The organism is Leptothoe sp. LEGE 181152, from assembly GCF_032906605.1.
Taxonomy (GTDB): Bacteria; Cyanobacteriota; Cyanobacteriia; order Phormidesmidales; family Phormidesmidaceae; genus Leptothoe; species Leptothoe turfae.
In genome coordinates, this window is record NZ_JASATU010000062.1 from 173,015 (window position 1) to 230,685 (window position 57,671).

Annotated in this window: 49 protein-coding genes (2 of these 49 running past the window's edge); 15 read left to right on the forward strand and 34 right to left on the reverse strand. The window is 48.9% G+C overall.

Translation table 11 applies throughout. The features are described 5' to 3' along the window. From QGP82_RS28275 to QGP82_RS28300, 6 genes are all read right to left on the reverse strand, one after another. A protein-coding gene (locus tag QGP82_RS28275; protein WP_163670301.1) for a diguanylate cyclase domain-containing protein crosses the window boundary here: on the reverse strand, positions 1 to 484 show its 5' end (the start). Its footprint begins 1,199 nt before the window's first position; only the first 484 of its 1,683 coding nucleotides appear in the window; it begins with the start codon at positions 482 to 484; the stop codon falls past the left edge of the window. Positions 485 to 677: 193 nt separating this feature from the next. Next, the gene (locus QGP82_RS28280) at positions 678 to 1,940 is read right to left on the reverse strand and encodes a SufS family cysteine desulfurase (protein WP_163670303.1); all 1,263 of its coding nucleotides are present in this window, start codon (positions 1,938 to 1,940) and stop codon (positions 678 to 680) included. 3 nt (positions 1,941 to 1,943) lie between these two features. Continuing rightward, positions 1,944 to 3,224, reverse strand: coding sequence for a Fe-S cluster assembly protein SufD (sufD, locus tag QGP82_RS28285; RefSeq protein ID WP_499061692.1), 1,281 nt, complete (start codon positions 3,222 to 3,224; stop codon positions 1,944 to 1,946). Beyond that, on the reverse strand, positions 3,221 to 4,003 hold the full coding sequence (sufC, locus tag QGP82_RS28290) for a Fe-S cluster assembly ATPase SufC (RefSeq protein WP_499061693.1): 783 nt from the start codon (positions 4,001 to 4,003) through the stop codon (positions 3,221 to 3,223). Before sufC ends, sufD begins: the two co-directional genes overlap by 4 nt. Before the next feature lie 32 nt (positions 4,004 to 4,035). Next, on the reverse strand, positions 4,036 to 5,475 hold the full coding sequence (gene sufB, locus QGP82_RS28295; RefSeq protein WP_163670309.1) for a Fe-S cluster assembly protein SufB: 1,440 nt from the start codon (positions 5,473 to 5,475) through the stop codon (positions 4,036 to 4,038). Between the two features lie 131 nt (positions 5,476 to 5,606). Beyond that, a complete protein-coding gene (locus QGP82_RS28300; protein ID WP_163670311.1) occupies positions 5,607 to 5,966 on the reverse strand; it encodes a ferredoxin-thioredoxin reductase catalytic domain-containing protein in 360 nt (119 codons plus the stop codon). Between the two features lie 179 nt (positions 5,967 to 6,145). On the opposite strand from QGP82_RS28300, the gene sufR reads away from it, so the two are divergent. The 3 genes from sufR (at position 6,146) to QGP82_RS28315 (ending at position 7,877) form a co-directional block, all read left to right on the forward strand. Then, entirely contained in the window at positions 6,146 to 6,778 is a 633-nt protein-coding gene (gene sufR / locus QGP82_RS28305; RefSeq protein ID WP_006515512.1) for an iron-sulfur cluster biosynthesis transcriptional regulator SufR, read from the forward strand. Between the two features lie 79 nt (positions 6,779 to 6,857). Beyond that, positions 6,858 to 7,142 carry an NDH complex assembly factor CRR9 gene (locus QGP82_RS28310; RefSeq protein ID WP_499061694.1) on the forward strand — a complete coding sequence of 95 codons (285 nt, stop codon included), beginning with the start codon at positions 6,858 to 6,860 and terminating at the stop codon, positions 7,140 to 7,142. 348 nt (positions 7,143 to 7,490) lie between these two features. Next, entirely contained in the window at positions 7,491 to 7,877 is a 387-nt protein-coding gene (locus QGP82_RS28315) for a tetratricopeptide repeat protein (protein WP_163670315.1), read from the forward strand. 14 nt (positions 7,878 to 7,891) lie between these two features. Here QGP82_RS28315 and QGP82_RS28320 read toward each other — a convergent pair whose 3' ends face one another. The 6 genes from QGP82_RS28320 to QGP82_RS28345 all read right to left on the reverse strand — a co-directional run bounded on the left by QGP82_RS28320 (position 7,892) and on the right by QGP82_RS28345 (position 17,927). Then, complete coding sequence (locus QGP82_RS28320) at positions 7,892 to 9,076, reverse strand: pentapeptide repeat-containing protein (protein WP_499061695.1); 1,185 nt, start codon at positions 9,074 to 9,076, stop codon at positions 7,892 to 7,894. 316 nt (positions 9,077 to 9,392) lie between these two features. Beyond that, positions 9,393 to 11,162: an ABC transporter substrate-binding protein gene (locus tag QGP82_RS28325; protein WP_163699307.1), complete on the reverse strand. Its 1,770-nt coding sequence runs from the start codon at positions 11,160 to 11,162 to the stop codon at positions 9,393 to 9,395. Between the two features lie 95 nt (positions 11,163 to 11,257). Continuing rightward, positions 11,258 to 12,736, reverse strand: a complete 1,479-nt coding sequence (locus QGP82_RS28330; RefSeq protein ID WP_499061696.1) for a DUF2330 domain-containing protein — start codon at positions 12,734 to 12,736, stop codon at positions 11,258 to 11,260. Between the two features lie 450 nt (positions 12,737 to 13,186). Continuing rightward, complete coding sequence (locus QGP82_RS28335) at positions 13,187 to 14,065, reverse strand: RnfABCDGE type electron transport complex subunit D (RefSeq protein WP_499061697.1); 879 nt, start codon at positions 14,063 to 14,065, stop codon at positions 13,187 to 13,189. A 247-nt stretch (positions 14,066 to 14,312) separates the two neighbouring features. Further along, entirely contained in the window at positions 14,313 to 15,038 is a 726-nt protein-coding gene (locus tag QGP82_RS28340) for an ATP-binding protein (RefSeq protein ID WP_499061698.1), read from the reverse strand. A 354-nt stretch (positions 15,039 to 15,392) separates the two neighbouring features. Continuing rightward, positions 15,393 to 17,927, reverse strand: a complete 2,535-nt coding sequence (locus tag QGP82_RS28345; protein ID WP_499061699.1) for a glycoside hydrolase family 3 protein — start codon at positions 17,925 to 17,927, stop codon at positions 15,393 to 15,395. 184 nt (positions 17,928 to 18,111) lie between these two features. On the opposite strand from QGP82_RS28345, the gene QGP82_RS28350 reads away from it, so the two are divergent. Beyond that, complete coding sequence (locus QGP82_RS28350) at positions 18,112 to 18,642, forward strand: type III secretion system chaperone (protein ID WP_490793332.1); 531 nt, start codon at positions 18,112 to 18,114, stop codon at positions 18,640 to 18,642. A 2-nt stretch (positions 18,643 to 18,644) separates the two neighbouring features. Here QGP82_RS28350 and QGP82_RS28355 read toward each other — a convergent pair whose 3' ends face one another. The 4 genes from QGP82_RS28355 to QGP82_RS28370 all read right to left on the reverse strand — a co-directional run bounded on the left by QGP82_RS28355 (position 18,645) and on the right by QGP82_RS28370 (position 23,712). Next, a complete protein-coding gene (locus QGP82_RS28355) occupies positions 18,645 to 19,826 on the reverse strand; it encodes an RtcB family protein (RefSeq protein ID WP_499061700.1) in 1,182 nt (393 codons plus the stop codon). 375 nt (positions 19,827 to 20,201) lie between these two features. Next, complete coding sequence (locus tag QGP82_RS28360; protein WP_163670346.1) at positions 20,202 to 20,687, reverse strand: DUF29 domain-containing protein; 486 nt, start codon at positions 20,685 to 20,687, stop codon at positions 20,202 to 20,204. Positions 20,688 to 20,731: 44 nt separating this feature from the next. Next, positions 20,732 to 22,855, reverse strand: a complete 2,124-nt coding sequence (locus tag QGP82_RS28365; protein ID WP_499061701.1) for an AAA family ATPase — start codon at positions 22,853 to 22,855, stop codon at positions 20,732 to 20,734. A gap of 137 nt (positions 22,856 to 22,992) precedes the next feature. Beyond that, positions 22,993 to 23,712, reverse strand: a complete 720-nt coding sequence (locus QGP82_RS28370) for a Spy/CpxP family protein refolding chaperone (protein ID WP_499061702.1) — start codon at positions 23,710 to 23,712, stop codon at positions 22,993 to 22,995. Between the two features lie 236 nt (positions 23,713 to 23,948). On the opposite strand from QGP82_RS28370, the gene QGP82_RS28375 reads away from it, so the two are divergent. Both QGP82_RS28375 and QGP82_RS28380 read left to right on the forward strand, forming a co-directional pair. Then, positions 23,949 to 25,184 (forward strand): sensor histidine kinase, encoded by a 1,236-nt coding sequence (locus tag QGP82_RS28375; protein WP_499061703.1) that lies wholly within the window; start codon positions 23,949 to 23,951, stop codon positions 25,182 to 25,184. Positions 25,185 to 25,235: 51 nt separating this feature from the next. Further along, positions 25,236 to 25,919 (forward strand): response regulator, encoded by a 684-nt coding sequence (locus QGP82_RS28380; RefSeq protein ID WP_499061704.1) that lies wholly within the window; start codon positions 25,236 to 25,238, stop codon positions 25,917 to 25,919. 20 nt (positions 25,920 to 25,939) lie between these two features. Here QGP82_RS28380 and QGP82_RS28385 read toward each other — a convergent pair whose 3' ends face one another. The 3 genes from QGP82_RS28385 to QGP82_RS28395 form a co-directional block, all read right to left on the reverse strand. Beyond that, positions 25,940 to 26,656, reverse strand: a complete 717-nt coding sequence (locus tag QGP82_RS28385; RefSeq protein WP_163670356.1) for a hypothetical protein — start codon at positions 26,654 to 26,656, stop codon at positions 25,940 to 25,942. 109 nt (positions 26,657 to 26,765) lie between these two features. Beyond that, complete coding sequence (locus tag QGP82_RS28390) at positions 26,766 to 27,920, reverse strand: murein hydrolase activator EnvC family protein (RefSeq protein ID WP_163670357.1); 1,155 nt, start codon at positions 27,918 to 27,920, stop codon at positions 26,766 to 26,768. A 288-nt stretch (positions 27,921 to 28,208) separates the two neighbouring features. Next, positions 28,209 to 28,865: an SOS response-associated peptidase gene (locus QGP82_RS28395; protein ID WP_163703718.1), complete on the reverse strand. Its 657-nt coding sequence runs from the start codon at positions 28,863 to 28,865 to the stop codon at positions 28,209 to 28,211. A gap of 59 nt (positions 28,866 to 28,924) precedes the next feature. On the opposite strand from QGP82_RS28395, the gene QGP82_RS28400 reads away from it, so the two are divergent. Further along, positions 28,925 to 29,269, forward strand: a complete 345-nt coding sequence (locus QGP82_RS28400) for a DUF952 domain-containing protein (protein WP_163670359.1) — start codon at positions 28,925 to 28,927, stop codon at positions 29,267 to 29,269. Positions 29,270 to 29,364: 95 nt separating this feature from the next. Here QGP82_RS28400 and QGP82_RS28405 read toward each other — a convergent pair whose 3' ends face one another. From QGP82_RS28405 to QGP82_RS28420, 4 genes are all read right to left on the reverse strand, one after another. Continuing rightward, the gene (locus QGP82_RS28405; protein ID WP_499061705.1) at positions 29,365 to 31,668 is read right to left on the reverse strand and encodes a choice-of-anchor Q domain-containing protein; all 2,304 of its coding nucleotides are present in this window, start codon (positions 31,666 to 31,668) and stop codon (positions 29,365 to 29,367) included. Between the two features lie 889 nt (positions 31,669 to 32,557). Continuing rightward, positions 32,558 to 36,334: a tetratricopeptide repeat protein gene (locus QGP82_RS28410; RefSeq protein ID WP_499061706.1), complete on the reverse strand. Its 3,777-nt coding sequence runs from the start codon at positions 36,332 to 36,334 to the stop codon at positions 32,558 to 32,560. Positions 36,335 to 36,767: 433 nt separating this feature from the next. Continuing rightward, positions 36,768 to 38,459, reverse strand: coding sequence for an AAA-like domain-containing protein (locus QGP82_RS28415; protein WP_499061707.1), 1,692 nt, complete (start codon positions 38,457 to 38,459; stop codon positions 36,768 to 36,770). Between the two features lie 140 nt (positions 38,460 to 38,599). Further along, on the reverse strand, positions 38,600 to 39,274 hold the full coding sequence (locus QGP82_RS28420; RefSeq protein WP_499061708.1) for a Uma2 family endonuclease: 675 nt from the start codon (positions 39,272 to 39,274) through the stop codon (positions 38,600 to 38,602). A 125-nt stretch (positions 39,275 to 39,399) separates the two neighbouring features. On the opposite strand from QGP82_RS28420, the gene QGP82_RS28425 reads away from it, so the two are divergent. Then, positions 39,400 to 39,999 carry a hypothetical protein gene (locus tag QGP82_RS28425; protein ID WP_163670369.1) on the forward strand — a complete coding sequence of 200 codons (600 nt, stop codon included), beginning with the start codon at positions 39,400 to 39,402 and terminating at the stop codon, positions 39,997 to 39,999. Positions 40,000 to 40,019: 20 nt separating this feature from the next. On the opposite strand, the gene QGP82_RS28430 is transcribed toward QGP82_RS28425, so the two are convergent. Together QGP82_RS28430 and QGP82_RS28435 are read right to left on the reverse strand one after the other, a co-directional pair. Beyond that, complete coding sequence (locus QGP82_RS28430) at positions 40,020 to 40,625, reverse strand: LysE family translocator (protein ID WP_499061709.1); 606 nt, start codon at positions 40,623 to 40,625, stop codon at positions 40,020 to 40,022. Positions 40,626 to 40,790: 165 nt separating this feature from the next. Beyond that, positions 40,791 to 41,237 (reverse strand): Lrp/AsnC family transcriptional regulator, encoded by a 447-nt coding sequence (locus QGP82_RS28435; RefSeq protein WP_163670373.1) that lies wholly within the window; start codon positions 41,235 to 41,237, stop codon positions 40,791 to 40,793. Between the two features lie 234 nt (positions 41,238 to 41,471). On the opposite strand from QGP82_RS28435, the gene QGP82_RS28440 reads away from it, so the two are divergent. The 5 genes from QGP82_RS28440 (at position 41,472) to cysC (ending at position 48,510) form a co-directional block, all read left to right on the forward strand. After that, positions 41,472 to 42,911, forward strand: coding sequence for a TldD/PmbA family protein (locus QGP82_RS28440; protein ID WP_499061710.1), 1,440 nt, complete (start codon positions 41,472 to 41,474; stop codon positions 42,909 to 42,911). Continuing rightward, positions 42,908 to 44,275 carry a TldD/PmbA family protein gene (locus QGP82_RS28445; protein ID WP_499061711.1) on the forward strand — a complete coding sequence of 456 codons (1,368 nt, stop codon included), beginning with the start codon at positions 42,908 to 42,910 and terminating at the stop codon, positions 44,273 to 44,275. The genes QGP82_RS28440 and QGP82_RS28445 overlap by 4 nt, the downstream gene beginning before the upstream one ends. Before the next feature lie 40 nt (positions 44,276 to 44,315). Then, positions 44,316 to 45,470 carry an AI-2E family transporter gene (locus tag QGP82_RS28450; RefSeq protein WP_163670379.1) on the forward strand — a complete coding sequence of 385 codons (1,155 nt, stop codon included), beginning with the start codon at positions 44,316 to 44,318 and terminating at the stop codon, positions 45,468 to 45,470. Between the two features lie 490 nt (positions 45,471 to 45,960). Then, positions 45,961 to 47,760, forward strand: coding sequence for an SLC13 family permease (locus QGP82_RS28455; RefSeq protein ID WP_163670381.1), 1,800 nt, complete (start codon positions 45,961 to 45,963; stop codon positions 47,758 to 47,760). 207 nt (positions 47,761 to 47,967) lie between these two features. After that, positions 47,968 to 48,510: an adenylyl-sulfate kinase gene (gene cysC / locus QGP82_RS28460; RefSeq protein ID WP_006515466.1), complete on the forward strand. Its 543-nt coding sequence runs from the start codon at positions 47,968 to 47,970 to the stop codon at positions 48,508 to 48,510. A 107-nt stretch (positions 48,511 to 48,617) separates the two neighbouring features. Here the strand turns inward: cysC and cpcF are convergent, their stop codons facing one another. From cpcF to QGP82_RS28495, 7 genes are all read right to left on the reverse strand, one after another. Further along, entirely contained in the window at positions 48,618 to 49,259 is a 642-nt protein-coding gene (gene cpcF, locus QGP82_RS28465) for a C-phycocyanin alpha-cysteine-84 phycocyanobilin lyase subunit CpcF (protein WP_163702033.1), read from the reverse strand. Further along, positions 49,259 to 50,098 carry a C-phycocyanin alpha-cysteine-84 phycocyanobilin lyase subunit CpcE gene (cpcE, locus tag QGP82_RS28470; RefSeq protein WP_499061712.1) on the reverse strand — a complete coding sequence of 280 codons (840 nt, stop codon included), beginning with the start codon at positions 50,096 to 50,098 and terminating at the stop codon, positions 49,259 to 49,261. Before cpcE ends, cpcF begins: the two co-directional genes overlap by 1 nt. A 198-nt stretch (positions 50,099 to 50,296) precedes the next feature. Continuing rightward, on the reverse strand, positions 50,297 to 50,785 hold the full coding sequence (gene cpcA / locus QGP82_RS28475) for a C-phycocyanin subunit alpha (RefSeq protein ID WP_163670387.1): 489 nt from the start codon (positions 50,783 to 50,785) through the stop codon (positions 50,297 to 50,299). 144 nt (positions 50,786 to 50,929) lie between these two features. Next, positions 50,930 to 51,448, reverse strand: a complete 519-nt coding sequence (gene cpcB / locus QGP82_RS28480) for a C-phycocyanin subunit beta (protein WP_163670390.1) — start codon at positions 51,446 to 51,448, stop codon at positions 50,930 to 50,932. A gap of 669 nt (positions 51,449 to 52,117) precedes the next feature. Then, positions 52,118 to 52,861, reverse strand: coding sequence for a phycoerythrobilin:ferredoxin oxidoreductase (locus tag QGP82_RS28485; protein ID WP_163702029.1), 744 nt, complete (start codon positions 52,859 to 52,861; stop codon positions 52,118 to 52,120). Positions 52,862 to 52,976: 115 nt separating this feature from the next. Further along, the gene (locus QGP82_RS28490) at positions 52,977 to 53,705 is read right to left on the reverse strand and encodes a 15,16-dihydrobiliverdin:ferredoxin oxidoreductase (protein ID WP_163670393.1); all 729 of its coding nucleotides are present in this window, start codon (positions 53,703 to 53,705) and stop codon (positions 52,977 to 52,979) included. Between the two features lie 114 nt (positions 53,706 to 53,819). Further along, a complete protein-coding gene (locus QGP82_RS28495; protein WP_163670395.1) occupies positions 53,820 to 54,410 on the reverse strand; it encodes a phycobiliprotein lyase in 591 nt (196 codons plus the stop codon). A gap of 161 nt (positions 54,411 to 54,571) precedes the next feature. Between QGP82_RS28495 and QGP82_RS28500 the strand changes: the two genes are divergently transcribed. Next, positions 54,572 to 55,420, forward strand: coding sequence for a pentapeptide repeat-containing protein (locus QGP82_RS28500; protein ID WP_250565934.1), 849 nt, complete (start codon positions 54,572 to 54,574; stop codon positions 55,418 to 55,420). A 48-nt stretch (positions 55,421 to 55,468) separates the two neighbouring features. Here QGP82_RS28500 and QGP82_RS28505 read toward each other — a convergent pair whose 3' ends face one another. Together QGP82_RS28505 and QGP82_RS28510 are read right to left on the reverse strand one after the other, a co-directional pair. After that, positions 55,469 to 56,002 carry a phycobiliprotein lyase gene (locus tag QGP82_RS28505; protein ID WP_499061713.1) on the reverse strand — a complete coding sequence of 178 codons (534 nt, stop codon included), beginning with the start codon at positions 56,000 to 56,002 and terminating at the stop codon, positions 55,469 to 55,471. Positions 56,003 to 56,362: 360 nt separating this feature from the next. Further along, entirely contained in the window at positions 56,363 to 57,022 is a 660-nt protein-coding gene (locus tag QGP82_RS28510) for a HEAT repeat domain-containing protein (protein WP_163670399.1), read from the reverse strand. A gap of 112 nt (positions 57,023 to 57,134) precedes the next feature. Here QGP82_RS28510 and QGP82_RS28515 point away from each other — a divergent pair, with 112 nt between their 5' ends. Then, positions 57,135 to 57,671: the 5' portion of a globin family protein gene (locus QGP82_RS28515; protein ID WP_499061714.1), read on the forward strand. 39 nt of this gene lie beyond the right edge of the window; only the first 537 of its 576 coding nucleotides appear in the window; the start codon lies at positions 57,135 to 57,137; the stop codon falls past the right edge of the window.

Below are 57,671 nucleotides of genomic sequence, written 5' to 3' on the forward strand. Positions count from 1 at the left end.
GCTCTTGACCCGATAAATAGGGGGGAAACAGTAATAGGGGAGCGTCTTTGTCATCTGTTGATGATGGTTGCCCTAACTGTTTACCTGGCTGTTTACCTGGCTGTTTGCCTAACTGATTAGTAGTGGCGTCACCCGTATTGAGGACAAGCCAATCTTGCTGGGTTAAGCAATGAAAATAGTCGATATGGTTGTCTACATGCAGCTGGTTTAGCGGGGTATTGGCAGCATGGGGACCGTAATCAGCCACTAATTGAAATAGGTTACGGTCCTCGGTGTATAACCAAACCTGACAGTTGGTTGTACCTAGATTTTTAACAATGGAATATGTGACAGCGGCGGTAGCGGCCTCTACATCACCGCTGTAGATTGCTGTACATTGGCTTAGCTCTAAAAGTGCTTGTGATAAGGCATGGTGAGGTGAATGACTGTCTAAAAAAACAGGCGTGACCAATGGCTGATTAGATTGCTCAGGCGCAAGCGACATCCCAACTGATGAAGAATGGATCAAGCTGATGTGAAACTCCGATTGGGTTACATTCAACCGGAGTTCCACATCAGACTTACTTCAATAAGGGTGCCTCAAATGGGCGGTGTTTTAACTATAGTTAGACACTACTCTTCATGTCAGTTCAGTCTCAATCCGCTAGCTCAGCTCTCCTTAAACCAGATTCTCCAGGTTAGTCAAAAATATTGCCAAAGAACTCAATTGTGTCTTTGAGGGCAGTGACAAAGCTGTCGATTTCATCGTAGGTATTGTAGAAATACAGGCTGGCCCGAGCAGTGGAGTCGTTGCCTAGAAAGCGGTGTAGTGGCTGGGTGCAGTGATGCCCAGAGCGAATGGCAATTCCAGTTTGATCCAGGAATGTCGATAAATCTTGGGCGTGGAGATTCTCAACGGTAAATGTTGCGATCGCAGCCCGTCCACTGCCATCAGCTTTGGGTTTAGGGCCATAGAGTTTGATCTTAGGCACATCGGCTAAACGTTCGTAGAGGTACCGTGTCAGCTCATGCTCATATTGGGCAATGCGATCCATGCCAATGCCTGTGAGGTAGTCGACCGCTGCCCCTAACATGATCACCTCAGCAATGGCTGGCGTACCTGCTTCAAATTTGTGGGGCAGTTCAGCATAGGTGGAATGATCCAGGTAAACATCCTGAATCATTTCACCACCGCCCAGGAAGGGGGGCATTGCATTGAGAATATCTAGTTTGCCGTAGAGGAAACCGGCACCCGTGGGACCACACATTTTGTGACCTGAGGCGACTAGCCAGTCACAGTCAAGGGATTGCACATCTACTGGCATGTGGGGCACGCTTTGGCAGGCGTCGATCAGTACCTTGGCACCTTGGCCATGGGCTAGCTTGATGACGTCTTCAACTGGGTTAATACAGCCAAGGGTGTTGGAGATGTGGTTAATGGCCACTAGGCGGGTGCGATCGCAAAGCAGCCCTTTGAAATGCTCAAAATCGAACTCTTGAGTATCCGTCAGCTGTACATGCTTGAGCACAGCGCCCGTCCGTTCAGCCACCAGCTGCCAGGGCACCAGATTGCTGTGATGCTCCATCACCGACAGAATCACCTCATCGCCTGCCTTGAGGTTACTCAAGCCCCAGGCATAGGCCACCAGGTTAATAGCTTCACTGGCATTGCGGGTAAAGACAATCTCATCGCGACTGGATGCATTTATAAAGGCTGCTACCTTGTCACGGGTACCTTCATAGGCCGCCGTTGCCCGAGCGCTGAGGGTGTGTACACCACGATGAACATTGGCATTGTCCTGGTGGTAATAATCTACCAGAGCATTAAGAACAACCTTAGGCTTCTGTGACGTGGCCGCATTATCAAAGTAGATGAGCGGCTTACCATTCACCGTCTGGTCCAAAATCGGAAAATCCGACCGGACTTCATCGGCGAGAGGTTTAGCCATAGTTAAAGTCATTGCCTACACTGTCCATTGCTGAATGTACTGATTCATGCGCTCTCGCAAGGGAGCCACAGTAATCGGCTCAATAATTTCCATTGCAAAGGCGTAAATTAATAGCCGCTGGGCCTGGTCACGATTGATGCCCCGACTTTGCAGATAAAACATCTCATCCGGTGCCAGTTGGCTCACAGTTGCACCGTGGGCGCACTTGACGTTATCAGCGACAATATCAAGCTCTGGCTTAGTGTCTATTCGGGACTTGGATGACAGTAGCAGATTACGGTTCAGCTGTGATGCATTGGTGAGCTGGGCCTGATGGGGCACATACACCCTGCCATTGAATACACCATGGGCCCGATCGTCCATAATGTTTTTCTGTAGCTGATTGGCAGTGCCGTAGGGGTGGCTAAGGGCAATCAGACTGTGGGTATCAGCCAATTGTTTGTCGCGAACAGCCGTTAACCCAGTGAGTTCAGTTTCAGTTTGGGGTCCTGTTTGATAAACCTCCAGGTTATGGCGAGAAATGCCTGCCCCAAAAATGAATGCCGTATTCCGATAACGACTATCCCGCGCTTGAGAAACCGCTGTTTTACCAATGTGGACTGCCTCCGATGACTCCTGCTGTAACCGCAGATGAGTCACCTCAGCATTATCATGAACCCACACTTCACTGACGCTGTTGGTAAAGCTAGCGCCACTGCCATGAAACTCCTCTACCAGCGTGACAGCGCTACCTGCTTCCGCAACTACGAGACACCGTGGCTGTACAAACAACCCATTACCAATGGTCAGATAAACAATCTGAATCGGCTGCTCAATGGCTGTGTTTTTCTTGATGTGGAGTACGGCAGCGTCGGTAAAGCCAGCTGTATTCAAAGCCGTAAAGACTTCATTGCTTCCCTGTATCTGAGCCAACGCATCAGGTGTAGCTTCTGCCTGACTTAGAACGCTAGTGCCGTCACCGACGTTAGAGAGACTATCTGCAAAGATGCCATTAACAAACACTAGGCGAGCTGTATCCCCCAGGCTGATGTTGGCCAACTGCTGTTTAGCCTCAGCAATCACCGAATCTTTTAAAGCCCCTGGGGCCTGAAAAGACATTTCCAACATGGATGACAGATCGGTAAATCGCCAATCTTCATCGCGGTTGGATGGAAATGTGCGTTCCTGTACGAGCGCACGAGCGGCGGCTCGTAAGGTATCTAACCCTAAGGGAGACTGCTTAGCGGAGAGGGCCGCCTGCTCAAGGAGTTCCCCTAGATAGCGATCGCGCTGGGTTACGGTAGCTACTTTACTCATGAAGCCACCACCTGCTCTTCCAAGAGCCATTCATAGCCTTTAGCTTCAAGGGCTAGAGCCAGTTCTCTGCTGCCGGTTTTGATGATTTGCCCACCGCACATCACATGGACATAATCCGGCACGATGTAGTTAAGCAACCGTTGGTAGTGAGTAATCACCAAGTTGGCACTGTCCGGTGTGGCCAGCTTGTTAACGCCTTCTGCCACAGTCTTTAAAGCATCAATGTCCAAACCAGAATCGGTTTCATCCAGAATGGCCAACGTAGGTTCTAGCAGCGCCATCTGCAGAATCTCATTCCGCTTTTTCTCACCACCAGAAAAGCCTTCATTAACGCTACGGTCTAGAAAACTCACATCCATCTTGACGATTTCAGTTTTCTCTTCGATTAAATCATCAAAGTCGAATACATCAATCTCGTCTTCCCCACGAGCTTTACGGTGGGCATTGTAGGCCACCCGCAAGAACTCACGGTTGCTGACACCCGGAATCTCCAGGGGATATTGGAAGGCTAGAAAAATACCTGCTGTGGCCCGTTCATGGGGTTCTAGCGCGGAGAGATCTTTACCATAAAATTCAATGGTGCCACCAGTAACTTCATAGTCGGGGTGACCGGCTAGCACCTTAGAAAACGTACTCTTACCGGAACCGTTGAGACCCATAATGGCGTGGACCTCACCAGCTTTCACTTCAAGGTTTACACCTGTCAGGATTTCAGTTCCATCTATGCTGGCTCGTAGATCTTTGACAGAGAGAATTGTTTTTGCGTCTGAGTTAATCATTGAAAGTGCGTCTGACGGTGTAGATTCAGGCGTTAGCCAACAGAATTTTCCAATTTAAGGGCCAGTAGCTTATCAGCTTCAGCTGCAAACTCCATGGGTAGTTTGTTAAACACATCGCGGCAGAAGCCACTGATGATCATAGAAACCGCATCTTCAGGAGAAATGCCGCGCTGGGCAAAGTAGAATAGCTGGTCCTCACCAATTTTCGAAGTAGAGGCTTCATGCTCTACCTGACCAGTGTTGTTCTGGACTTGAATATAGGGATAGGTATTGGCGTTAGAGGTATCGCCAAGCAGCATGGAATCACACTGAGAATAGTTACGGGCGTTCTCAGCTTTGGGGCCTACCTTGACAAGACCGCGATAGCTATTTTTAGAATTTCCCGCAGAGATTCCTTTGGAAATAATCGTGCTGCGAGTATTTTTACCCACATGGATCATCTTCGTGCCCGTATCGGCTTGCTGCATATTGTTAGTCAGCGCTACCGAATAAAATTCACCGACAGAATTATCACCCACCAGTACACAGCTGGGGTACTTCCAGGTGATTGCTGAACCGGTTTCTACCTGAGTCCAGGAGATTTTAGAATTCTTACCCGAGCACAGGCCTCGCTTGGTGACAAAGTTGTAAATACCACCTTTGCCATCTTTATCACCAGCAAACCAGTTCTGCACTGTGGAGTAGTTAATCTTGGCATCATCCAAGGTAACTAGCTCAACCACAGCCGCATGTAGCTGATTGCTGTCATACATGGGGGCGGTACAGCCCTCTAAGTAGGTGACGGAACTGCCCTTGTCCGCGATCACCAGTGTGCGCTCAAACTGACCTGAATCTCCATTATTGATCCGGAAATAGGTGGACAAATCCATTGGACACTGAGTGTTTTCAGGGATGTAAACAAAGGAGCCATCACTGAAAACGGCTGAGTTTAGGGCTGTGAAGTAGTTATCGGCTGACGGTACAACGCTGCCTAAATACTTCTTAACTAAATCTGGGTACTCCTGTACAGCTTCAGATATAGAGCAGAAAATAATGCCGTGCTCTGCCAGTTCTTCTTTAAATGTGGTTGCGATAGAAACGCTGTCAAAGACAGCATCAACTGCCACATTGGTTAAGCGCTTCTGCTCTGACAGAGGCAGGCCGAGCTTTTCAAAGGTAGCCAGAATTTCTGGATCTACCTCATCCAAACTTTTCAGCTTTTCACTTTGCTTGGGGGCTGAATAGTAGATGATGTCCTGATAGTCGATGGGCTTGTAATTGACGTTAGGCCAAGTAGGCTCTGTCATTTTTAGCCACTGCCGGTAGGCCTTGAGTCGAAACTCAAGCATGAAGTCCGGCTCGTTCTTTTTCTCTGAAATCAAACGAATAATATCTTCACTCAATCCACGGGGGATGACATCGGATTCTACGTCAGTGACAAATCCGTACTTGTAAGGTTGGCTAACAACGGATTGAACGCTACTAGTGCTCATGGTTTAACCGAGAAGGTTGGGAGGGGCGATTGAACGAAATGTGGAAGTTTATCGGGGTCGGAATGGCAGGACTAAAGTGGAATGACCAGGGTGACAGAAATCGGCCTTAGACCACAATAGCTGTCTAATGTCTAATATTTATTCGTCTCTGTACGAATACGATCAAAGGAAATTTCCTGATCCTTACCAGCGAAGTCATTGTCTTCCGTTAAGAACAGCATGCAATGGCATTCTCTGCGTTCCTGCATGGGAACACAAGGACAATTCCAATAGGTGCTCTTGACTTCGGCTTCCTTATCTTCATAGTGGCGACAGGGACACAGGGGAGAGCCAAAATCGTCTTTATGCTTTGCCAAACCCTCAAGCACTACGGAAGTCACACCAAGGTCAGCACAAAAATAAGTGCCAGTGCGTTTGGCATAGCTTTGGGCAAAATTCCGCATCAGCTCAAGGTTTTTTTCTGTGGCCTGGGTCGGCTTACTTATGCTCATGGGTGAATGGGGATGCTGAGACAACCAGATGATTCTATAATTAAACAACACATAGGTTGCTTAACTCTTTTTAAAGAGTAATAGAGTTAGCAGACTTTAGCAACATATATGTTGCTAAAGTGGGATCAGATCAGGTTTACTGTTTACAGTCTGTAATATTGCGATCGAAACTTCAGGCCATGAAGTCAGTGCAGCCATCCACAAAGGACGATATACTCCAGTTTTTAATGAAGGCGGGTCAAGCGACAGCGCAGACTCTAGCTGAAAATTTAAGTGTGAGCCCCCAAGCCATTCGTCGTCACCTTAAAGATTTGCAAGCCGAGGAGCTAGTTGAGCACCAGGCAATGCAGTCAGGTATGGGACGTCCCAACTATATCTATCAACTCAGTTCCAAAGGGCGTGATCAGTTTCCATCTCAGTACGATCAGTTTGCAGTTTCCCTACTCGATACATTGACCGACACCGTCGGTTCTGAGCAGGTGGGCGTGATCTTGAAGCAGCAGTGGCAGCGCAAGGCTCAACACTACTTTGAAATCATCGGTACTGGATCATTACCTGAACGAGTAGAACAACTGGTAGAACTTCGCCAGGCGGAAGGCTATATGGCGGAGCTACATCAGGGCGACGACGAAAACACCTATATCGTCGCCGAATATAACTGTGCTATTTCCCAGGTGGCAGCGTCCTATCCATCGGTTTGTGGTTATGAGTTAGCCATGTTTGCCGTAGCCCTACCCGATTGTCAGGTTGAGCGTACACATTGGCTAGTACGGGGTGAGAACCTCTGCGCCTATAAGATTCAAAAGAAATAGGGTTTATTTAAATTTAGGGACGTTCCATGGAACGTCCCTAAATTATTGGTGCGCAAGATAATTAACTACCTTGAATTTTATGTTCGATCAAACCCTTCAGTTTTTAACGCCCGAAGAATCTGCTGAGGTAGACAAAGCTCTGCTAACGACACCAGAGAAGTTTCTCACTCGATTAACGCTTTCGACAGCAAAGCTGTTGGCGTTTATAGCTAAGGATATGGATATTTCTGTAGACGAGCTGACCACAGCCCAGATCATCGCCTGGTTTGAAGCAGATTCTAAGCGTAAGCAAGAGCAAGGTATAAATGCCTCGGTTCTGAAGTGGGAGGCCACAAACTTAGAGGATGTAAACCTAGAAAGCTAGCACTATCTGACTTTTCAGGATAGCCACAACGTCATAGCTTTACGAGTTTCTATTAGCATCTGGCCTATTTATAGTAACGGTAAAGGATTTCTCTCAAAGGAAACTGTCCTTAATTAAGGACAGTCTGGGGTAATAAGACAGATGATTTGAAGCGTTTGCTGTAGGTGGATGTTTTAGGGATAAACGGCATTCTTGCTATGGATGCTGTTTATCAAGAAAACCCGCCCAGCATAGCGATTGTGTTATGCGAGGAATCTCCATGGGCTTTGGTTGTTCATGGAGCCCAGGTTTCTATGGCATGCGTTTCAGTCTGGCTGCTGTGTGAAGGATTATGGAATTTGAGTGAATATGATGATGCTATTTGATCGGGGCAATCGTTCAGCAGATAACCTTTATTTAGACGCTCGTAAGCGATGGACCAGAGTTGTGAGTCTCAGCATTCATGACAGTGAAGACATGCTGCATTCAGTGGAAAGATTGCTACAAAAAGCTAGACGACAAAATTCTCGTCACGTTCCATCACTGGTGTTACTGAGTGATGTGTTGATGGCGCTTGGGTCTACGCAGAATGCCATGGAGATTGTGGACTCGCTCATTGCCATTGAGCCAGGTAATGATACTCACGTTCAAAAAAAGGCCTTGCTTGAGCGGCTACAGGTGACTGCTAATTATGACAATCGTGAGGCTATATGGGAGTTTATTGAAGCTCGATGGACCCAAACTAGTGATTGGTAAGGGGGCTAATCTACCTACTCGTGGATGTTGCCGTTGGGCATAATCGTGCCCGTTAACCTGGCGGCTGTCAGTTTGACCATGATTTTATCGCCATAGCCGATAATGGCTCCACTGAGGTCAGCCCCACTGAGGTCAGCCCCACTGAGGTCGGCCCCAATCAGGTTGGCCTCTCGGAGGTTGGCGTGACTGAGGTTAGCTTGTAGTAAGTTTGCGCGGAAAAGTTTTGCTTTGTGTAAATTTGCCTGGTTAAGGTTGACCTTATGTAAAAACGTATCGCTAAGGTCAGCCCCTTCTAAATTCGACTTGCTGAGATTTCTACCTGAGAAATCTTTTTCCTTAAGATTGGCCCCTTTAAAGTCAGACCCTTCCAAATCGGTATCGGGTTTCTTGCGGGTCGGTGAATTTTGAGGCGGCGAATAGGTGGGTTGAGGGGCTCGGTAGATGTAATCTGCGTAGCTATTGTCGTTGGTAGGTCGATAGGCCGAACTGTAAGGCGAACTGTAAGGCGAACTGCGCCCATTATTAGATGCGCTGCTGCGGTCATTGCTGCTGCTACTGCTCGCGGCAGCGCCATTGGTCGCAGCACCATTAGCGGAGTCATGGCTTTTAGCCGAGCTGTTGGAGCCGTTGGTAGAACCACCAGCTGTGCTATACCCATTGGATGAAGCTGGATTGGTAGTAGACGGCTTGGGCGCTGTAAAGCCGTTAGAGTTAGAGCCATTAGAATTATGTGTGGGTCGGTTGCTACTGGCTGACCTATAACCATTCGTGGGTCGGTTGCTATTTTGGGCAGATGGACCACCGTTTCTTGCGCTAGCGCCATTGCTCCTATGGTTGGCATACCCGGCGGCGGCGGTGTCGTTTGTTGACCCATTGCCGTTGCTAGAACTGTAGGGATGGGTATACCGGGTTTGGCTATAGGAACGGTAGCGGTGGCTGCCGTAACGTTCAGGGTTGTATTTATTGTTGGATTTAGAGGCTGTTGTTGTGCCGTGACGCAGATGCTGTTTGAGACGGCTACGAGCGTCATTAAGACGTTTGAGTTTGTCTTGGGCTTTATCGCGTAGCCGTGTGTTATCGGCTGGAATCCGATCAGGATGCCAGATAAAGACCAGGTCTTTGTAAGCCTGGTTTACGTCTGAGAGTGAAGCACCGGGCTCTAACTCCAGTACGGTATAGGCTTTCGCGATATCGTCCATAGGTAGAGTTATAACAACGGTGATGGAACGGCGAGTCGATTAAAACAAGAAATTTGTTTGTTCAGAAGGCGCTGCCGTACAATCGCCAGTCTAAATATGCTGGAAAATGATGAACCTATCAATCGGTTCACTAATGCATGGGGAGTCTTTAAGGGTACTAACTCAATTTCAAAACGGTATCTAAAAATGCAACTTTTATATTAAAAGTCTAATGTACGCCGATTATGCCTGGCGTTTTAATGACTGGCCTTAGAACCTCCAATTCCTTTAAGGCTCCGTTGCAATTCCTTATTAAAAAAGACTATTTAGTAACAAACTACTGTTCAGCTAGGCTCAGTTCGTAAATATTCCATAATGCTCCCAGGGGAGAGTATTTCACATTTTGGACCTTGTTGCGAATGGCTGCCATGGAGTACTGATTGATCAGGTAGATAAACGGCAGCTGCTCTTGAACAATACGCTGAGCTTCCACATAGATTTCGCGGCGTTTGGCTTCATCCAGTTCCTGGGCTCCTTTGATATAGAGCTGACCGATTCTTGCTTCCCAGTCGGCCACTTCACGACCTTCAATGGGGTCTTGACCTGGCAGTGGTTTTTGGTTAAATGCATGCAGGCCACCGTCTGGGTTCCATACGTTGGAGCCACCATTGGGTTCGAGTCCACCGACCAAGCTAATCATGTGGCATTCCCAATCAAGACTATCCCCTAGCTTTTCCACCAAGGAGCCCCAGCTGACGGGGTTAAAGTCCACAGTTATGCCAATTTTACTCAGATCCTGTTTAATTTGAGCGCCGATGGCTTCGCGCACCTTATTGCCAGCATTGGTAATCAGGGTAAACCGCACCTGGTTACCGTCGGCATCCTGTAGTTGACCGTTGGCATCATATTGAAACCCAGCGGATAGCAGCAGGTCTTTAGCTTTTTCCAAGTTATAGTCATAGGCCCGAACACCATCTTCTTCAGGGCTTGCAGAATAAGGACTTAGGGGAAAAATAGATGAATTTTGCAGAACACCCAGCCCCTGATAGATGTTGTTTAACATCGTCGGTCGATCAATGGCGTAGGCCACAGCCTGTCGAAATTCTAGGGCATTAAACCAACGGGACTTGACGGGATCGACTAACGGCTTACCATCGCGGGAGCCTTTATTCAGGTTGAACGATATGAATAGGCTGCTGGGGGCCGGACCACCGTTATAGATGGTGAAATCACCCCGCTCTTCCTCGCGCTTGAGCAATGAGAAGTTATCGGGTTTGACGCCGGTTAAATCTAAACCGCCGGAGCGAAATTGTACGAATTCACTATCCTGGGACTCTACTACCTGCCAGATGACTTCCTGCAAATAGGGTTGAGGCTGACCCTGGTCATCTGTGCGCCAATAGTAGGGGTTGCGCTCAAAGACGACGCGCTCACCCGGAGTAAAGGCCTTGAGCATATAAGGTCCATTACAGACAATTTCATTGGGCGCTGTGCTGGTGCCCCAGGTGGATAAAAATAATGGGTTGCCCTCGGCATCTGTTTGGGTGATGGAGTTGGCCAGGGCGTGCTTCGGCAGAATACTGACCCCAGTGTTTCGTAAGAAAGGGGCAAAAGGTTCAGGTACTTCAAACTTAACCTGGCGCTCGTTCAGCTTGATCACCTTGGGCAATTTGCCTTCTTCTCCAATGCGGAGGACATCGCGAATTTGCGTGGGAATGGTGTCATTTAGAAAAACGTCATTGTAGGTAAAAATGACATCGTCAACGGTGAGGGGTTCGCCGTCGGACCATTTTAGGTTTTCCCGTAGGGTATAGGTCAGGGCAAGACCGTTGTTGGAAAATTCCCACGACTCAGCGAGTTCTGGTTCAATTTCGCCAGTTTCGTAGTTTTCGGCGATCAGTCCTTTGTAGGTCATTCCAAAAATATTGGGGCGTTCGCTGTTAAGGGCGTAGTTAAAGGTTTTGGGATCGCTGAGGATGCTATAAACCAACCGTGATGATTCAATGTCTCTGGCTTTGAAGTTATCTATGGAGCAGCTTGCGATCGCAACCACCATCACCAAGCTCATCAGCAAGTAGAGCCACTTGCGCAACATACGAAAGGACATAGGACTATCCAGAACCAAGTCCTAGCTATTCTAGCGATTCATGCCCACCGATACATGCCATTGTCGGCTGGTCCCTGTGGGCATGGTCCACCTTGCTAACTTTTGGGATATCGGATTAGCCAGGGGGATGGTATTGGTTGAGGGACTTCGTTGCTAATGCGCTGACGAATCGTTTGGATATCCCGACCGGTAAGGCGAGCTAAATTTTGGGACTCCCGCTCAAAGCGAGCCATGAGGTTACGTACATAGGCCCGCCCACGGTCTTGGGCATCGTCAACAATTTTGCGGTAGTCTTCACCGGTCCATGCTTCCAACTCACGACGAGCCTCGACATTGGGGTACTCCTCCCGTAGGCGAGCTGGGCAATCGAGGCTGCCGGTAAAGGCATGGCGAGTGACATAGCGCCCCTGGAAAAACTGCCGATTAGATGTAGTTTGAAACATCAGATCTTCCGGAAACTTATCGCGGTTGTAACGCACGTGGAGCCGGGAAATAAATATAGAAGGTGCTGCTGGTCTTGGCGGAGTGCCAATATTGGGAGACGGACGTCGCTGGTTCGCGCCTTGGCTGAGCCAGGTGACACCGGCTGCCTCTAGTTCAGACAGATTCAATACCGGAGCCGAGCATGGATCACAGCTGCGCATATCCCAGGCATATTCAAGAAACGCCACATTTTTATTTTCCTGCTCATAGCGCCGCTGAAACATCTCTGGATAAACATTGCCAAAGTCGTTCTGCACAAATAGAGGCAGGTCAACATCAGTGGGAATATTCACCGTGCGATAGTTCGTCAGCTCAATACGTCCTTCTGGAGAAAGAAGATAGACCAGCAGATCCTGATCACCATCGGCGTTCAGCATGCCCAGCCGTATCGGCAGCATAAATTTTGGTGAATCATAGCTGATTTGTAGCGGTCTCAAAGATTGATATCCACTGCTATCAAACTCCTGCAAATTGACCTTAGCCACAAAGAACTTCATGCCCTGACGAATGTAAGGGGCCAATACCTGGCTAGCGCCGTCGGGTAGCTGATATTGATTTTGTCTAAGCCAGGTTTCTAGTCCATCCGATTCACGGGCACTGAGAATTAAAATGTCATATTCCCCAACGGAAAATTGTTCCTCAATGGTGACACCTAAAGCTGCTGACGATCGGGGTGATGGAGCTGCCGAGGGGGGAGCACCATCGGCAAATCGCAGTGATTCTTCGGTTTCCAAACGGTACATAATTTCGCAAGGATCACTGTCGAAATATTCCACCAGACGCGGTGCACTGAAGGCATCAAGGCGGTCGAGCACCACTTTTTCGGCCACGTCCACCTGGTCTTCAGTAATGATGGTGGGCACAGGCACCACCAGGGCAAAGTCGCTTACCTCACCCTGATAGTCGTTACCCATGGTCAATACAGTGTGGTTCCCATCGCGGGCAATGGCGACCTGAGAGGCTTTGTTGTAAAGGCTAGTATCGGCCTTGGCAACATAAAAGCCACAGAAGGCGTGGGCAGGTTGGGGATGGATGATGAATGTGCCAATGGCAATCATCACCATCATGGCTATGCGCAACAAACTAGTCATACAGGGTTCCTTCACTAAAAACGGAAAATAGAGAGATAATGCAGTCCTTAATGCGAAGCCGAAACTCTCTCCCCTCCTGGGCTACGGTGTATACATAAGTCGGAGAGCTAGCTCTAGATTTCGAACCCACTCTGCGAGAAGAGCAAAGCTCTACATCCCCCAACCCCTTACTCCCTGAGGGCTACCGTGTATACATAAGTCGGAGAGTCGCTCCAAATCTCGAGCCCTCATCCCCCAACCCCTTACTCCCTAAGGGAGAAGGGGGGCCTAGCCTCAAAGTCCTTCGCCCCCAGGGAGAAGGATTTAGGATGAGGGCCAATTCAAGGCCAAGCCTACCTTTTGGGACATTAGCTTCTAGATGTGTATACCCTGTAGCCCGAGAGGGGATGGAATTTTTGCTGGTAGATGTTTCTGAACTAATTAGAAGAGTTCTGTTGAGGCATTTTTTGTCTATTTTGCAGACGATATCTCTACTCTCCCAAACTGTTTCCACTCAAATCGAGGAGACTCCCAAAGTTTGTCAAGCATAATTGTTAACGGAGCTAATGCAAACAATGCCCAAAAAACTGCTGTAGAGAGATAAAAGTGATTACGTAAAACAAACGTCAGCACAGCAATTGCTAACGCCCAAATTAGTCTGGCTGGTCGGGCATTGGGAATTGACCTTGGATCCGTTACCATAAACAGCGCAAACAACAATAACGAGCCGCTCATCATGCGGTGTGCCCACACATCCCAGGTCCAGCCAAGATATAGATTACGCACTGCTTCTAGTAGGGCATAGCTGGCTAGAAACATGCCGGTGGTGTCCCAGCGGCCTACGCGCTTGAGTACCATGCCTCCAGCACCCATAAAAATTAGGCCGTACCAAATCTCATCCCCCCATTGTCCTGGTGATACCCAAGCGTCATTGGTGAGCGTCAGAGCCGCAATAATGCCAAGATTGGCAGGATTGAAAAAATGTTTGTCGTTAACCTTAAAAAGGAATTTGCTGGCAATGGCAATGCTGGCGGCTAGAGCCATAGTGGCTATGTGGTCTGTCCTTAGCAGTAGGCTGAGACCTAATGCGGTAATCAGTGGACTACGCCAGTTGAATTCAGCTGGAGATATTGTTTGCAGCTGGTTTGATGATGAATTGTGAGACATTAGCCAAGAAAATAACCCCTGGCTCCCCAGCGCTGTGATGATTGCTGTAGCGACGATGGCTGGCTGTAGTGACCAATCGCGCATGGCAACACCTAAAATTAGAAATAAGGCTAAACACAAGATCTGATAATCCCGTGCATCTTTGAAAATGCTCAGCTGAGCTTGAATGGTGGGGATAACCATAGGCCGATTTCCATACAGGCAACTATGGCCGCTAGTATGGCTGATGCTGAGCCCGGATGTCCTCTGAGTTACAAAAAACGAAACGAATTGAATCGCTGAATGACTCACTATGTCTTAGATTCAGAAAGACTACTGTATAGCTGGCTTATTTTTGGCTTAATTCTTGCTCTCTGTCACTCTGGACTAAGGCGTCTGCATGAAAATAATGTGGTTGGTTGTGACGTTCTGTTATAGATATTCAGTTCTGTTAGATAATTGTTTCCATCCCCGCAAGGGGAATTTTAATTCTGCTGGGAGTTAATTGTTGAACCTTTTGGTTGACTAGCGATTGATTGGCTATTTCCGTAGCCGAAAAATTTCTCAGCGTTAACGACTTAACTTTGATATTAAACGGACTGGCTGTATGCAGTCGGGTACTGCCTCCAGAAGCAACTTTATAGTCACGGATATCCCGCACACCAATCAGTGCAATTGACTGGGGAAACCCCAGGGGCCGACGGGGATAGCCATCCCGCAGCTGCCGTAACAGTGAGATTAAAGCTTCATCTTGCAGCGCATCCACCTCATCAATAAATAACACAATGGGGCGCGACGATTTTTTAGCCCACTGACTTAGGGCTTGACCAATACTTGCCCCGTCTTCCCAGACCGGTGGATGCAGCGCTGGCGGTAGCCAAAATGTAGCCGACTCTTGCCATGCGCGTAAAATAGCCGTTTCAGCCTGTAGGGGAGATTGAGCATAGGGGGCTCCCACCTCAGCCGAAACCATCACAGCCGTGTAGCGATCGCTAGCGGTAAGTTGCTGAGCTAAGGCCAGCATAGCGGTAGTTTTACCCGTTTGCCGGGGGGCATGGATAACGAAATACCCCTCTTGGTCAATGACGCGCTCTAGATTGGGCAGTCGCTCGGTTGGTGGCAGTGTGTAATGCTTATCTGGCTTGCAGGGACCAGCTATGTTAAACCAACGCGCCATGGGGAAAACGGTTACAAACGCCGTTATTTTAGCCTGTTGAGCGTTAGATGAGTTTGATTGCTGAAAATGATGAGGTGATATCTCGTTGTCCAGCCTCTTACAACCGTGTTTAGCTTACGTCACTGTGGCAGTCGATCCGCCATAGGGAAAACAGGCTGGAGCTACAGTCCATACTTAATCCCCAACTGGAAATAGCCATTTCCAGTCTTTGGCACTGATTCCGTGCGAGAAGTGAGGGGATGAGCCTGAATGCAACAGCTCGGACCTTGAGGCGTCTGCATGAAAATAATGTACCTCTTTGAGATATGTTTGAGGTTTGCTGTCCCCCTTACGGTTGACTTTCGAGGGTCAACGTTAATCTTTAGGCACTAATCGTATATCCGATAGGCTTAAAGAAAAGGGAGCCTCGGTTTCAAAGCCTAACGCTGTCAGCCTAGCCATATCTGCGCCAGCGTCTACCAGGCTACGTAAACTAATTTCTGTCTGGGTCCATTCTCCCAAAGACTCGGTCATAAATAGCTGAGTCATATCCAAATTAGCGCGACAGTTCTCGCCGCACTCTGCAAATAGTGTGACCGGTGCTTCTGGTAGGGCATCTACCCGATACTGTAGGACCAATGTCATACCATCGTAGTGGGATGCAGCGCTGTAGTCAGTGGCAGGTCCAGTGAGTACTATTGCAGCCTTTTCTTGCCCGTTCCAAATAAACTGTTTTGCATCTTCCTGCGCTACCCGATCAATTGAACGGATGGTGAGCACATTATTTAGCTGAGTGTGTGCATCCACGACTGTACTGGCGGTATCGCCTACAATACCTTGCAGACTCCAGGGTGCCATGGGTCTACCCAATGCAAAAAGAGCATTACTGGTGGTCTGTTCGCTGCCATCTAAACCTGAGAATTCAGGTAGTTGCGGTAGATTGCCATTGTCTTGATAGGTTAACCCATACCCATAGGGAAACAATGGATCGTAATTATCATCACCCCGATTTACTTTGGTCTGAATCGCTGTGCGAGGCCATGAGAAAGAGAGTTTGCCTGTAAAGTCAAAATTGATGTCACCATTGGGTTTGCGAATTAACACATCGGCTATACCCGCTCCCTCCGTGCCCGGTAACCAGGCAGCGACAAATGCCTGGGCAGCATTAATCTCAGGGGTGACCCATAGGGGCCTGCCTGAGAGAAAAACAGCAACTGTGGGAATGCCTGCTGCTTGGAATGTTTCAAGTAATTGAAATTCCTGATCGGAGGCAAAATTTAAGTTGTCTAAATCTCCCTTAAACTCAACATAGGGATTTTCTCCAAAGACCACGATGGCCACATCGGGTGTTTGATCATAGCTGCCATCTGAGCTGAGGATGGCGGTTCCACCACCGGCTTCAACTGTGTTGCGAATGCCTTCCCAGATTGAAGTGCCGTTGGGGAAGTGAGCATTGGTGTTGCCAGTGCCTTCCCATGATAGGGTCCAACCACCGGTCTGCTTGCCGATGGCATCAGCCCCGTCTCCCGTGACTAATACCGTTTGATGGGTCTGTAAAGGTAAAAGATTATCTTGGTTTTTAAGTAGAACAAGAGACTCACGTACGGCCTGTCGTGCTACAGCCTGGTGATTAGGATGCCCCAACAGCGAATAATGACCAGCAAGGGGACGCTCTGAGGGTTTAGGTTTTTCAAACAAACCAAGACGAAATTTTACCCGAAGAATACGGCTTACTGCATCTTCCAGGCGCTCACGAGAAATTTCTCCAGACTTGACTTGTGCCACCGTATTCTGGAGTAGCTGACGCCAGCTGTCTGGAGCCATAAACATATCAATGCCTGCATTAAACGCAGCGGGGCAACTTTTGGTGGAACAGCCTGGAATTTGAGCATGGCCGTTCCAATCGCCCACAATAAAACCGTTAAAGCCCATGCGCTGCTTGAGCACATCGGTTAACAAGGGTCCATGGCCGTGCATGTGCCGACCATGCCAGGCTGAGAATGATGCCATGATAGTTTGTACTCCGGCTTCGAGCGCTGGTGGATAGCCGGCACCGTGATAGTCTCGCAGGTTAGCTTCACTGTCGATGTTGTCGCCCTGGTCTTTTCCGTTATGGGTGCCGCCGTCGCCAATAAAATGTTTAGCTGTGGCCAGAATGTGTTGGTTGCTGAGAAAATCATCGGTGCCCAGTGCTCCTTGGAGGCCTTTGACAATTGTTGTGGCATATTGGGCAACAATCTCAGGTTCTTCGGAATAGCTTTCGTAAGTGCGTCCCCAGCGGTTATCACGGGCAACTGCTAGGGTGGGGGCAAAGGTCCAGTCCATGCCAGTAACAATTACTTCCCGTGCTGTTATCTCGCCAATTTGTTGGATCAGATCTAGATTGCGAGTGGCCCCTAATCCAATATTATGGGGAAAGACAGTGGCTCCAACAATATTGTTGTGGCCATGGATGGCATCTGTGCCCCACAGTATGGGAATAGCCTGACCGCCGTTGCTGGTATCCATGGAGGCTGCATAAAATTCATCAGCGAGGGCTAACCAATCTTCAACTGGGGCTCGAACATTTTCACCAGGAGCTGAGTTTCCACCGTTGAGAACTGAGCCTAGACGATATCGACGCACATCCTCTGGGGTGACATGATCAATATCTGCTTGAATGGTTTGACCCACCATTTCTTCAAGGGTCATTGATGCCATTAATTCATCAATGCGGGCTTCAATCTCAGGTTCTATGGGTGCGCCGCCATGGGTGGTTGGCCAATTTTCTGGAGTAATTTGAGGGGAGGCGCTGCTGTCTATCGATGGCATCCCATTTCCCTTAGCTGCTGTTCTCAAGTATGCAATCAGTGCACTACTTAATGCGAGTACACACAATAGGCCAATAAGGGTGACTTTCATATTGATCATAAGAGTTTAAGGGATGGGCTGCCATGGAAGATCGTAAAGTGAATTCTTCTCTGTGTCGGTGTTAAGTACGTTTACTAGGTCTTAGCTTTATGAGCGGCTGTTTAAATCATCAAAACCTTTAGATACTCTCAGGATGGGCTCATTTTGGTTATTTAGCATGGCTGCAACTTTTATAGCTCCAACCATGACTTTAATTCCCCGTACGGCAGCCTTTGTAACGGCTGGTCTGATGGCCACATCTATACCGCTTGTGACGACTGCGGCCTGTGCTCAAACACCAGAGCGGCTGGAGTTGATGACATTGGCTCGTCTAGAGCAAATCCTACAGTCGGAGGTTGATAACGTTGAGGGAGAAAATGGTCAGTGGCAATTTAGGGTTAGCGATCGCACCGTCATTATCCTGGCCGATGCCAATAACGATCGGATGCGGGTATTTAGCCCAGTAATGCCGGTGGAAGACTTGACGGCTCAGCAAGTTCAGGCGATGCTGGCGGCTAACTTCCATACGGCCCTAGATGCCCGTTATGCCGTTACCGATGGCGCTGTGGTTGCTGTATATTTACATCCCTTGAGCACTCTGCAAGGAGACAACTTTCGTTCAGCTCTGCGTCAGGTGGTGAGCTTGGCTGAGACCTTTGGCACATCTTACTCCAGTAATGAGCTGAATTTTGGTCTGCGCCAGCGTCAGCGTCGTAGCAATGTGGAAGAAATTTAGGCTTAGCCTTTGACGCAGATGACTTGTTTGAGGGTGGCGACGACTTCTACCAGGTCCCGCTGGTTAGCCATCACTTCATCAATGGGTTTATAGGCTGCGGGAATTTCGTCGATGACGCCTTTGTCTTTACGGCATTCTACGCCGGCGGTCTGTTCGATCAGGTCGTCCAGGGTATAGGTATCCTTTGCTTTGCTACGGGACATGACGCGACCGGCCCCGTGGCTGCAGGAGCAGTAGCTATCGTGGTTCCCTTTGCCCTTGACGATGTATGACTTGGTGCCCATGGAGCCGGGAATAATGCCATAGTCGGTGGTGCGTGCCCGAACGGCTCCTTTGCGGGTGACGTATACATCTTTGCCAAAGTGTTCTTCTTTTTCGGCATAGTTGTGGTGGCAGTTGACGGCCAATAATGGCTTAAAGGGTTTGCCGCCGCCGAGATGTTTTTCGATGATGTGCTTAAATCGGGCCATCATTTCTTCTCGGTTTTGTAGGGCGTAGGCCTGTGCCCACTGTAGATCGTTCCAGTAGCTACGAAACTCTTCAGTACCGGCGACAAAATAGGAGAGATCGGGATCTGGCAGCTTCTGGTTGGCTAGCTTTTGCAGGTTTTTGGCAGTACTGACATGATTCTTGGCCAGCATGTTGCCGATATTACGGGAGCCGGAATGGAGCATAAGCCAGACGGTGTCTTCGGTATCGATGCACACTTCGATAAAGTGGTTGCCACCACCAAGGGAGCCCATTTGACTCAGGGCTTTCTTTTCTAGATGCTGCACGCCCTTATGTAGGTCTTTAAAGTGACGCCAGCCTTGCCAGTTGTAAACGGATTTGCCAACTTTCTTGTTGCTTTCGAAGCCAGTGGGGATGGTGGCTTCGATTTCTTTACGGATTTTTCTGAGTTTGCCGTCTAGCTTTTTGCTTTTGTAAGGAGTCTGAAGAGCGCACATGCCACAGCCGATATCGACGCCGACGGCAGCGGGGACTAGGGCGTCTTCGGTGGCGACGACGGAGCCGACGAGGGCTCCTTTGCCGAGATGAACGTCGGGCATCAGGGCGACATGTTTGTAGACAAAGGGCAGTGAGGCGACGTTTTTGGCCATTTGGATCTCTTTGGAGCCGAGATCGTGGTTGGCCCAAGAGAGGACGGGTTTGTTGGTTTTGAAGGGGACGGATTGGTAGGGCATGGTGCGATCTTATTCGTGATCTGGGAGGAATGGTGAAGATGTGGGCTGGTTATAGCTTTTGTTGACTGGTTTATAGCGGAGTGGGTTGCTCAGGGCTTTCCCCCCTGAAACCCCCCGATCTGGGGAACTCAACTTCCCCAGGCCCCTCGCATAAGAGGTTTACAGGGGAATAGCTGAAGGTAGTTGCACTGGTTGCCGGTGAGGTGGTTACGCTGCTCCGCGTTCGCTCCACACCGTAAAAAAGAGGTGATCGAAACTTCTTAAATCGGAGGGGGTGTTTACCCCATATCTCTAGTGCGCAAAGTGAATATCTTCGTAGGGGTGCGGCCTTGTGCCCACCCGGCAGTATTGATGGCTGTTATGCAGAATTTTGTGTTAGCTCTTTTCAGGCCAAGCAATAATCTCATCAAGTGTCATTGAATCTAGTGGTTGGAACTTGGTGTCGGGGTATTTGCGTTGGAGTCGTCGTAAGGCTTTGGCTTGCTGGGCGGCAAAGGTTTCTTGTTGTTGGAATCGATAGCGAATGGAGCCGCTGACAATATCATCTAGGCTATCTTGGAATGCTTCGATTTCATCACGCCAGTGTTCAGCTGCTTGATCATCAGGAAAAGCTTGTAATTTAAGGATATGGATGATGATTTGACGGGTTAGGGAGGCGGTTTTGTTAAATTGCTCCCGACCCATATCGCTAATTTCCTCAATTAAGTTTGCTAAGTCTAGATTCCTGAAGTCCTGAGATCGCAACGCCTCGGCTTGATACTCACACCAAGCCATAAAATCAGTGTCGTACAGATTTTCTCGTGGCGCTGAGGCCGCTGAGGCATGCTCTGTTGTAGGTGCTTGATTAGTGGGACTCGACATGGCTATCTCTGGGAGATGGTCTCATTGGCTTGGTGACACTTCTACTACTTGTATACTTCGTTCATCCAGCTTTGGACAAAATCGCGACGTTCAATATCGGTCCAGTTGAGCCAGGTTTCTTGGGTGACTTGGCCAGTGACGGTATCGACTAATGGCCAGAAGGCTTCGTCTAGTTCATGTTTAAAGCGCTTGGGTTGGGCATACATAAATTTAGACTTTTTGGGTGTCATCCTGGCTAAGAATTTGGTGCGCAGGTAATAGGGACTCTTTAATTTCAAGGCGAAGCTGCCGTCGCTGGCGAGGCGGATCATAAAGCCTTCGTGTTCAACGTGGTGGGATTTGGAAATGGCGTCGCCAAAGCTACAGAGAAACCAGGTGGGGCGTGGTGTTTGCAGCGTGGTTGCGATCGCATCCAACTCTTTTTCACCCATAAATCCATGGCCTAAAATTCCACCCCCAATCAAGTGAAGGCCATAATCGTCTGGTCCATACTGAATAATATGGGGGTCTTCTGGATGAATCGCCTCCCATAGCAAGGTGGTGTGCCGATGAGCCTTGAGCCAGGCTAAAACGCGACCATAGAGGCCATCTTTGTAAAGCAGTGACTTGGCGTATTCTACATACTCTCCCTGAAACGATCCAGAACAGGTCACAACAACCTGATGGGGATCGTAGGGATGCAAAAATGTGGTGACTAAAAAGCCATTGAGTTTTTCGACGGCAATCACGTCGGTTTCATGGGGTAGAGTGGTGTCCCGTTCTAGATAGTTAAATGTGCGTGGAAAGGGTTGACTGACGGGATTGCCATCCAGCCCGACCACTATGCCACGGGCCAGTTTTAGCTCGGGATAGTCGTCCCAGGCTGAGGGGGTGAAAAAGGCTTTGGAGCTGTACTTATATAGGGTGAGCCAACCTTCATTGACTCGCTTGACTAGCTTTTTCGGCACAAGTGCCTCCATCTGTTTGGCAAAGCTGGGTGGGCATTTGCTGTAGTCAAACTCGCAGGGGACGTCTAGTTGTTCTTGCTCGGGTAAACGCATAGCGGCTAAGGGGCCACCAAATCCGGCTCCTTTTTCTAAGGAGTAGGTGCGTTCACCTGCTGAGGTGAGGGGAATGTGACCGCGAACGACGGTTAAATGACTGGTCTTGCGAAAAACACCATCGGTGTCGTGATTTTCGCCTAGACGGCAGCGGCCATACACTCGATCGTGGGCGGGTTGTAACACCGGATCAAACCATTCAATATCACCGTGGCACAGCACATAATCGCGGTATCGATAGAACGAGGGTAGGGATTGGATAAACTCTCGGATCCGAGCCTGGTAATCTTGGTCACACTGCATGGCTTTGTGCAGCGTTCCCCGCGTAGATTTGCTTTTGATGGTATCGCCGCGTAATCCTCGGGCCAGGTTGTTGTCGTGGTTACCCCGCACACAATAGTGGCCCTGACTCACTGCCTGCATAACAATATCCAGGACTTCTAAGGACTGAGGTCCACGGTCTACCAAATCTCCTAAAAAACAAAGTTTGCGCCCTTCAGGATGGATTAGATTCTCGTCATAACCCAGCTTGTGGAGCATGGTCTGGAGGGTGTTGGCCAATCCGTGGATATCACCAATGGCATCTAGCTTGATAGTGTCTGGAATTGTAGGGATTTCCACTGACAATGTGATGTCGCCTTCGGTCAGGATGAAGGGCCATTGGGAGTTGGTTTGGATGCGATCGCAAAACTTAGCCACCACCTGCTCTGGCACCCTACAGCGTCGTTGCTTATTCTGCTGCTGTACCCGCTCCAACGGTGGATTAAAAATCACCACTTGCACGGGCACGCCCAGTTCTTCGGCAATCGTGGCCAGGGGTTTACGTTCTTTATCACTAATCAACGTAGCGTCCACAATGGTGGTTAGCCCCGCCTTTAGCCGCGCTCGAACGACGCTTTCCAGGGTGGAAAAAATCAGTCGGTCGTCGGTGGCTAAGGGACGGTCGGCCACCTGCCCATCAACCAGTGTTTTCGCGGTGCCAAAAAAAGTTTGCCGCAGCGCGTCACTGGATAGGATTAATGCCGATGGCAGGTGCTGACATGCTGTGGACTTGCCTGCTCCAGGGGCTCCTGACAGTAACACTAGACTACCAATTTGAATTGAAACCAGGTTTTTAGAATTATCCATAGTAGTTCTATTCAAGCAATCCCGATGGCATTTCGGCAGATGATACCCAAAAAAAACAAGAAAAAACCAGGAACATAAAGCGTTCCTGGTTGAGGTGTTTCCCTTATTGATTTGTATGCTGATGCACCCTGGAATAACTAGCGAGGGCGACGATTGCCGCGATTGGTTAGTATTTCCTGCAATTGCGCCTTTTGCTCATCGGTCAACACAGCATCGGCTGCGACTCGGGATTCTTCACGAATGACCTGCAGCTCTGCTCGTTGGTCTTCACTAAGATCGAAGCTGCGCATCGCCTGTCCCCGCTCGCGACCGGTTTTACCCTCCAGTGCTGCCAGTTGCTCCTCCGTCAGAATTGCTTCCACTCGGGTGCGAGCATCTTCCTTAATGGCATCAAGTTCAGCCCGCTGCTCAGCGGTGAGATTCAGTTCTTCTGCAAACTCTTCACGGCGGTTTTTACGACCCTCTATGCGGTTAGCTCGCATGGCCTGGAGCTGAGCCTGTTGCTCATCTGTAAAAACCTCATCAGCAGATGCTCGGGATTCTTCACGAATGGCCTGGAGCTGGGTCCGTTGCTCTTCACTGAGATTGATACTGCGCATGGCCTGTCTGCGATCGCGACCCGTTTGCCCGTCCAGTTCCGCCACCTGGTCCTCAGTCAAGATAGCTTCAATCTGAGTGCGGGCGTTATCTTTAATGGCGTTTAGTTCAGCCTGCTGTTCAGACGTAAGATTCAGCCCTTCTGCCATATTTGGGGAGAACGCATTGGCGTTACTGGCTTTGAGAATAGCTGGGCTGGCTACTAAAGCGGTCAACATCAGGGCCCCGCCACAGCATTGTTTGATGGTTGGAAATTTCATAGGTTTTGTTTGCTTGTTGATGGCCTCATCTTAGCCAAGGGAGATCTTTGATGGCTGCTAGCGAGAGTCATCCGTAAGGAAGGACCGAAGTCATGGGAGAAGTGATGACTTTAGTCACTGGTCCAATAAAGTACCTGTATAAGCTTGAAATTTTGGGTAGGGTTGGGAAAGGGGGTAGGGATGTAAGGTAAGCAATAACCACCATCCCGGTGTGTATCCTGAAAGGATTTTTGTCTATGAACCGAGCCATCCAGTTCCAAAATCATCCGTTTCGATTTTTACTCTATCTAGAGTGGGGCTTGCTGGCGGTGTCGATCATGGGGATCCTGACAGCACCACCGCTGCGGGAGGCTCGTCGTAGCTTACCGAATGTGCCTGTGCGTATGTTTACGCAGTGGCCATTGGTCACGGTGGGTTGCCTGTTGTTATTTGGCTTTTTGGGCCTCTATTTGCCCACCAGAGGCTTTTGGCTGCGATTTGGCCATATTGCCCTGCAAGTGGCATTGATTTTAGTCACATCAGGGCTGATGCTGCGAGGGGCTAGGCTTTTCCCGTTTGTTTATTTGGTTCTGGTCATTCGTAGTTGCTTAATGGTGGGGGTCATGGGTCGGATTGCCGTGACGGCCCTCTCGTTTTTGTTATTTATGACCACACTTAGCCTGAGATTCAGAGGATTTGACGGGCAAATCCCTCGGCATATTCGACAACACTTAATTGGTAGTCTCCAAATGAACCTGATTGTGTTCTTTGGACTTTCTCTCGTATTTACATTGTTGTTGGTGAATGCATTGCTCAATGAGAGAACGATTCAAACCCGTTTACAGAAGGCGAATAAAGAGTTAAAGCGCTCTGCATCCCAGGTGAAACAGCTAGCAACCGTTCAAGAACGTAGCCGAATTGCTCGTGAGATTCATGATTCGTTAGGTCATTCGTTAACGGCTCTTAATATTCAGTTAGAAGGGGCTCTGAAACTCTCTCAACGAGATCCTCAAAAATCAAAAACTCTTTTAACTGAGGCAAAACGGCTGGGCTCTGTTGCTTTGCAGGATGTCCGCCAGTCTGTGGCAACATTGCGGGATGATGGCCAGTTAAAAGAGTCTCTGCATACAAAGTTAAATGTACTGATTGACACCCTACGCACCAGTGCTGGCATTACCCCTAATATCAATATTCAGCTATTGCAGCCATTGCCTGAAGCAACCAGTATGGCCCTTTATCGCATTGCCCAAGAGGGCATTACTAACATTGTGAAACATGCTGAAGCAACGGCAGTAGAATTCACACTGATCACTGATGAGTCTGGTACGAGACTTTTATTGCGCGACAATGGTCGTGGTTTTGACCTTAGTCAAACATCGACAGGCTTTGGCTTACAGGGGATGCGAGAGCGAGCCCAGGCAATGGGTGGTCGACTTACATTCAATAGTCGACCGGGGGAGGGGTGCGAAATTCGTTTAGTTATTCCGAGCTAGGGGCACCCCTTGTGGTTGCCCTAAACGATAGATACTTATAGCAATACAACAATGACGCAACAAGATTATCAACCTCATGCCATTCCTGTGATGCTGGTGGATGATCAGCAGATTATTCGCCAAGGGTTAAAGACTTTATTAGATTTAGAAGACGACATTGTGATTGTTGGCGATGCTGATAATGGTGAGACAGCATTAACCGTGCTGGGGCAGCTGGAGTCAACGGCTCAGCTGCCGGCAGTGGTGCTGATGGATATGCGCATGCCGGTGATGGATGGGGTGGCGGCAACGGATGCGATCGCATCCCGCTATCCATCAATTCAGGTTCTAGTGCTTACCACCTTTGACGATGACGACCTAATTGCCCAGGCCATGGCCGTCGGTGCCAGGGGTTATTTGCTTAAAGATACCCCGTCTGAAGAACTCGCCCAGGCCATTCGTACCGTGGCTAAGGGCTACAGTCAGTTTGGTCCCGGCATTTTAGAAAAAATATTAGCCGGACAGCAGGACCCTCCAGTAGATGTGCCTGAAGGATTTGATGAGCTGACGCCTCGCGAAAAAGATGTGCTGCGCCTGATTGGCACCGGGGCCAATAATCGGGAAATTGCCGAAGCGTTATTTTTGTCAGAAGGGACGGTGAAAAACCATGTGACTAGGCTTTTAGGGCGTTTGGGCGTTCGCGATCGCACCCAGGCCGCCCTGCTTGCCGCCAAACTATCCTCCAAATTATCGTAGGGGCGTTCCATAGAACGCCCCTACAACATCCATTCCATCCCAATACCTAGTCGACTATCCGTCGCCCCCGGCGCAAACTGCCACTCCACATCCGTTGCCAGCCGTAATCGCTCCGTCAGGCCATAGCCAAACTCCAACTGAGTAATCATCACCGAATCATTTTCCGTAGGACTCACCCAGGTCTGGGTATAGGCAAAATCAGCACCGCCCCCCCGCGATGGCACCACCTTTACCTGAAACCCCACCTGCACACCACTTTCGCTATAGTCCACCGCCTCCACATGGCGATAGCCCAAAATGGGAGCCACATTCACATAGCCACCTAAGGGCAATACGTAATAACGCAGGTGTGCCCCGTAGGCTTCTCGGTCCATATCCCCACCATCAAAATTAGCTACATAATCAGCATTTACCGTCAGCGGTAAATCCCCGACAAAGACATCTTCGACCCCGATGGATAAACCACGCTCATCTTGGCTAGATGGAAATAGCGCATAGCTTAGCTGTAGCCTTGAGGGAAAGCTGGGCTGATTGCGGATATTGCTAAGCACATCCGGCGTTCCCTGCAACCACTCCTGTAGGACGGGGCTACTATCCACTGTGCCTGGTTCAAGTTCAAACTCAGACTCTATTTGTTCATTAATCGTGGGTTCTGCTAGAGCAACTGGAATAGAAATAAAGCATCCAATAATGACTGGGGCAACTAGTCGGCTGATTCGAGTATAGATATCAGCCATGGTTTATCCAGCCCAAGTTGGTGAGTGCTTGCATCGGCATAATGACTGTGACTGTAAATCTGGTAACGAGTACTGTCGCAAAAGATGTCTGTGCGCTTGTAATCTAGTTCTACAAGAATCCCATGGGATCTACCGGATTACCATTACGACGCACTTCAAAGTGTAAATGTGGCCCAGTTGAAAGACCAGTGGAACCTATTGCTGCTATAGATTGCCCTTTTACCACCGCTTGGCCCTCACGAACATTTAATCGACTGGCATGGGCATAGAGGGTGGTCAGCCCACCACCGTGATCAATAATCACCGAATTACCATAGCCACCGTACCAACCCGAAAAAATGACCTTGCCTGAGTCAGCGGCGGTAATGCGGGTGCCATAGGGCGCACCGAAGTCCACACCAGCATGAAAGCGACGATATCCCAGCACAGGGTGTATTCGTGAGCCAAAACGACTGGTGATAACGCCTGAGGTGGGAATGCTCATCTGGCCTGTGCCCAGTACGCTGCCATTGGCTGCGGCAATGCGCTGGCGAATTAAATTAGCCAAACTTTCAGAATCTCGCGCTAACTGAGCCTGAGCCGCTTCTAGCGCACTGCGATTATCCTTAAGCCTGGTGATCAGCTGAGTTTGCTGATCTGCTTGAGCCTCGTATTGATCCCGTCGGGCGAGTAGCTGTTGACGTAATAGGGCAATAGAATTCTTCTGAGCTTCCACCCCTTGCTGCTGCCGGACGATAAAATCAGCTTTTTCTTGAAGTTCCGCCATAAAATCGCGGTCTGCCTGGTAAATCTTACCGAGCCGATAGCGTCGCTCTAAAAACTCGTTTAGGTTTTCACTTTTAAGCAATACGGCCCAGCCTTCGGCATCCTTCTGTCTTTGCATAAACTGCAATCGCTGTACCGCGCCGATTCTGACCGTTTCATATTCGTTCTGGGCCATGGTCAGCGTATTTTCTAGACGCTTTAGCCGCTCTTGGGCTTGGGTGATTTGAAACTCCGTTTCTTCAATTTTGAGATCAGTAATGGTAATACTGTCCTGTAGGCCTTCTAGCTGTTGAGCTGCTTCGTTTTCTAGATTCCTTAGCCGGTTTTGTTCTCTTTCTAAATCTTGCTGCTGTTGTTCATTTTTTTTCTGTTGCTGTTGTAACTGTTCCAATGGCGCACTGTTTTGAGTTTGCCCCAGAGCTATGGGCACTAAAAACGACACGCCAATTATCACACTGGCAAAGAGGGATAAAAACCGCTGTGTTCGTTTTGCAGTCATTGGTTTTGTCAGGAACTCGCTTGATCACCAGCTGAACACACGCAGCACATGATAGCCCGACTTGGTGATTTAAAAAACGAAATTCATCTATAACGATTTTCAGTTTAAGGGTACTGTCCATCTGATCACAGTAATGGATTCTGCTGTACGAACTTAGGTGTTTTCTCAAAAAGGCCACACCAGCTGGAGGCCCCCTTAGCCCCTAATTCTGGGGAAAAAGATTCAAAGCCCCCAGAATTGCGGGTTTGGGGGCCTTGATAACTGGTAGTTTCTTTCCTAGAAATGTCCTTAAACTTCAAGGGGCGCGATACAATCAGCTAACTCATTGCGGGGGCTATTGACCAATGTGCTGACTGGATAAGCCTCCATGTCGTTGGCATTGTAGGGTTGCATTAATCCCTGTACTTGGGCTGGTGTTCCCGTTAGCCAACGGTCATAGTCTGCGTTAGGAATAATCACTGGCATCCGATTATGGATAGGCTCCATCAGTTCATTCGGTGTCGTGGTGAGAATTGTGCAGGTTTCCAGGTAGCTGCCATCGCCGCTTTCCCATTGCTCCCACAGGCCAGCAAAAGCAAATATAGGCCGTTCTCTCAAGTGAATATAAAAAGGCTGCTTCTTTTTATTGCTGGCTGTGCGCTGCCATTCGTAAAAACCATCGGCTGGAATCAGACAGCGCCGACGTTTGAAGGCTGCGCGAAATGAGGGTTTCTCGGCGGCGGTTTCAGATCTAGCATTGATCAGCCGATAGCCGATTTTGTAGTCCTTTGCCCATGAAGGAACCAGACCCCATTGAAAGATGCGATAGTCAGGACCGGCAATGATGGCCGAGACGGGCTGGGATGGAGCGATGTTATAGCGCGGTGGTGGTTCCGGCTCTGTGGTGAGTTGAAAGGCCTCAGCTAAGTCTGCGCCGGAGTGGGTTTGGGTGTAGCGACCACACATGGGGAGTAATGTGAACTGAGACAATTGTACTAAAAAATTTTGAGAGGGAGGATAAGGCGATGGAAATGCTGTATCGCATTGCGCCAGCGGCTGATGTGCAGATGGCCGCGGCGCAGGGATGGTTTGAGTCAGCTGATTTAGCAGAGGAAGGCTTTATTCACTGTTCGTTTTTGCACCAGGTCATGGGGGTGAGCCGTCGGCACTATGCAGGGCAGCAGGGGCTGGTGTTGTTTAGGATTGACCCGGCAGCGATGGATTGTGAGATTCGTGTGGAGAATACGTCGGGTGGAACGGAGTTGTATCCCCACATTTATGGGCGGGTGCCCTGGGCGGCGGTGAAGCAGGTTTATAAGGATACCTATGATCAGGCGGGGGTGTTTCAGTTGCCGTTGGCGCTAAAATAAGCTTCCTGCATAAATCCCCGGTTTCCATTAGGCCCAGGCCAATTCTAGAAACCGAGGATCTGTCGGGGTATGGCGGAATAGTTATGGCGCGGCCATTACGCGGCCATTCCACTTAAGATGCCTGACTGACCTTCCAACGCTAGGAAGGAGATGGATTCGGGGGTGTGGTTGAGCTCACTATTGAGGGACTTCTCTTCGTAGACACCGACACCAAAGCTCTGACGGGTGATATCGTCAATTCGGATGTTGGCGGTGTCTGCACCGTAGAATGACCCCAGTTTAGCGATCAGTGAAGGTGCCGTATCAAACCCTGCCTTGAAGTTGACCTGAGAACGATTGTGATCGTAGCTGCGGCTGGTGGTTCCCCCGTGTAATAGTGTGTCACCATCATTTGCTGTGCCCTGCTCAATGGCCAGCCAGCCTAAGGTTTCAGTGGCATGTCCTCCCTGATTTAAGGCTTCTTCTTCTTGCATTGCCAGTTGGAAACCCTGGGAAGACTGTTGTTTGACACGGGTGGTCACCCAATCGCCACCGTTGTTGGTTTGTACCTGGGACAAGATTGTGGGAGTTTTGTCGAAGCCCTGTAGCTTCCTGGTATCAAAGCCTTGGGAGGTCAAACGGTTGGAGTTGTAAGTGCCAGCTGAGATGCGAGTGCCATCGTTAAGGGTCCAATCGCCAGCCTCCATGACGAGATAGGAGAGGGACTCATTTTTATGGATGCCGTCACTGTAGTTGGGTTCCTGGAGCCTGATTTGGAAGGATTGTTTGCCCACATTGCGGAGACGTATAGCGACTGGGTCTGAATCATTGACTGTGGGGTCAGAAACAAGGACAACTGGGTTTTTGTAGGTGTCATCTAGGGAAACCGTTTTCCATCTATGGTTGAGTGTGAGATTGCCGTATTCGCCAATAGATTCTATTCGGGCTTTGGGAGACGTCGAAAAGGTGCCTTCAAATGCACTAATAGTGGCGCGATTATTTTGTTGCATGCCACGTTGATTGCCTGCGATCGCACCGGCTCGACTACCTCCATCAATGGCGGGGCTACCGGAGCGCAGCGGATGGATTAGGGCACCGTTGCGTTGTTTCAAGGGGGCTAGCTTGGGATCTGCAACCAGGCTGTTTTTTAGCACCCGCATGGACTTGCGATCGCTAGAAAATTCAACATTGCCGCCCCCATCAATGGCCTGAAAACCCACTTGATTCTGACGTTTATCTTTGTCAGCCGTATTAAAGGCAATGATGGAGTTCTTTAAGGTTACTGCATGGTTTCTGGCATACCAAAGGGCTCCATTGGCCCGACCTGCCGAGTTATAAGCAATGGTTGAATTGGTGATGTTGACCGGTGTGGAGCGATTGTTCAGGAACATGGCTCCGCCAGCATCCTTAAACACTCGATTGCCTGAGAAAGTGCTATTGACGATATTGGCGGGTAAATTGGACTCCAGCCATAGGGCACCTCCTTGTTGGGTGGCGGTGTTGTTGGCCAAGGTTACATTCTCCAGGTTCAGACCTATTTTGGCCCAGATAGCTCCCCCTTTGGCATCCCCTTTGGCATTGAAAGTCACTTTGTTATCGATGATGACGGTGTCTTTGATGATGGCTTTATCTTTGCCATAGCCCCAGAGGAAGAGTGCACCGCCCATCCCTTGTGCTTGATTGCCTTCAAAGCGACTGCCTCGGATGACAATGGTGCCTTTATTGCCAGGACCGGAATACCCGATGGAACTAACCCCATCTGTGAAAATTGCTCCACCGCCACCTCTGTTGACAGCAACGTTATTGCGGAAGACAGAGTTTTCAACCCGAAAGGCAACGGTGGAGCGACCGTAAATGGCTCCACCATTAAAGCCGCGATTATTTGCGAAGGTGCTTCCTTTGACGATTAAGTGAGCCCGCGATTCGTCATGGGAAATGGCCCCAGCACTAAAACCTGCATACTTGTTGGTGAGGGTACCATCATTGCCTGTAAAGCGACTGTTGATGATGTTTGCCTTGGCAAGATGCCCGACACGAATGCCACCACCTAAGGCTGAGGTATTGTTTCTGAGGGCCACATTGAATAGGTTCAGGGTACTTTCGTGGCGTGTGAGGATGCCGCCACCGCCACCTTTGGTTTTGCCATTGGCGATGGTCAGGTTCTTAAAAGTGGCTTTCTGATTTCGTTCCACTAGGAACACACGGCTAGAGTTATTGCCGCTGATGGTTAAGCCAGGTGCCTTTTTGCCATCAATTGTGACTGATTTATCGAGTGAGAGTTGTCCACTGGTCAAACTAATGGTTTTCTGTGAGAGTTTTTTGGCGAACTGGATAGTATCGCCTTTTTTGGCTTTTGCGATCGCGCTTCTAAGTGATCCTGCTCCTCGGTCTGCTGTAGAGGTGACAGTGATAGTGGCCATAGCGAGTTTAATAATGGTTGCAGATGATTTTGGCGCAGGGAAATTCCGACAGATCCAGGCGCTGTCGGAAGCACAACAATAATGTCGGTAATGTTGGTTAGAGCTGTCTGATTTAATGCACCGCCTGAAACGCGGTAACAATTAATACCCCGAAATCCAGATTATGGGTTGCGACCATATAGACCACCTACCTCTGAGTAGGGTATGGCCCGGATAATGGTTTGATTGAGGGTAAAGTCTTTACCGTTCAATATCTTTTCGTGTCGCTAAAGAATGTGTAGGGAACTAGATTTTCGGTAAGATGCATTGTCAAAGAAAGGCTTGTGCGGGATGCACCTTCTTTAACTCCTTTGTAGTTTTCCCAGAATTTAATTTATTAAAACTTCTTGGGTGAGCGCTTGTCAAATCTATAAACAGATTCAACCCCGCGAACCCCAACGATACCAAGCGATACCAAAGATATCCGCAATCGTAGGTTGCGGTTGAGCCACCAGAATAAACGTTTTATGCCGGTATCTCAATCTTGCGAAACCCAACATAGCCGATAATTTTGAATGGTGATTGTATAAAAAATGTTGGGTGTCATATTAATGACGATGATGGTTGGAAGTGTTGGGTTTCGTGCCGCAACCGCAACCTACGGTGTTCCGTCAAATGGTGATTGTGTTGGATGAATAATGTGCTATGCGGAATCTTAACCCCGCGAAACCCACCATGGTCGATAATTTTGAATGGTGATTGTATAAAAAATGTTGGGTGTCATATTAATGACGATGGTGGTTGGAAGTGTTGGGTTTCGTGCCGCAACCGCAACCTACGGTGTTCCGTCAAATGGTGGTCGTGTTGTTTGTTAATGAACCTTTAAATGGGAGATTTTCGAGAGATGTTGCTACTCCGCTGGACAAAGCTCTGCTATGGGAAGCTTTGTTGCCTGAGAAGACTCACGACATTGTTGTTGATACTCAGCCTCTGACGCAGTGTCTTTAACATCTCCAAGCACACCTTGAATCCATTCTCTAACACTATCGCTTCTGAATGTAAGGTCAAGAGACTCAAAAATATTAAAAGCCTCATAAAGAGGAGATAATGCCTCAATATCATTACCTTGATTATCCAAAGCATCTCCAATATTCCATAAGGTTTCGCCTTCGCCCGCGCGATTGCCCACCTCGCGGTGAATGGCCAAGGCCTGTTGGTAATAGTTGAGTGCCTCAGCATAGTTGCCTTGATTGTAATAGACGCCGCCAATGTTGTTGAGGGTGTCTCCTTCGCCCGCGCGATTGCCCACCTCGCGGTGAATGGCCAAGGCCTGTTGGTAATAGTTGAGTGCCTCAGCATAGTTGCCTTGATTGTAATAGACTAAGCCAATGTTGTTGAGGGTTGTTCCTTCGCCCGCGCGATCGCCCACCTCGTGCCGAATGGCCAAGGCCTGTTGGTAATAGCTGAGTGCCTCAGCATAGTTGCCTTGAATGTCATAGACGCCGCCAATGTTGTTAAGGGTTGTTCCTTCGCCCGCGCGATCGCCCACCTCGCGGTGAATGGCCAAGGCCTGTTGGTAATAGCTGAGTGCCTCAGCATAGTTGCCTTGATTGTCATAGACTAAGCCAATGTTGTTGAGGGTTGTTCCTTCGCCCGCGCGATCTCTCACCTCGCGCCGAATGGTCAAGGACTGTTCGTAAAGGTCTAAAGCTGTTGTATATTCAGACCGAAGCCAATAGATACCTCCAATGGAATCTGTAGCCCTTGCCTCACCACGTCGATTATCAATTGACTGATGAATATCCAGAGCCTTTTGATATTCGTCCAAAGCAGAAGCGTACTGTCCCTGAATTTCGTACAACCCTCCAATGGTTAGGTGCATATCCCCAACACCAGCCTTATCTCCTAACTCTGACAATTTATCTATAGCCAGGCGATAGTTTTCCTGCGCAGCATCATAGTTATATTGCTCAGCCCTAAGCTGACCCACACCGCGCAAACTATCACTCAGACCTTTGATGTCATCAGCATCTCTAGACAGTACTTGCGCATACTCATAGTCATTAAATGCTTCATCATAGTTGCCCTGGCGCTTTTTAATGTCAGCTATCTTTCTCCAGGTTTCTGCCTCGCCAACACTGTCCTGAGCAGCTTTAGCAATGGCAATAGACTGTGCATACTGCTCCAGGGCTACTGCTGTCTTACCCTGAAAATCATAAACATCCCCCATATAGTTACGAATCTGACCTTCTCCAAATTGGTCTTTAATAGCGATAGCAATTTCTAAACTCTCTTGATGGATTTCTAAGGCCTGATCCGGTTTACCCGTCGCTAAATGTACCCGTCCCAGGTGCATTAATGCCTGACTTTCACCTAATTTATCCTTTGTTTCACGGGTGATTGCTAAATGTTGTTCATGATATGTCAAAGCTTCGGAATATTTACCCTGGTTATAAAGCACTTCGCCCTTATTGCCCAGGGCTTGTCCTTCTCCTTGCCTATCTTGAATCTCTATGGCAATTTCTAAATGTTTTCCGTGAAATTCTAAAGCTTGAGGATATTGCCCCAAAACGTTATGAACTTCGCCCAAGTTTCCGTGCACATAACTCTCTCCTCGTTTATTTTGAGTCTCTTGAGTTTTTTCTAAACCATCATTGAGAAAACGAATCGCTGTTTGTAAACCACCCAGCTCATAAAAAGTATTTCTAAATCGCTGAATGCCTAAAGAGCCAATGGAAAAACGAATGGCTTCTCGAGCTTGTTCTCTTTGATTGACGGCAATATTGCGAGACTTTTCTGCACTTTCACGATCTTCATTTGCCTGATTGAGTGCTATCTGTGCTGTGTCTACTGCCTGTGATACTCGATTAAACTCAGTTTGAATACTAGAAAGTTTTGTTTGTACTGTTCCTAGTTGATTATTCTTATTTGTTAAATCTTGAGTTAACCCAGAAACCTGAGACTCAATAGTGGCTGCTTCCTGCCTGGCAGCTGTTGCTTCAGCTTGAGCAGTCTTTGCCTCAGCTACTGATTCTTTATTGGTTTCCTCCAGTTTGTTTTTCTCGTTATTAAGAGTTTTATTGCTGTCAACTAAAAGTGTGTTTTTATTCTCTAATCTGTTGCGTTCGTTTTCTACTTCTTTTAATTCTTTCTTGGCAGTGCGAGTTTCCTCAACAGCTTGTCGTGCTTCTGCGCCTTTTGCATAAGCTTCTTTCCCAGCCAATACGGCACCAAACACAGATAGACTTATAAGGCCAATACTCAGTATTGACGACAGTCGAGTCCGCTTGCGTACCCTTCTGAGGTCTGCTTTAGCATCTGCTAACTCATCATCTGCCCGCTGAATCGCCTTATTTTTCGTATTTAACAATTGCGTCTGCTGTGCCACCGTCGCCTGCACTGCCGCCAGCTCCGCCCGCAACCCCAGCTTCTGACTCTCCACCAAATACTCATAGTCCTGTTTTCCCAAACTACGCGACTCCGACCAGTCCAGCGCGTCGGTCAGCTCTTTCCCCTGCAACAACAAACTATCCTGCGGGTCCGCTACCCACGCCTCCAACTTCTCCCCATAGGGTCGAATACTCACCAACGCATCCCTTATCCAGTCCTGGGTAAACACCGTCTGGTAAATCGGGTTATACACCTGCAACCTGCCATCCCGCTCCACCACCAGCCCCGACAGCCGCAGTGCCATTTGCTTAGCACTGCCGTCTACCGGGATATGTCCCCGCTCCACAATCTCCTGATACAGGCTCAACAACTGTCCCGCCCGTGAATTCTCCCTTAACCGGTCCCGAATTGTCTTTAAATGGGGTGGCTCATCCTGCATCTCCCAGTTGTCAATAATGTGGGTATGCACCACCTGAGCCACCAGCTGATCAGCTGTAGGTTGTTCTGCTGTGCGTTCCACCGCCTGAATCACTAACTGACATACCTTCTGGGTTAAAAAAGGCTGTCCCCCCGTCCAGTGCAGCACCGCCCGCAACACCGCTTCTGGATCGCTCACTTTCTTGGTTAACCCCGGCAGCAGTGGAGCCGCTTCATCAAGCGTAAACCCCGTTAGCTGAATCGCTCGACCAATATTAAACGGCGTCCGTTCTTTTGCCTGGATCAAATTTGTCGGTGTGGCCACCCCAATCAGGGCAAATGTCAGGCGATTATAGTCAGGGTTATCCGCGCGATTGTTAAAGCACTCTCGAATGACGGCAAAAAAATCATCCGCATCAAATTCCAGGCTGAGGACGCTGTCAATTTCGTCTAGAAAAATCACCATGGGCTGGGCCACCGTCCGCAACAGCACATGGCTAAGAAACTTACCAAACCGTCGCACCGGGGGCAGATTATGGTTCTCCTCCCACCAATCATCCAGATCAAAGTCAGGATCTAGCCCATCGATATTAAATCGATCCACCAGGCTATCCATAATGCCGAAGTACCACTCCGCCGGTTCGATAGTAGTGGTACCCAAGCCGCTCACATCCAACGAAGCACAGGCCACACCCTCCGCCTGCAATCGGTTAGACGTGCGCACCCGCAGGCTAGACTTACCCATCTGTCGTGAGTTTAGTACATAGCAAAACTCCCCTGCCTTGAGTGCCTGGTAAAATTCTTCGTCTGCCGCACGCTTAACATAGGTTTGGGCATCTGGGGGTAGGCTACCGCCCACTTGATATCGATACTCAGCCATGATCTTTTAGGGGGTGTGCATCAGGAAAGTAATCATTTAACGAACACTGAATCTTGAACGAAGTCCAAGGTCTGGAAAATTATCACAATCGCTCATTTTGGCAACGGTTCCCCTTCGCAAGGCCACCGTGTGCACATAAGTCCTGGAAACTAGCGTTCGCGGTTGTCTAACCCCCTCTAACTCCCCCTTACCAAGGGGGAGGACCGGAGTTTCCCCCCTTACCAAGGGGGGATTAAGGGGGGTAATGCAAGATTGTGAACTCCCTTTCGAGATGTATGTACACCGCCTTCGTAAGGGGAACCAACGGAGGGGGCTGGATAACTTGCGCCAACGATCGAAGACCCCTCCGCCTTCGGCACCTCCTCTTATAAAGGGGAGGATCTTACTCAACGATGTCCTATCAGGGATTTGCCGCATATTCAATTGTTTAACCTCACAACCGCGATTGGAAATATTGCCGGTATAAACCACATAACGGCACCACCGCATTGCCGTCATACTTCACCAGACCCATACTGTGGAGCTTAAAGGCTTCTGTGGAGCCAATCTGTACCGGCTGATAGCTGGGAATCACTTGCTTAAAGGCCCTGAGCAAAGCTGAATCCGCTTCCAGATTAAGTAAATGCCGCCGCAGATGATCGCTGTATAAACCACCCTCAGTGGGTGCTTCTTCCATCAGCTGAGTCAAACTCATGCGACCTCGCGCCAGCTGGTAAAGGGCCGCCCGCATGAGATATGGATGTCCCCCCACCAATTCCACTAGCTGCTGTTTTTGATGGACAGAAAGACTGAGCTGATGCCGAGCAATCAAGGTTTCGATTTCGTCTGCGTTCAACTGCCGTAGTTCAAGGGGTAACCCCACATTAAAGGGGGAACGGTTAATGCTGAGGGGAACGTACACCTCTTTAGAATGGACAATTACCAGATTGAGCTTGCGCCATATGGGGTTGGTTTTACCTTCTTCGTGCCATACCCGCAACATGCCAAAAAAGTCTGTGGCGATTTCGGGATGCTCAAACACCTGATCCACTTCATCCAGGCCTAACACCAGCGGTTGCTCCAGCTCCTTCAACAAGTAGCGTTCAAAATAGCGTTGACATCGGCGGACGATGCCTCGCGCTCCTTTCCAATAGTCGGCAAGCCGATCTTCTAAATCCAGCTCTTCGGTAACGCTGCAGCAAAACCACTGGAGAAACTCATCCAGGTCGTTCAGGGTTTCATTGTCAGAGGTTTGAAAGCTTAAGCGCACCGTCTCAAACCCGTGTGCCCTGGCATGGGCCATGCTTCTGACCAGCAGTGATGTTTTCCCTAGCTGTCGGGGGGCCTTGATCCGAATCAGAGACCCCGGTCTAACGACGGTTTCATAACAGTCGGTTTCAATGGGTAGCCGTTCTATATAAAAAGGTGAGTCTAAGGGTACTAGTCCCTCTGGTTCTTCAAGGGTGATGGGTTTAGCAGTTTTAGCAACAGAACGTTGCTTAGTTTCTGGTTCAAGCTCAGGTTTGGCTTTATTGTTAGTCTTTGATGTCTGGGGCTCTGGAGACTCATTGAGTTTTTCGGTTAACCCTTTGCGTATTTTCAGAATGGGAGTGCTAACTTCATCAATGCCCTCTAACGCAATGGCTGACAGGCCAACTTCATAGGCAAAGGGCACCGGATGGCCATAGCCCAGGGCATCATAAAAACCAACGGCAAACTCAATGGCGGCCCTATCTCCCATGGCATCGGTCATGCCGACCACATAGTCCACATGCTCCACCACGGCCTCTGCTTGATGCTGCGAATAACAGGCGTTAAGCAGCACACATTCTACACTTGTAAAGAGTCGGAATAGACGCGATAGGGCGATGCTGCTAACGGGTTTTGTCTCGCCAGTGTCATTTTCTAAGAGCAGTCCTGCTGCGCCAGCACCGTGGCCTGAAAAATGAACAATTTGGGGTTGGTACTTGAGCAGGGCACGCCGTAGATCGTCAGGGCGGGTGGCCCATTGGGACACTACGTTAAAGCTGTCCCGTTCTGCGGATAGGTTTAATCCTGCTTGGATTTCACGAACTTCTTCGTCTAACCGCAAACGGCTAGTATCTGAAGGATTTGCCGTCAGGATCAGGATCGTCTTTGCTGCCATGGTACTTGGCAAAAGTGGGGGCTAATGGGGAGCAGGTATCTGTCTTTACTCTAGTCTCTGGAGAAAAAATATTTTCGACAGCTTAACTAAAAATTTTGATACAGCTTTCCAATGGTCGTCTATTACCCCCAGGGGTACTTTTACAACGACTCTGGATTCACCCCTAATTCCCGCAATTTTTCTTCTAATGCCTGAATCCTTTGCTGATCTGCTTGCCTGAGTTTCCGTTCAGCTTCTAGCAGTTCTCCCAGCTCCACATAGGTCAAAAACCGTTCCCCATCAGGCCGATAAATTTCTAACGTTTCTTCCGTTAGCTCAAACCGAATACCTAAGGCCGGACTTATCCAGCCTCGCATATCACTGACTAACTGTAGTGCCTTTCCCGAACGTTGCAATCCGGTCAGTTCATTATCATCTGGGTTGTAAATGTAATATTCCTCCACACCATGCATCTGATAGAAATTCAGCTTCCGTAGCATTTCCCCAGAGCGATTCCCTGGTGACAAAATCTCAAACACCACCTGGGGCGTAATGCCATCTTCTAACCACTGCCGATAAGATCCCCGATCTCTTTTTGGACGACCAAACACCACCATTACGTCCGGTGCTTGACGTAGCTTTGGATTCCCCTCCACCGGATACCACAGCAAATCCCCGGCAACAAAGACATCTGCATTACCCGCAAATAGCCGCTCCAGATTTTCCTTAATTACTACGATCCACCGGAACTGCTTCGTATTGTCGGCCATGGGTTGCCCATCGCTGTCAGGGTATTGCTCAGGAAGCTGACTGTCGGAGATTAGCTGCTGAACCATAGGTCTGGCCTCAAAATAGCCTGTACTCTAGTTTAACTGCACCAGTTAGAGCTTGGCCGTTTGCTGGATAGACAGGAATTCTAAGCCCATCTAATAAAATGGAGCTGTTAAGCAGGGCGAATTTTGTGGCTTACAGTCAATTCAAAACCATTGCCAGTGTAAAAATGGCCTTTGACCTCACTGTGGTTGAAGGTAAGCGATTTTTACCAAAACTCGACGATATTACTCCATCTGCTATCCTTGCGGGTTATCTCCAAGAAAGCCTGCCTATTGTCGCTACATCCGGCAGCGAGAAAGCCCGCTCTGAAGGCATTATCTACCCTGTCCTATTAGAAGTACGTCGTTACCTGGATCGCCACGTCAGTCTATTTTCAGGAGAAGACTTTAATGTTGATGAAACCGTTGGCTTGAATGGCCAATGTGATTTCCTTATCACCCGCTCGACCGAAGTGCTTGAAATTGAAGCGCCTGCCATTATTGTGGTCGAAGCGAAGAAAACGGATCTTAAAACTGGTTTTGGTCCATGTATTGCTGAAATGGTAGCGGCCCAGCGGTTTAATCAAGATCAGGGAAATGAGATTGCAACCATTTACGGCAGTATCAGTAATGGAATTCAGTGGCAGTTTCTGTCCCTTACAGAATCCATGGTCACCATTGATTTGGCCGTATATGCCTTACCTCCTGTTGAGCAAATTTTGGCATCCCTAGTATGGATGGCATCATAGTCGTTGTTGTTTTCCTCGCCTTATCCCCGCCAGCTTAAGGCAACAATCCCAAACCCGGTAATCAATACCCCAAACACACGATTTACCCAAACCAATCGCCCAGGTGTTAGCCAATGGCGTAAGCGAGATACCCCACTGCTTAGAATCAGCCACCATAGAGCCGAGCCCAAAAATACGCCACCGACCATTACTACTGCCTGGCCATAGTCCAGCCCTGTCGGGGCAAAGCCAGCGAACAATAGCACGAAGGATAAAATCGTGGCTGGGTTTGTTAAGGTCAAACCAAATGTGGATAGATAGGCTCCGGCTAAACCAGTGCGGCTAATCTCTGCAGTTTTATCGGCGGGTTTACTCAAAAATGTGGTGATGCCTAGATAACAGAGAAATAGGCCCCCGATGATGCCAAGCCAGCGAGCCTGATTCGTTAGGAAATTGGAGATAAAGGCCAGGCCGAAGGCTGCGATCGCACCATACACCCCATCCGCCGTTGCCGCCCCCAAACCCGACAGCAAGCCTGTAATGGTCCCATAGGAAAGACTGCGCCGAATACACAACAACCCAATCGGACCGACGGGGGCCGCAATCGATATCCCCAACACTAAACCCCGCAAAAACAAAGAAATCATGGCAATACACCCCAAATTTACCGATTAATCCGTAGGGGCTCCCCTTGTGGGTGCCCTGCATCGCATAGACCCAATATCGAATGGTTTCTCAGAGGAGACATCCCTGTAGGGGCTCCCCTTGTGGGTGCCCTGCATCGCATAGGCTGCATCGAACCCCACCCAGCCTTAAACCGCCAACGCCGTTGTTTCCTTCACCGTCGATAACGCAATCGATGTCTTCGTCTGCAAAATACCTGGCAGTCCCTTAATGTCCTCACTGAGAATCTGCTCCAGGTCAGCCATCCTGCCGCACCGCACCTTCAGTAGATAATCCCCATCTCCCGCTACGTGATGGCATTCCTGGATGGCAGGTGTCCCCTGGACATAGTCCAAAAACCCCTGGCGATATTGCGGATGCTCCAATACCACCGCCACAAACGCCGTGATGTCATAGCCCAGTTCCACCGCATCAACCACCACTCGATAGCCCTGAATAATGCCGCGTTTTTCTAAACGCCGTACCCGTTCGCTAATGGCGGGTGATGACACCCCATAACGAGAAGCCAGGTCAGACCACGTCACCCGACCATCCACCATCAATGCCCCTAAAATTTTGCTGTCAAGGTCGTCCATTAAAAATGTATTTAAGTATTTTTTGATTTTACCTTGTTTTTTAAGTTATAAATCTATTTTTTATTTTTAAATTAAGGCTAATTTGGATTTTTCTTAAATAATTTAAAAAGAGGTGGTTGCTAGTAGAGGGTCTGCCCCCCCATTGAGGGGCTGGATGAGTAAGAATTACTACTATCAAGACAGGGTGTAGTACGCAGGATTGCTTTACGCCTGGTCTGCACTACCCGAGAAAATATGTTTAAATTCCTTTCTGACGTCGTCACAGCTACGACGGTCTCTACCGACTGGATCGGTATTCGTGCCGTCAAAGATATAACTAAGTCCTGTGCTATCCGCGATTCACATCCGGAACGCAACACTCAACAATTTGGCCATGGAGCCATGGTGGAAGTGCTGGCTCAAGGGCAATTTGGCTACAGCGCCACCAATGATCTCTCGGCGGCTGCCCTGACCAGGGCTATTGAGTCTGCTTACCATCAGGCCATTGCGGCTAGTGTCTGGGCAGTCCACAGGTTTACAACAGCTGCCCGACCCAAAGCTACTGGGAATTATGTATCCCCCCATCGCAAAGGGTTGGATGCCCTATCTCCCGCTGAACTCAATCAAATTTTGCTGCAGGTTTGCGATCGCCTGAAGGTCTCTGACAAGATTGCTCAGACCAGTGCATCTGCTAGAAGCCATGATATTGAGACCTGGTTTGTCAGCAGCAATGGTTCAGAGATTTACCAGCGTGACTACTTAGTAGAGACCCACTTTGGCACCATTGCCCAGGATGGGCCGACCACACAACTGCGCACTGACCATGGCTATTTAGCCCATAGCTATCAAGGGGGTTGGGAGCTATTTCCAGATTTAGATCTGTGGCAGCGGGTGCAGCAGGTGGGAGAACAGGCGGTGGAGCTGTTGGATGCAGACAATTGCCCCAATGTGGCCACTACCCTGGTGCTGGCCCCCGATCAGATGATGCTGCAAATTCACGAGAGCATTGGGCATCCCTTAGAGCTGGATCGGATTTTGGGGGATGAACGTAACTATGCCGGGGGCAGCTTTATCAAATTGGAGGATTTTGGCTCTTTGGAGTATGGCTCCCCCTTGATGAATGTCACCTTTGATCCCACCGTGCCCGGTGAGCTTGCCAGCTATGGCTTTGATGATGTGGGTACTCGGGCTACCCGTGAGTATTTGATTTGTGGGGGTAAACTGGAGCGAGGCTTGGGGGGGCTGGAAAGCCAGCAGCGTTCCCAGGTGCCAGGGGTGGCTAATTCCCGGGCGTCCTCTTGGAATCGACCCGCCATTGACCGCATGGCCAATATTAATTTGGAGCCGGGGGATCGCTCCTTTGAGCAAATCATTGGCAGCATTGAGCACGGCGTCTACATGGAGACCAATCGTTCCTGGTCTATTGATGATCAACGCCACAAGTTTCAGTTTGGTTGTGAGTACGGCAAGCTGATCGAGAATGGCAAGCTGACTCGCACCATCAAGAACCCTAACTATCGCTCTGTCACACCGCAGTTTTGGCACAGTCTTTCCCAGGTGGGCGATCGCAACACTTGGGAAATGTATGGCACCCCCTTCTGTGGCAAGGGAGAACCCAATCAGCTGATTCGGGTGGGGCATGGTTCCCCGATGTGTGCATTTGACAATATTGAAGTGTTTGGGGGTGCGGTATGAGTAGTGTTGTAGCGGAAACAGTTGCAGAATCAGTGACGACTAAGGAATGTGTTTTTGGTCAGCTGGCTGATGCGTTAGCCTCCGCCCATGCGACCATTAATCATTACACCTTGACCATCAGCGGTGAAGATAGTCAGTTCACTCGGTTTAATCAGGCCCGGGTGCGGCAAACGGGGCAGGTGAGCGATGGCAATCTGACCTTGACCCTGATGCAGGCCGATCGTATAGCGTCAGCATCAGTGCCCTTTGTGGGAGATTTTGAAACTGACTGGCCGTTGCTAAAAAAGGCATTGGACGATTTGCAGGCCATGGTGCCTCAGTTGCCGGTTGATCCGTTTTTGGTGTTGCCTACAGGGTCAGCCAGCAGTCGCACCGTCCATCAGGGAGAGCTGTTGGCAGCTGATGCGATCGCATCCACCCTGCTCGATCCGGTCCAATCCCTGGATTTCACAGGTATTTATGCCGGTGGCCTCATCTTCCGAGGGTATGCAGATTCTGCCGGTCAGCATCACTGGTTTGAGAGCACCAGCTACAGTCTGGATTTCTCTCTATTTGATCCTCAAAATCGAGCTGTCAAAGGCACCTTTGCCGGTAGCCAATGGCAGCAGGCCCAGTTCATCGATAAAATCAACCAGGCTAAACAGCAGTTGACCATGATGAGCCGTCCGGCCAAAACCATTGAGCGGGGGCAGTATCGCACCTATCTTGCACCAGCGGCTGTGGCTGAATTACTCCACATGTTTTCCTGGGGCGGTGTGGGGGAAGCCGACCTGCAGCAGGGCAACAGTGCATTTTGCCTATTGCGTCAGGGCGAGCGTCAACTTTCGCCTAAATTTAACCTGCGGGAAAATTTTCATCAGGCTAATACGCCTCGATTTAATACCTATGGTGAAGTAGCCCCCCTACAGTTGCCCATTATTGAGCAGGGGCAGTTGGTCAATAGTTTGGTCAGTTCCCGTAGCGCTAAGGAGTACCAGACACCCTCCAATTACGCCAGTCGTGGTGAGCATTTGCGTGCCCCCGAGATTCTGCCGGGGAAATTGGCGGCTGACAAAATTCTATCCAGCTTGGATCGAGGGCTATATCTTTCCAATTTGCACTACCTAAACTGGAGCGATCACCCCAATGCTCGGGTGACGGGCATGACCCGTTACGCTTGCTTCTGGGTAGAACATGGGGAAATTGTTGCTCCCATTGAAAATCTGCGGTTTGATGAAAGCCTGTATCAATGCTTTGGCGATGGTTTGATTGATCTGACTGATTTTCAAGAAACCATTTCCAGTATCGATACCTATGACCAGCGCAGTCTGGGGGATAGTCGTGTACCGGGTGTGTTGGCGGATGATTTTACCTATACGTTATAAAGGCCAGTAGACTAAAAACACTGCACCCTATTGCCACTTTATGGCCAAAGAATCCTGGGCCGAAAGCTCAGCTAATAATTCACCTCAGCGGTTAACCATCTCTGTCAGTAGTGTTGTGCTGTTAATAGCAGCCATTCCATTATTGGTTCTACTGTGGCAACTCAAAAGTTTACTGCTGCTGGTGATGATTTCAGTCGTCCTGGCCTGTTCAATTGCTCCTGTTGTTGACTGGGCTGAACGCTATCGAGTCCCTCGCTGGCTGGGGGTAATCTTGGTCTATCTCACGTTGATCGGTGGCCTGGTTTTGCTGGGGTTGCTGATTGGCCCAACGGTATTTGAACAGGTAGAACGGATCATTCGCCGCTTGCCGGTGGCGATCAGAGGGTTACTCAATGAAGCAGATGCTTGGCTGACGGCCTTTACGGATACTCAGGCCTTAACCACTAATGAACTTTTTACCCAGCTAATTGATGTCCAGGGCTTGATTAGCTGGACGATTAAGTCGAGTCAGCAGTTGCTGATTCGTTCCTACGGGGTAACCACGGGCATTTTGGGGGGAGTGCTGAGTTTAGTGTTGGCCCTATTTGTGTCGGGCTACATGGTGGCTGACAGTCGTACCCTGATCAAAAACTTGACTCGCTTGCTGCCTAGTCCATGGGATGAGCGAATTTTGGCCCAGGTACCTCCCATGGGGCAGCGGATTGGGGGGTATTTGCGGGGACGGATTGTGGTGTCGGCGCTGCTGTCCGTTGCCACTGGTGTGGGGCTGAGTTTACTCGGTTTAAGGGATTTAGCGGTGGGGCTAGGTGCGATCGCAGGCATCACCAATTTGATCCCATTTTTAGGGCCAATTTTAGGGGCCGTGCCAGCTCTGTTAGTGGCTATTCCCCAAGGCGGCTGGACGTTTTTATGGGTGCTTTTGCTATATGTTGTGGCGCAAAATCTTGAGACCTATGTCCTTGATCCATTGCTCGTAGGCTCCTCTGTGGGAGTACATCCCCTGTATCAGCTACTGGCGGTTTTGGGCGGGGCCCAGGTCTTAGGCATTATTGGTGCATTAATCGTTCCTCCCTGGATTGCTGGAGGTGCTGTGCTGCTTGAAAACCTATATCTGCGTCCCAAGCTGATTGCTGAACGGCAGCAGCGCCGCAGTGGAGCTTTACCAGAATTAGCTGCGTTTCAGGCGGATAGCTAACTAAACCCTGTGTAATTAGTGTCGAACGCCATCAATTTTTGGAGCACCCTGTCTGTGAGGCTCTGATGAAGTTCCGTTGATACGGACGACTTGTGCTACAAACTCACTGTTCGTACATACGTCAGGCTCTGCTGACTCTAGGTGTGTGCCTCTGTAAATTCCTAGAAAATAGTGAATAAGCAGCTGGAAGTGTCCCTAAATTAGCAGCGGTCTACATTAAGTTAATGTGATGAGTTAATGTCGCCTGCAATAGTTTGTTTATCTTGCCGTAATTTAACCAAAGACCCTAACCTTAGGTTGGATAATTTGTCATGGTTACCCTCTATGGCATGTCAAATTATTGAGGGCATATGTTCCCTTAAGTCCTAAGGTAGAAGGGTTTTGTAGATTTTCTACTCCGTAGGGCTGGCTGATATATATTCTCGACTTTCTTATAGTTAAGTAATTTTTCACGCTAAGGCTTACTCGTTATTGGTCTGGCTAGCGATGTATGACTATTGATATTCAAATTCTTATGACTCTGGGGGTAACTGCGGTTGCCCTACTGCTATTCATAGTGGAATGGTTGCCAGCAGACATCACAGCCCTTGGTGTGATGGTGGCTCTGATGGTTCTAGGCCTAGTGAGTCCCCAAGAAGGTATTGCTGGATTTAGTAACTCAGCCACCATCACGGTGATGGCCATGTTTATTCTGAGTGCCGGCATTGCTCGCACTGGAGCGCTACAGCAAGCCAGTAATTGGTTGATTCAGTGGGGGGGCAAAACCTGCCGCCGTCAGATTTTTGCATTGGGCCTCATTGTGGGTCCCATCTCTGGTCTGATCAACAATACAGCGGTTGTATCCGTGTTTTTGCCCATCATTGAAGACTTTTGCCAACAGCATCGTATTTCCCCATCAAAGCTGCTGATGCCCTTATCGTTTGCCACAATCCTGGGCGGTATGCTGACGGTTGTGGGTACATCGACTAGCGTATTGGCCAGTGGTTTGTCAGACCAGTTGGGTTACGGCGAATTTTCCCTGTTTCAATTTGTGGAATTGGGAGCAGTCATATTTGTGGTGGGGTTGCTGTATCTCACATTTATTGCTCCGTTTCTGTTGCCCAATCGCGATGTTTCTGGCAATAGCCTGAGCCAGGAATATGGCCTTAAAGAGTACGTGAGTGAGGTGGTTGTCACCCCCCGCTCAAGTCTAGTGGGACAGACACTACAGTCAAGTCAGCTACAGCGTCGGTTTGACCTAGATGTCCTGGAAATTATCCGTAACGACAACCATTTTCCTCAGCCCCTGGGGGATAAGTCCTTATGTGCGGGTGATATTTTGCTGGTGCGGGCTAGACAGCATGATTTGCTGAAAATCCGTGATGGCGAAGGTATCGAAATTTTGCCCGATGTGCAATTTGGACAAAAGTCCTGGCAGGCAGACTTGAGTTCAGGGCAAGAGGGCGTCGCCGAGGCGCTAGTCATTGCCAATTCCAATTTAGTCGGCTCCACCTTGAAGGAACTGCGGTTTCGTCAGCGCTACAATGTGACAGTTTTGGCGATTCGTCGAGGTCAAGATCTGGTGCGTGAGCGTATGGGCAAGGTGCGGCTGAAGTTTGGCGATTTGCTACTAGTGCAAGGGCCTAAGCAGAGCTTATTGGGTTTGCAAACTAGTCGCGACTTGCTAGTCCTAGAGCAGCGCGATCTGGAAAGTCTGCGATCTGATCGAGCTAACTTAGCCATGGGGATTGGTGTGGGTGTAGTTGCCGTTGCAGCATTTACACCCATTAATATTTTGGTCTCAGCCCTGGCAGGGGTGATGCTGATGATCCTGACCGGCTGTCTAAAACCTGGAGAACTATATCAGGCAGTACGGTGGGATGTAATTTTTCTACTGGCGTGTTTAATTCCTCTGGGAACCGCCATGGAAAGCTCTGGTGCAACAGCTTTGCTAGCCCAGCAACTTATTTCGATAGGCGGGAGTCTATCAGGTTATGGGTTACTAAGCGCGCTATATGTGCTGACAACGGTGCTCTCTAGCATTTTGTCGAACAGTGCAGCTGTTATTTTGCTTTTGCCAGTAGGGTTAAGGGTGGCTTCAGAGCTAGGCCTTAACGTGTTCACGGTGATGTTTGTGATCACCTTTGCTGCCTCCAACAGTTTTATGACTCCCATCGGCTATCAAACGAATACCATGGTGTATACGGCAGGAGGCTATCGCTTCTTGGATTTTGTTAGGGTAGGAGGACCTCTGAGTCTGTTGTTGGCTCTAGTGACACCACCGCTGGCAATTTGGCTCTACGGCATCTAGTAAACGAATGCGTTTACAATTTTGGGTGAGTAGTTTGTTATTTATACAGCTAAGAACCAAAAACGGATTAAGCTCTTATGGAGTCATCGTAGAGTCGCCAAAGCATGGAGCGTTACTTAAGCTACCCCTTTATGAAGATTAGTAACGTATAATACGTTTGCATGAATATGGGTAGCGTTCAAATATAGTTTTTAGGAGTATCTTTATATGCAACATCGTGGTGTAACCGTTTGGTTTACTGGCTTGAGCGGCTCAGGCAAGACTACTATCAGTCAGGCTCTAGAGAAAAAATTACGGGCGGCTGGTGCCAAACTTGAAGTGCTAGATGGTGATATTGTTCGTACCAATCTCACTAAAGGTCTGGGCTTTAGCAAAGAAGATCGTGACGAAAATGTTCGCCGCATTGGTTTTGTATCTCACCTGCTAACTCGCAACGGTGTGATTGTGTTAGTCTCAGCAATTTCTCCTTACCGTGAAGTGCGCGATCAGGTCCGTCAGCGCATTGGCGATTTTGTAGAAGTGTATGCCAACACACCGGTTGAAGTGTGCGAACAGCGTGATGTAAAAGGCCTTTATAAAAAGGCTCGTTCTGGTGAAATTAAGAACTTTACCGGCATTAGCGACCCCTATGAAGAGCCACTAAACCCCGAGGTTAATTGTGAGACTGTTAACGAGACTCTAGAAGAGTCTGTAAATAAGGTGATGGCCAAGCTTGAAGAGCTTGGTTACTTATCTCCTGTAGCAGCTTAAAAATGTTCTTCGAACTGCTGTTTGAGTAAACAGCGAATTGTCTTCTTTGGGATAAAAAGGGATAAAGAGACATTATGTCTCTTTATCCCTTTTACTGTTTTTGTGTATTATTTTTGGCTCAGTTTTTCTAAAGCCCATTGGGCTCTTGCTTGCACCGCTGCTGTTTCGTCACGATGACTAAGCTGGCTAAGACATTGAGTGATTTGAGTGCTGTGGGTACTGTGGGTGAGCTCCATGGCTAAGGCCTCTAGCCCTACAACCGCTGCGTAACGTACCACCCATTCTTCGTCCCCAGTAACCTGCAACAATGTTGTTAGCGATCGCACCATCGCCACATTACGCTTATCCTCTTCTATGTCAGACCAACGAATGGTGCCTAGACCTCTCGCTGCAGCCCGTCTGACGCTGAGGGAAAAGTCATTGGCAGCGGCATCCAGTAATAGTTGTTGACCACGCGGATCGCCAATGCCCGCCAATGCCCGAATCGCCCAGGCCCTTGCGCCGTAGTTATAGTTATCCAATTTTTCCAACAGGTGTGAGACCGATGGAACACCAATTTGGACTAATCCTTCAACGGCGGCGACGGCGGCACCTGGATTATTAAAGCCTAATACTTGAATTAACGTGGGAATGGAGCGTTCATCCTTAAGGCTGGTTAGATCTTCAACGGCATCTAACAAGCCTTGGGCAGAATCCGCATCGTTAACCGCTTGTAAACAGCTATCAAAGGTTTTCAGTAGGGCGACCATTACAACAAGCTATCCATTAGTTCCATCACTTGACGGCTGTCGTCAGAAATGGGTGACGTGTCTTCCCCAGATTGTATTTCAAAACTAATTTGGTACTCAAGTATGCCCCTGAGGGCAATCAGTTTCATGCTGTTTTCAGCTAGGGTGTTTGCGATCGCAGTTGCCCCGGCCAAATAACCGACAGCTCCTAAATCCATCAGTGCCGCTCGTCGCAGCTGTAGCTGATCATGAGCTAACACTTTGACTAGGCGTTCCGCGTACTGAGCTTCTCCCGTAATTTGATACATTGCCCGAGCTGCCGCGTTACGTACCTGGGGAACGTCATGGTCTAAAAAGGGGCCAATAATTGTTACTAATTCTGCATTTCCTAAGGTGCCCAGTGCTTCCAAAATAGCGTTGTAAGGTTGCACCAGGTGAGGTTTGTCAGAATCCTGGACGGCTGCGGCAACACCACCATCGAGTAGATTGAGCAGCGGGGGAACAGCCATCGAGTCCCCTAAACTTTCAAGGGACTGGGCTGCTTTTTCTCGCACATAATAGTCATCGCAGTGGAGACAATTAATTAGGGCAAGCACCACCCGGTCACTGCCTTGGCCAATTTTTCCCAGAGCCGTGACCGCATTACGTCGTAGGGGATAACCACCATCTGGCGAACGATCGGTTTCATCTTCCAATGCCAATAGCAAAGCGTCTATTGCCTGCGGTTGGCAAATACGCATCTTACCCAACCACCAGGCGGCATAGTAACGTAAGCCTGGATCTGCGGTCTGGTTAATATTGACAAATGCCTGGTCAATGGTTAACGGCTGACCGTCTGGATTATGAGGGACACCACTCACAACGTAACCTCAAGAATAGACAGATTGCCTACAGATTTAATGTACAGACGTTGCATGCAACGTCTTCTCCAATGCCTAAACATAACAAACCCCAGAGGTAGAAGAAAACACCAGTAAAAACCAGCGCTTCCAAATACCTCTGGGAAATAATTGAAACTCAAACAACGTAGCAATTTGCTACAGAGGCTCAAGACTCAATTAGCTTAGGGCATTGATAGCGTAATCGATATAGGCATTAGCTTCAGTCGCAGCCTGACCACTCAAACCGTGGCTAGCCTTGATGTACTTAAGCGCCTCAATGTACCAGCTAGGAGACAACTCGTAAGCACGGTTGATCTCATCTAGACCCGCTACTAAGTACTCATCCATGGGACCAGTACCACCTGTAATGAGGCAGTAGGTAACCATGCGTAGATAGTAACCAACGTCACGAACACACTTATCTTTACCAACCTGGTCGGAAGCATAGGTGGGACCAGGAGTGGAAACAGTGTAGGGAAACTTGCTGTAAACGGCGTTTGCTGCACCAGAGCATAGAGCGTCAGCTTTAGCAGTCAAACCACGAGCAGCTTCCATACAAGCTGAGGCACGCTGGAAACGACCAAAAGCAGACTGAATCTCGGTGGAACTTAGGAAACGACCTTGCGAATCAGCAGCAGATACTGCTTCAGTCAGAGGGGTTTTCATTGCTTGAGATATCTCCCAAAGTTTCTAAACAGACGGACAGAAAAAGGAAGTTATTGATTAGAGAACTCTCTTGATCTGTCAATTACCAAACTCACTAAAGCTTGTCGAGCATTAAGCTCGCCAAAAACTACCTAGGGAGTTAACTTAAGCAACAGCAGCAGCTGCACGATCAAAGTAACCTGCAATCTCAGCCATTAGACTGGAGCAGTTACCAGGAGTAATGCCATTGGAATCATTAGCGATCGCAATAGCAGCCTCCTTCATCTTCTGAACGCCAACGGCAACCGAAGCACCGGGAGTACCGAGAGCTAAATAAGTCTCGCGTAGACCGTTCAAGCAACGATCATCTAGAACACTAGCATCGCCAGTGAAGATAGCATAAGTTACATAGCGTAGGATAATTTCCATGTCGCGCAGACAAGCTGCATTACGACGGCTAGTGTAAGCGTTACCACCAGGAGCGATGAGTGAAGGCTGCTCGGCAAATAAAGCACGAGCGGAATTTGTCACGATAGCGGACGCATTGCTGGTAATACGGTTAACCGCATCCATGCGCTTGTTGCTGTCAGCAACCATTGCAGATAAAGCGTCCAATTGAGCACTGCTGAGATATTCGCCTCTTGCATCAGCCTGGGAGACGACCTTAGCAAACGCATCAAACATAGATTGACTCTCCTAAATTTGATTCGTCGAAGTAAGTTTCCAAAAAAGTGGGGACGAGAACCCGTTAAGCAACTGCATCAAAAACAGTTTCATTATAGAGATAGGCGAATGCAGACAATCTGAAACGACTTTTACAGAAGTCATGAATCATCTCAGCAAACATCGCTCTCCCCAATTTGAAGATTAAAGCGAATAGGGACCGAATCTAACAAAGTTAAAGAAACTTCACCCTTGGCAACAGATGTTTGTTTGCCTTCTGTAAAAAACAGCCACAAGCCTGTCTGCTACAAGCTATCAGTCTATTTTATATACTGCGTCGGGGACACAATATATTACGAATTATAAGGGTTGTGGGGATTTGGTAACAGATGTAACACCTAAAAATATGATAGATTTTTCAGTCCTCGTCAGAAATATTTTGCCAGGATAACTTTACCCCATGCATACATGGGGTTCGTATTCTGTCAATTAAAAACATTAAACCAAACGAGTAAGTGGCACGGAGTTGTTCCGTCTCTTCCACTTACTTGTTAATTTCTTAGGCGCTGGCGCTTAAATAATCACAATCACCCCATTACTCCATCACTCATCCACCCATCTACAGCCCCAACCTGGGTCTTTATTTTTGTGCAGTCCCCTGAGGTATCCTATGCGATTTCTTATAAGGGCCTACGCAGTTTGTAAATGGCGTTCCAGGTCGAACAGAAATCCATGGATATATTCTTCAGTCCACTCAGCGCCGTAGTAGCGAGTTAACATACCTCGGGCCGGATCTTTCTCAGCACGATAGCGAATATAGTTAATTTGGGCGGTTTCAATGGCCTGAAGCCGTTCTGGGTCGGTTACGGGTTGCGCGGCTTCCACAAAGCCTATATAAGCGTCTAAATAGTCTTTAAAGGCGTTAAATACATGGGTGGTCACGTCTTCTAGTTCAGTGGGTCGGGTCCATAGAAACGCAGGGGAAAAGAAGGGTTGTGCTTCTGCTGGAAAATCACCGCCCCAAGGTAGCTTCTGCTGATAGCGCTCAAACATGGGCATAATCGGCTGGCTATAGCGAGCCTGATAATCTTTGCTATCGCGGAAGAGTGGTTGCATGTCAATGGCGATCAGGTGCCCGCCAGGTAATGTCACTAAATCTCCACCGAAAAAGGGCAGGTCGTATTCTAGCCGGGGGAAGATCACAAAGTTGAGGACTTGTAAACTGTCGCCTGCTTGAACATGGGCTGCCCGAATCTGTCGTAGTTTGGGAGAACAATAGCCGTGACTGGTGGTCAGTACAGTGACTTCGCGCTTGCCCTTGCCAGTGGTGGCTGTGTTACTCTCAAAACCGGCGGGAATTGGGTAGGGAGAAAGCTTTAGGCGATCTTGGAGAGTGGAGATCGCATGGTCTAAAAACGGTTGATATAGAGTCATAGGAAAAAACAATTAAGGCACCTGCCATAGATTCCTTATCGTGTAAGGACGTCTCTAACAGGTGCCCTGAAATATCATCAGTTGGGTGGGGCTTATCTCACGAATAGGCTTAAACCTAATGAGCTTGCACAGCCAGGGGAACTGCATCTTCAAACAGGAACTCATAGAGGAAGCGATCTGCCCACTCTGCGCCAAAATAGCTGGTAAATAAGCCGTGAGCCGGGTCACGTTCTGCGCTGTACTGGTCATAGTCAATCTGAGCTTTTTTGACCCGATCAATCTCTGCATCGGTTGTTAGCGGCTCAGCATTTGCTAATATCTGCCAGTAAAGATCTAAATAGTCTTTGAAGGCTGACAAAACTCGCGTAGAGACAGTTTCAGTATCTGTCTTGGCAAACAACAGATATTTTGAGAAGTACTGATTGGCATCGTAAAACTTCATTTCCAGACCCTGGGCCAACTCGGCGTAGTTATCGCGCAACTCCTTGAGTGGCATCAGATACTTGGCTTCGTAAGCTTCATCCTGGAACAGGGGTTGAAAATCGAGAACAATTAAGTTCTTAACCTTGCCAAAGGACAAAAAGTCAATCCCCAGTAGGGGCACATCGTAGCAATGATTAGGATAAAGGACACCATTAAATATTTGTGCGCCTTTACCAGCGTCGATATATGTATAGCGAATTTTTCGTAATTCAGATGACTGATAACACCAGCTTTGAATCGATGCCGGGTTCCGCCCTCGCTCGCTAATTTGGCACTCTAGTCCCTCTGGAATAGCCCGTGGCTGTAGTTCAAATCTCTCTTTTAAGGAGGCTTCTAAATGCTCTAGAAAAGGGCGGTACATGTGTCTTCGCCTTAATTTATAACGGTTACGACAGATACCTTCTGCCATTTGCAGCATAGGAGATATCTGAGGCCCATGTCTTGAATCTTAGAGACAAAGATACATTCCGTTACATCAGGCTGTGGGCAAGCGGGCGGCATTGGCTTGAACCATAGCTGCCAGGTCATCCTGGGTGACAAACCGTCGCTCTGAACAGTAGGTCATCAGATTAATGCCGTTGGCGAGTCGGGCTGTGCTGACCCGCACGCGAAAGTCGTCAGAGAGAAACCAGCAGCGCTCTTGTCCCTGGTTTTTGTCATACTCGTTGTCAATGGTCAATACACCATCATCAGCAAATCCGTAGCGCCCTACCACTGGCATATTTTCCACATAGCCGCGGTCCCTTAAAAGTTGGCCAGCGCGACCCTGGGCATTGTTGGGAATATCCACCAGGATGGCTGCATATTTAGAGTCATAGGTAAATTCTTTGGTATTGGATTGCCAGGAAAACTGAGCTCCCCCCGCTGCTTTCCCTGGATCCACCCCCTGGCTCTGACAAATTTCTACAATGCGTGGATCCTGCGCTTCGATGACATCCACGATCAAGTTAGACTCTCCTGATTCATCGGCCACCGAGTCAAAATGATGGACGGCCCGCTGAATAAACCAGATGCCTTCGCTTTTGCGAAAAAAATCCATCATGGTCATGGGAGATTGAAATGGCATGGGAGATTGTCCGTATTAAATAGGTTATTTGCTCAAGACTGTGTTCAAGGGCACTGTTACACTGACCTTAAAGAACACCTTTAAATCACTGCTTTCGTCGCTGATTTATCCCTGCGAGGCACAGCGACGTTTCATCCTTTAGTTACAAAGTTTAGCTATCTATGAGCCATCCCGAAACTCTAAGTTTAGATGCGTTGTTGTTAGATCGTCTGGCAGTTCACCATGATTTGTCAGGAGCTGATCTCTCGGGTAAAGATCTGCGGGGCTTTGATTTATATCGAGTTAATTTATCAGCGACCAATCTGACCAATAGTTGTCTGCAAGGGGTGACCTTAATTGGTGCTAACCTCGCTGGCGCAAGTCTGAGCGGTGCCCAGCTACAACAGGCTGATTTGCGCGGTGTGGAGCTCACCGGGGCCGATTTAAGTGGAGCGGATTTGACAGGGGCCTTTGTTCATCGTTCTGACCTGCGTGGGGCTAACTTTAGCGGCGCAGTATTATCAGAGACTAAGCTCAACATTGCGCTCTATGATGATAAAACCCTTTGGCCAGAAGGCTTTCGCTACAAAAGCTGTGGGGCTGTTGGCCCAGAAGCTGTACTCAATGGTGCGTTTTTAAACACGGCCTATTTGCGGGGGGCCAATCTTCGCGGAGCAAAACTTTTAGGCGCTTACCTAAGTGGGGCCGATTTAACAGGCGCTATTTTGGATGATGCCAGCTTGAGTGGAGCAAATTTACAGAAGGCGTTTCTGACGGGGGCCAGTTTGCGAAATGCTCGAGTCAGCGGCACTGAGTTTCAGAAGGCGGATCTGCGGGCAGCAGACCTAACGGGTGTGGAGTTTGACATGGTGGGTAATATTGCCGGAGCCGATTTTACGATGGCTCAGGGGCTGACCCAAAATTCCAGAGGCCAGTTATTAGGCCGTTCGTCCGGTGAATTAGATGTATGGAACGGTCTGACCCGCAATTCGACGCGGCGGAGTTTAACGCTCGAAGCTGAAGCAGGATAGACAGGTGGAATCCTTTGGAGGGTGGGCATTGCCCACCCTCCAAAGGATTTACGCCCGTGTCTCTAAATATTGACCAATCATGATTTCCTGACCAGCTCTCGAAATGATGGTTTGGCGCGTGCGGTGCTTATCGCCGACTAGCTTAAGCTCTTCATCGAAGGCAGAACCACCGTACTCAGTGTGGAGCTGCATGGTGTTGCGATCGCGCATCTCATAGGTCGCTAACACAGGTTTTGTCGTAGCAAATCCGCGATCTCGATACAGGATATTGCCTTGCAGCCCAAAAACAGTAGAACCCGTGGCTTGTTTACGGCTGGGACTAATGTAGTTGCTTTCCCACGAAGATTTCACACCGCAAATGATCGGTGTGTCTAGGCCGTGCATGGCTTCTAGAGCGACGAGTTCAGGGTGATTAGCCTCTAAAAACTCGATATTTAGGGCGCTCACGACTTCTTGAGCTTCACCATTCTTGAGTGTGTAGTAACGACGTTGGGAGGTCCATTGGCCAGCAGATTGCTCAAAGAAATTAGCCGCCAAGGCTTCCAAGTTGTCAATAAGGGTGGTAATCACAGGCAATGACATAGAATCTAGGACCTTAAAATTAAGCGATGCACTCGAAATCAAGCTATAGGTAAACAAATTTATATTTATTTACATTAAAGGTAGCGAAAATCTAATCAAACAGCAATAAAGCACTTATTGAACGCGCCACGTCTCTCCCAGTGGACTCAACTAATCTTCCACTGAGAGAAAAGCTAACAGAGCTTAGCTCTGATGGCTGTAGCCATACCTACCGTTCTACGTCTGGCGGGGCATTCGTAGGTTATGACTACAGTTTCATTGCCCAACTCTCCGTACAGAATTGTCTGTCCTTCAGGTGGCGTCACTGGCATCTATCAAGGTTCGTCCAGTGGGAATAGGCTGAGTGAGCGCCGTTTGTGCTTAGGGCACCAACCCTTCCAGGGCGGCGGCGACAACCTTATGTTGCTGATCCTGGCGCAGCTCTATCAACGCCTCTTTGGCTGCTGGCGCGTCGAAGCGCTTGAGGGCATAGGCGACATGCATGCGTGTGTACCAGTTCTCTGCCGTTTTCAGGGGTAAGATTGCGGCTAGTGCTGCCTCTGCTTGGTGGGTATTTGCCAAGGTGCTCAAATGGTCGATGCCTGCGTTGATTACGGTCAGATCGCTGTCGATGATGGCCGCTAGACAAATGTCAAGCATATTTGTTGGGCTATTGAGGTCGATCATGGCGGCTAGAATGCTGCGCCGAATCAGCCAGTTGCTGTTGCCATGAAATGTCTTAACCAGATGGGGAATAGATGCGTCACCATACATTGCCAGGGAGTTAGAGGCTTCTGCCCGCACGTTAGCGTCTGGATCATTGTCAATCATTGCCAGTAGTGCCTCGAAGCCGGTGTCGCTACGTTTCCGCCCAAGGCCCATGGCTACGAATGAACGGACCAAGAACTCAGGATCGTCCTTTTTACTTAGCAGTAGCGGGCTGGCCGTATCAGCGTCATAATCTTTGAGAGCCACAATGCCCTTCAGGCGCTCCTGCGAATCGGGGTGTTCAAGGATGGCTTGAATATCGGAAAGTTCCATAGTTGATTGGGCCAATTGTCAGCAGCGGACCACTGATGAAGCGTTACATCTAGGATGATTTTACCTTGATTGTAACAGTGTGTAACAATAATTAGAGAGCGTTAAAACAATCATGTCATCGTCCCTCAGTCCTCGGGTCAAAGAACTCATTTTTAAAGCACGAATTGTCAGTTTTAATGGCTGGCAAGACGAATTTGGAGAAGATGCGATCGCACAGCTCCAAACAGCCGATAACGAACGTGTCTACTTAGACGATGCGTTACTAGACACAATGCCTGCTGGTCCCATTGCCCGTCACCTACGCGACCATGCCAGTGCGATTGTGGATGCTGCTCGGGCACAAGTCCTTGAAAAATTTCCTGGTATCACTGGGTCCGGTGGCAGATTATATCCAGCGATTCGTGCTGAAGCCTGTTGGCGAGATTTTTGGCATTTTTTACGCTGCATTACCTATGGCATCGCGGCCCAGCGACCTGACTATACCAATACTATGGGGCTGTCTTACATGGAGCAGCTTTACCAAGAATTGCAGGTGCCCCTCGATGCCATGGTGTATGGTTTGCAGTCTCTAAAAACGGCCAGTAAAGATCAGCTAGCAACGTTGGGGATAACGGCTAGCGATCGCCAGATTGACCCCTATTTTAATCAC

Bases quoted from the DNA above. Each gene is read 5' to 3' on its own strand.
- QGP82_RS28330 (WP_499061696.1), bottom strand. From the start codon at position 12,736: ATGACTAGTTTGTTGCGCATAGCCATGATGGTGATGATTGCCATTGGC.
- QGP82_RS28405 (WP_499061705.1), bottom strand. From the start codon at position 31,668: ATGGCCACTATCACTGTCACCTCTACAGCAGACCGAGGAGCAGGATCA.
- QGP82_RS28280 (WP_163670303.1), bottom strand. From the start codon at position 1,940: ATGACTTTAACTATGGCTAAACCTCTCGCCGATGAAGTCCGGTCGGAT.
- QGP82_RS28450 (WP_163670379.1), top strand. From the start codon at position 44,316: ATGGCCAAAGAATCCTGGGCCGAAAGCTCAGCTAATAATTCACCTCAG.
- sufC (WP_499061693.1), bottom strand. From the start codon at position 4,003: ATGATTAACTCAGACGCAAAAACAATTCTCTCTGTCAAAGATCTACGA.
- QGP82_RS28385 (WP_163670356.1), bottom strand. From the start codon at position 26,656: ATGGCTGATATCTATACTCGAATCAGCCGACTAGTTGCCCCAGTCATT.
- QGP82_RS28375 (WP_499061703.1), top strand. From the start codon at position 23,949: ATGAACCGAGCCATCCAGTTCCAAAATCATCCGTTTCGATTTTTACTC.
- QGP82_RS28370 (WP_499061702.1), bottom strand. From the start codon at position 23,712: ATGAAATTTCCAACCATCAAACAATGCTGTGGCGGGGCCCTGATGTTG.
- QGP82_RS28500 (WP_250565934.1), top strand. From the start codon at position 54,572: ATGAGCCATCCCGAAACTCTAAGTTTAGATGCGTTGTTGTTAGATCGT.
- QGP82_RS28415 (WP_499061707.1), bottom strand. From the start codon at position 38,459: ATGGCAGCAAAGACGATCCTGATCCTGACGGCAAATCCTTCAGATACT.
- sufB (WP_163670309.1), bottom strand. From the start codon at position 5,475: ATGAGCACTAGTAGCGTTCAATCCGTTGTTAGCCAACCTTACAAGTAC.
- QGP82_RS28355 (WP_499061700.1), bottom strand. From the start codon at position 19,826: ATGCCCTACCAATCCGTCCCCTTCAAAACCAACAAACCCGTCCTCTCT.
- QGP82_RS28360 (WP_163670346.1), bottom strand. From the start codon at position 20,687: ATGTCGAGTCCCACTAATCAAGCACCTACAACAGAGCATGCCTCAGCG.
- QGP82_RS28350 (WP_490793332.1), top strand. From the start codon at position 18,112: ATGACTTTAATTCCCCGTACGGCAGCCTTTGTAACGGCTGGTCTGATG.
- QGP82_RS28345 (WP_499061699.1), bottom strand. From the start codon at position 17,927: ATGATCAATATGAAAGTCACCCTTATTGGCCTATTGTGTGTACTCGCA.
- QGP82_RS28510 (WP_163670399.1), bottom strand. From the start codon at position 57,022: ATGGAACTTTCCGATATTCAAGCCATCCTTGAACACCCCGATTCGCAG.
- QGP82_RS28455 (WP_163670381.1), top strand. From the start codon at position 45,961: ATGACTATTGATATTCAAATTCTTATGACTCTGGGGGTAACTGCGGTT.
- QGP82_RS28445 (WP_499061711.1), top strand. From the start codon at position 42,908: ATGAGTAGTGTTGTAGCGGAAACAGTTGCAGAATCAGTGACGACTAAG.
- QGP82_RS28420 (WP_499061708.1), bottom strand. From the start codon at position 39,274: ATGGTTCAGCAGCTAATCTCCGACAGTCAGCTTCCTGAGCAATACCCT.
- QGP82_RS28390 (WP_163670357.1), bottom strand. From the start codon at position 27,920: ATGACTGCAAAACGAACACAGCGGTTTTTATCCCTCTTTGCCAGTGTG.
- sufD (WP_499061692.1), bottom strand. From the start codon at position 3,224: ATGAGTAAAGTAGCTACCGTAACCCAGCGCGATCGCTATCTAGGGGAA.
- QGP82_RS28495 (WP_163670395.1), bottom strand. From the start codon at position 54,410: ATGCCATTTCAATCTCCCATGACCATGATGGATTTTTTTCGCAAAAGC.
- QGP82_RS28410 (WP_499061706.1), bottom strand. From the start codon at position 36,334: ATGGCTGAGTATCGATATCAAGTGGGCGGTAGCCTACCCCCAGATGCC.
- QGP82_RS28435 (WP_163670373.1), bottom strand. From the start codon at position 41,237: ATGGACGACCTTGACAGCAAAATTTTAGGGGCATTGATGGTGGATGGT.
- cysC (WP_006515466.1), top strand. From the start codon at position 47,968: ATGCAACATCGTGGTGTAACCGTTTGGTTTACTGGCTTGAGCGGCTCA.
- QGP82_RS28320 (WP_499061695.1), bottom strand. From the start codon at position 9,076: ATGGACGATATCGCGAAAGCCTATACCGTACTGGAGTTAGAGCCCGGT.
- QGP82_RS28310 (WP_499061694.1), top strand. From the start codon at position 6,858: ATGTTCGATCAAACCCTTCAGTTTTTAACGCCCGAAGAATCTGCTGAG.
- QGP82_RS28325 (WP_163699307.1), bottom strand. From the start codon at position 11,162: ATGTCCTTTCGTATGTTGCGCAAGTGGCTCTACTTGCTGATGAGCTTG.
- QGP82_RS28430 (WP_499061709.1), bottom strand. From the start codon at position 40,625: ATGATTTCTTTGTTTTTGCGGGGTTTAGTGTTGGGGATATCGATTGCG.
- QGP82_RS28485 (WP_163702029.1), bottom strand. From the start codon at position 52,861: ATGACTCTATATCAACCGTTTTTAGACCATGCGATCTCCACTCTCCAA.
- cpcF (WP_163702033.1), bottom strand. From the start codon at position 49,259: ATGGTCGCCCTACTGAAAACCTTTGATAGCTGTTTACAAGCGGTTAAC.
- QGP82_RS28505 (WP_499061713.1), bottom strand. From the start codon at position 56,002: ATGTCATTGCCTGTGATTACCACCCTTATTGACAACTTGGAAGCCTTG.
- QGP82_RS28440 (WP_499061710.1), top strand. From the start codon at position 41,472: ATGTTTAAATTCCTTTCTGACGTCGTCACAGCTACGACGGTCTCTACC.
- QGP82_RS28365 (WP_499061701.1), bottom strand. From the start codon at position 22,855: ATGGATAATTCTAAAAACCTGGTTTCAATTCAAATTGGTAGTCTAGTG.
- cpcA (WP_163670387.1), bottom strand. From the start codon at position 50,785: ATGAAAACCCCTCTGACTGAAGCAGTATCTGCTGCTGATTCGCAAGGT.
- QGP82_RS28315 (WP_163670315.1), top strand. From the start codon at position 7,491: ATGATGATGCTATTTGATCGGGGCAATCGTTCAGCAGATAACCTTTAT.
- QGP82_RS28490 (WP_163670393.1), bottom strand. From the start codon at position 53,705: ATGTACCGCCCTTTTCTAGAGCATTTAGAAGCCTCCTTAAAAGAGAGA.
- QGP82_RS28395 (WP_163703718.1), bottom strand. From the start codon at position 28,865: ATGTGTGGTCGCTACACCCAAACCCACTCCGGCGCAGACTTAGCTGAG.
- QGP82_RS28340 (WP_499061698.1), bottom strand. From the start codon at position 15,038: ATGGCGCGTTGGTTTAACATAGCTGGTCCCTGCAAGCCAGATAAGCAT.
- QGP82_RS28400 (WP_163670359.1), top strand. From the start codon at position 28,925: ATGGAAATGCTGTATCGCATTGCGCCAGCGGCTGATGTGCAGATGGCC.
- cpcB (WP_163670390.1), bottom strand. From the start codon at position 51,448: ATGTTTGATGCGTTTGCTAAGGTCGTCTCCCAGGCTGATGCAAGAGGC.
- QGP82_RS28300 (WP_163670311.1), bottom strand. From the start codon at position 5,966: ATGAGCATAAGTAAGCCGACCCAGGCCACAGAAAAAAACCTTGAGCTG.
- QGP82_RS28335 (WP_499061697.1), bottom strand. From the start codon at position 14,065: ATGGTTATCCCCACCATTCAAGCTCAGCTGAGCATTTTCAAAGATGCA.
- sufR (WP_006515512.1), top strand. From the start codon at position 6,146: ATGAAGTCAGTGCAGCCATCCACAAAGGACGATATACTCCAGTTTTTA.
- QGP82_RS28380 (WP_499061704.1), top strand. From the start codon at position 25,236: ATGACGCAACAAGATTATCAACCTCATGCCATTCCTGTGATGCTGGTG.